This window comes from Spirosoma fluviale, from assembly GCF_900230225.1.
GTDB lineage: Bacteria > Bacteroidota > Bacteroidia > Cytophagales > Spirosomataceae > Spirosoma > Spirosoma fluviale.
In genome coordinates this window covers 1,729,171-1,786,841 of sequence record NZ_OCNH01000001.1, presented here as the reverse complement: position 1 = coordinate 1,786,841, position 57,671 = coordinate 1,729,171, and the positions used below count along the sequence as shown (strand labels likewise).

The window sequence follows — 57,671 nt, the reverse complement described above, 5'->3', positions numbered from 1 at the left end:
AGCAAGGGCGTCGGGATAATCCCAACGCCCTTGCTGCTTTATTGACTACTGGCTACAAAAAACCGTTTACGGATTCTGTAAATCCCAGTTCACTTCGGCAACGGGTTTCTCCAGACGCTCCAGCACCTTCATGGTCGAGACCGGCAAAGCAATCTCACCCAATTTGTTGTACCGGCGCATATCTACCCAGCGGTGACCTTCGTAAAACAGCGAATACATCCGCTCTTTCAGAATGGCATTGATGAGCGCATCTTTCGTCGTCGCGCCAGCGTATGCCGGAAGCCCGGCCGCCGTCCGAACAATGTTGATGTTCTTGGTGGCTTCGGCCGCATTGTTCTGCTGAGCAGCTATTTCGGCGGCAATCAGGACCAGTTCTTCGTTGCGAATAATGGGGACGGGGTCGGTGCCGGAGTTGTATATGTTCTGAATATATTTGGTCGTGTACGTCACACCGGAGCTGTAGGTCGCCGGATCGGCCAGTACCCGCACTTTGGCGATACGCTTGTCGCCAGCCTCGATTTCATCCCACATTTTCTGAATTCCCACAATCCGGATCGTTGCCGTATTGATGAGCGGGTTGGCGAAATCGGGCGGAGTTGGGCTGAAGGTATACTGTGGCCCGGCAGTCAAACTTCCACTCGCGCTGTAAAACGTTTGGGAAAGTAAGGTAGCTGCCTTGGCCCAGTCGGCCTGATAGATCGCTACCCGTAGGGCAAGAGCCCGGTTGAACTGCTTGAACGTAGCGGGGGTATTAAATCCATTAAAGCCCGCAGGCACCGGAAAGGCAAATGACGCACCCGCCTGATCGAGCTGGCTGGCGCCGTCGTCCAGAATCTTGGCAATACCCGTCAGCGACTCGGCATACGTTGCCGCTTTACTTGGCTTAAAGGGATCTTCAACGCTCAAGCGAACGCCGTTGCTACCCTGTGCATTCAGCATATACAGGTAAGCCAGGCCTTTGAAGGTATTTGCCATGCCCCGATAGCCGTTTTTCTGCTGATCAGTAACGGAAGTGGTTGCGTTTAGCGAGGCAATAACAATGTTGGCCTGCCGAACAGGTAAGCCAAAGTCGGTTGTTGCTCTATTGTAGAAAGCCGAGTTATCAATCGGACGAAGACCATTTAACTCCGTCATCCAGCGGGATTCGGTGGTATTGAAGTTGAACAGTTCTTTACCAATCGTACCAACAACCTGCAAATAAGAGGACAACCCGTTTCGGGCCAATGAAAACTGCCCAACGGCTAAGGCATCCAACTGTCCTTTGGTGGCATTGTTGGTAACTGACCCCACCGATGGGAAGTTAGGGTCAATGACTAAGTCGGTTTTGAGCGGATTACAGGCATTCAGCCCCACAAGAGCTACAGCCGTTAAAAGTGAATATCGAATGAATTTCATATAGAAAACGAAATTTGAATTGTCAGAGATGTCTGGATTTTTCGAACCCTGCCGGGTTACCCCGCAAGCTGGTTATAAGTCGATGGCAATGTGAACCATCATCCGACGGGCCAGGGGCGCGCTACCGATGTCGACACCACTACCCAGCGCCAGCGAACCAAAGTTAGAGTTCTCCGGATCGTAACCCGCTTTGTAATCCGTCCAGCGCAGCAGGTTTGTACCCGATACACCGATGCGAACACCCTGAATGACGTTACGGAAAGCCGAGCCAAGCACCGCTTTTGGTACACGGTAGTACAACGAAACTTCACGCATTTTCAGGAAACTGGCAATCGACGGGTTATAGCCTTCGCGAGGGACACCATTGGCATCCAGCCCATTCACATTCTGACGGGCAATACCATTTGGTGCCACCTGCTCACCCGTACCAGGTGCTTTCCCCCCATCCGTCAAGCCTAAGCTCGTGCTGTTCCAGTCGGACGTGTTACCGCCTTCATCCCACAAAACGCGTTGCAGCGAAACAACGGTGAACTTGTGCCGATAGTGCAGCAAAGCTGAAAACTCGAAGTTTTTCAGGAAGGTAACCCGCTGATTGAGCGAGAATTCGTATTTAGGCTGCTGATCGCCATAGCTCGTCCAGGATGATGCGTAGCCGGGGTCGGTTGTTGGTAATGTGCGAGGCTGGCCCACGATCTGGGTTGGTGAATACCCCTGTTTTACGCGCCACTGGCCAAACGTAGCCCCAAAGCCACCGGTCAGGCGCTCCGGAATATCCAGACGAGTGATTTCGGAACGGTTAAACCAAAAGATCGGCTGAACGAACCAGGTAACGGCTTTGCTGCGGATAACCTCAGCGCCGATGGTTAACTCAAGACCCCGGTTCACTAAATCGGCTGCGTTGATGTTGGTAGACGTAACTCCCGTGGTTGGAGCTGTGGTTAATGGCTGAATCAGGTCGAACACTTTCTTGTTATACAAGGTAAATTCGCCGGTGATCCGGTTATTGAACAAGCCAAAGTCCAGACCATATTCCAGTTCGGTAGCGCGTTCCGGCTTAATCTGATTATTTCCTAATACCGTTGAAGGCTGTAAGCCGCTCAACCCGCCAATACCGGTCGAACCTAATTGCGAATACGGCGTTCCCCAGCTTGGCAAACCAGCCGTTGCCCCATAGGCAATCCGTGGTTTGAGGGCACTAATAGCACCTGAGGAAGCAGCCGCCCAGTTCCCAAAACGGGTCAGGTTAACGGCCAGCGATGCTTTGGGGAATGCGTAATACTTATCGAAGTTGTTGCCGTTCAGGTCCGATTTATCGAAACGAATCCCGACGGTTCCAATGACTTTGTCATCGTAGTTAGCTTCCTGCTGGGCAAAGATACCAACGTCCGTATTGCGCTGGTATTCAGCAGCAATCGACTGTACACCGCCCCGAGCCGGGTTAGACACACCCACGGGTAATTTTTGTCCACGCACATAGTTGTAGTTAAAGTCCCGATGCAGACGGACAACCCCCGCCGACGATGTCAGGTTAAGTTTGCCACCCATTGCGGCATGGGTCAATACCCCAGCCACCTGAATGTTCGAATTGTACACTTCAGTGCGCGTATCCTGAGCGAAACCGGGATTAGCCTCCTGCCGCTGCGACTGTAAATCGGTGGGCAGCCAGATGGTAGCAAAGCCGCTCTGGTAGTCAAGGCCGCCATTTACTTTAATGGTCAGCGAAGTCGTTGCGTTGTTGATGAGCCGGAAATTGGCGTTGAATCCCTGAATGAAGCGATTCACTTTCTGGTTGTTAATGGCCCGGTCACGAATGGCCAGTGGGTTTTCGCCTACACTGGCGTCATTGTCCGGATAAACGCCGGTTGCGTCCGGGTACAGATTGGTGTAGGGCTTGGTATACGGCAGCGAATAACCGTAGTTGATGTTTGAGTTATCGTTACCTGTCCAGCCCCGGTCATTGTTCGAATTGACGTAGTTTGTCGAGATACCAAAGTCAATCCAGTTATTAAGTTTATGATCAATGTTGGCCCGGATCGAATAGCGGGTAAAACCCGTATTTTTGATGATACCTGTTTCGTTCGAAGCGCTGCCGTTTACGTAGAATTTAGTTTTCTCGTTACCACCCGTTACGCTCAGGTGGGTGTTTTTGATCGAACCGGTTTCGCCATAAATTACCCGTTCCCAATCCGTATAGGTACCATTCTGCTTGGCGGCCTGTAGCTTCGAAACGTCAGCTGCCGAAAAATGATTGGTCAGTTTGTCGGCGGTCCAGTCGGCTCCACCATAGTAACTGTATGCATTGGAAACACCCAAATCCTGACCAAACGATACATTCGTCCGTCCGCCTTTACCCCGCTTGGTGGTAATGATGATAACCCCAGCGTTGGCGCGGGTTCCATAAATAGCGGCTGCTGACGATCCTTTCAGCACTTCCATGCTTTCAATATCGTCAGGATTCAGGTCGGCCAGGCGGTTACCGTTGTTATCCTGCGAAGCGGTCGATGAACCGGCGCCGGCTTTATTAGCCTCCGAACGACCGCTTGAATACTGACCATTGTCAATGTAAACACCATCAACAATATATAGCGGTTGTGAGGCCGACGAACCCAGCGTGGAAACACCTCTCAATTGTACGTTAAAACCGCCACCTGGTACCGAACCATTGGCCTGAATATTGGCTCCCGCCAGTTTACCCTGCATGGCGCCATCGGTGGTTACGGGTGTGGTCACTCCAGTAAGTTGTTTAGCGGATAGACTGGCAACCGCATTGGCTGAATTGGAGCGTTTCACGCTGGTTGCAAGTCCGGTTACAATCACCTCATCGAGTTGTTGATTACCATCGGCTAGCTGCACATTTACAACAGATCGGTTACCAATTGCTACTTCCTGCGTGGTGAATCCGATAAAACTGAAGATGAGCGTTCCATTGGCTGGTGCGTTTAGCTTAAAGCTCCCGGTAGCATCCGTATTTGTACCTACCGCCCGCCCCTTCAGTACAACACTGGCACCTGGAATCGGCGTACCCTCACCATCGGTCACCTTTCCCGTAACGGCTTGTTCCTGAGCAAATACCAAACTGGTAATACTAAAAAACAACCATACGAATAATAGTAATTTTCTGTTCATTTTTTGTAAGTTAAGATAAAAATCTATAATAAAATTTAGTGCAAAGTAAGTATTTGTTTCGCATATATCACTTTAAAGCCATCAATATTTTACATATGTTGAGCAGAGCACTATGTTATTTCGTAGCTTCGGGACGTACTTACTAAGAATACCAGTTACATTCGAACACTCATTAAGTATTTTATACAAACAGTTATTGTGGCCAATTCACTATTTATCCTGTTTATCCTTTGTTTGAATATTGTTGTCTGCGAATGGCTCACTCGAAAACCCGGATTTCGTCATATTGGAACAGCCCTACTGGTCATTATTCTAACCGCCATTGAGGCTAATCTACACCTTATACCCACTACAGAAACACCTGTTTATGAGGGCATTTTTGGGTACATAGCACCTTTTTCATTGTTCCTTCTGCTGCTCAGTGTCAATTTGAAAGACTTACGCCGGGCTGGGCTGCCGATGGTAACGATGTTTCTGGTTGGTTCTTTGGGAACAATTGTTGGTGTCTTCACGAGTTTCTGGATTTTTTCGGCCCCGCAAACCGTGGGAAAGTTATACTATGCCCTGGCGGGTATGTTTACCGGAACGTACATTGGCGGCAGCGTCAACTTTCATGCGGTTGCCCTGCATTACGGTGTGTCTAAAGCAGGTAACCTATTTGTTGCCTCTACAGCGGCCGACAATATTCTGACAGCCCTTTGGATGGCCGCAACCCTGGCCTTGCCGCGCTTTCTGCAAAGTCGGTTTCCAAGACAGCAGGCAACGGATTCAGCTGCTCAGGTTATCAATACCACCCCAGCGGCCGATCCCTTTGCCGATGCCGAAACTATGAGTCCTTTCGATCTGTCTCTGTTGCTGGCATTAGGCTTTGGCGCAATTTTTCTATCGAAACAACTCACTACCCTATTCCCAACCATTCCCTTCGTTTTGATCCTGACCACCCTTGCTCTGGCACTGGCACAATTTCGCTTAGTTAACAGACTGCGGGGAAGTCGGTTGCTCGGACTGTTCGGTATTTATATTTTTCTGGCAGTTATCGGTGCCTATTGCGATATCGCCACCCTGCTGCATGATGGTCAACTGGCCATCATTCTCTTCGGAATTATCGTAACCCTGGTGCTTATTCATGCCCTTATCGTATTCGGCGTGGGTGCTTTTTTCAAACAGGATTGGGATGTGCTAAGTATTGCCTCTCAGGCCAATATTGGTGGCGCAACCTCCGCGCTGGCTTTAGCCAAGAGCCTCAATCGGCCCGACTTGCAATTGCCTGCTGTGCTGATTGGTACTCTGGGGAATGCGATTGGTACCTATCTGGGCATTTTGGTTGCTGAAGTTTTGCGGGCAGGCTAAGCGGTTTAATGGCGTTGGCTTGCATCTATTGAGTTCCTTTTCGTACCTTTGGGGCACTTCTCAACAAGGTTGGCAGTTATTTAAGCCAACAAATCATTAGTAAACTCCGCGGCACGTATCTGTGCCGTTTTTCATAAGAGAATTAATCCATTAACTCTATAGAGTTTATACCTTATGTCCCAGCGGATTGTCTCTGCAACCGATTCAAGCTCTGATTCGCTCACCACTCCCAATCCAGAGCTTGACCTGAATGGGCTAACGATCACGATTCAGGGAGAGAATGCCTCATCACAGGCAGCTATCATACGGACCGCTTTCCCCACTGCCAGCGTACAGACCGACGCACCCAGTCCATTACTTCGTCGACGGAACCGGACCGAAATTGCGATTTACGTTTTTTCGGCGCTGGCCTTGATGCTGGTCGGGCATTTGCTGTTCAGTTACTTTACGCTGGATCGGCTAACGCTTCTGGCCAGTACCATCGACCTCACGCCCGATATTTTTTACTTCATCATGGCTGGTTTTGTGGCCCAGATGATTGATGGTGCCCTGGGCATGGCCTATGGCGTTACGGCCACAACCTTCCTGACCAGCGTTGGCATTAGCCCCCTGTTTGCCACGGCCAGCGTACACAGTTCCGAGATTTTCACCAGTGGCGTGTCGGGGTATATGCACCTGAAATTTGGCAACGTAAACAGCCGATTGTTTAAGATTATCCTGATTCCGGGGGTTATTGGTGCTGCGCTCGGTGCTTTTTTAATCACCAAGCTGGCCGACATGGAGATTGTAGCTCAATACCTAAGTCCCGCCATTTCGGTTTACACGGCCATTTTGGGCATCCTGATTTTAAAGAAAGCTCTGGCCAAACAAACCAAGAAAAAGCCCGTTCGTCAAATTGGTCTGCTGGCCTGGTTTGGCGGGTTTGTCGATGCCATTGGAGGTGGCGGTTGGGGGCCCATTGTTAACTCAACCCTCATTGCCTCGGGTCGGCACCCTCGTTATACGATTGGGTCGGTCAATCTGGCGGAGTTCTTTGTCTCGTTTGCGTCATCGGTCGTATTCGCTCTGTATGCCGGGCTGGACAACTACGGAATGGTTATTCTGGGCCTGATTTTGGGTGGTATGATTGCGGCTCCGATAGCGGCCCGTTTATCCCAGAAATTACCCATAAAAACCATGATGATCCTCGTCGGAATTGTGGTGATCCTCGTAAGTTTGCGAAAAATTATTAAGTTCTTTTAACGTCTGGGCCAAGCTCTGGCTTGGCTCATTAATTTCTAGTGGCCAAGCCAGAGCTTGGCCCAGACAATATGGAAAAACAAACCAAAGCGATTCGGATACAGACGGATAAATCCGGCAATCGGGAGCACTCCGTTCCTTTATATTTAACATCCAGCTTCACCTTCGAGAGCGCCGAGCAGGGAAAAGCACTGTTTGAAGAAACGGAAGAGGGAAACATCTATTCCCGCTTCTCGAACCCCAACGTTACGGAGTTTGTCGAGAAGGTCTGTATGCTCGAAAATGCCGAAGACGGTATTGCTACCGGCACCGGTATGGCCGCAGTTTTTGCCAGCATGGCTGCTCTGCTTAAATCCGGTGATCACCTGGTTGCCTGCCGGGCTTTATTTGGCTCTGCTCACCAGATCATTACCCAGATTTTAAGCAAATGGGGGATTACCCATACGTACGTCGACGCCACGGCCACCGAAGCCGAGTGGGAAGCGGCCATACAGCCCAACAACGGAAGGCAGGTCGCCCGTATGGTGTATCTGGAGACGCCCTCCAACCCCGGCCTGGAGCTGGTTGACCTGGAAATGCTGGCCCGCCTGAAAGCGAAATACGGCTTTATCCTGAACGTCGATAACTGCTTTGCCACGCCCATTCTGCAAACACCTCTCGACCTCGGAGCCGATTTATCCATACACTCAGCCACTAAATACATGGATGGTCAGGGGCGCGTACTGGGCGGTATCGTAGTCGGTCGTGCTGATCTCATACAGCCAATTCGGTTTTTCGCCCGGCATACCGGCCCGTCATTGTCGCCGTTCAATGCCTGGGTTTTGTCGAAGAGCCTGGAAACGCTGGACCTTCGCATGGAACGCCACTGCCGCAATGCCCTGCAACTCGCCGAAGCGCTCGACGGTCATGCCGATGTGGAGCGGGTATTGTATCCGTTTCTTCCCTCCCACCCTCAATTCGAGCTGGCGAAGAAGCAGATGAGCGCGGGCGGTGCCATTGTTACTATTGAGTTGGAAGGTGGTTTCGAACGCGTAAAAGCCTTCTTCGATGCACTGACGATTCCAACGCTTTCGTCCAACCTGGGCGATTCGCGGACCATTGTCACGAACCCTAACACCACAACCCATGCGAAACTGAAGCCCGAGGAAAAAGCCGCGTTGGGTATCACACCCGGTTTGATCCGCATTTCGGTTGGCCTGGAAGCTATTTCTGACCTGATCGCCGACTTTACGCAGGCCGTAGAAAAATCGGCCGAGGTCATCAAGGTAAACGTGGACTAATGATTCTGTATTGGCATAACAACCTGATTGATGAGAGTAGAAGCGGCTTAGGTTTAGTTTTGTAACGTGGAGCGGAATACCATTCCACGTTACAAAACCCGAAGAAGCATCCTAATCAAGTCATTCGGATAGAATCCGGTAAATCAGAAATGCCAGTATGAAATTTATTGCGTTTTCCCTCACCGTATTACTTATTGCTGCCCAGCTAGTGAACGCCCAATCACCTAAAAAACCGCTTCGTGTGGGAATTGCGGGTATGGCCCATGACCACGTGCATGGAATTCTGAACAAAGCCTTTGGCAAAACAGCTCAGACTGACATTGACATCGTAGGAATTGCCGAACCGAACCGGGAACTGGCCGAAAAACTGGCGAAACGGCATGGGTTCAGTATGAGTCTGGTTTATCCTACGCTGGCCGAAATGCTCGACAAAACGAAACCGGAAGCCGTAACGGATTTCGGCCCGATTGTCGATCATAAAAAAACGGTTGCCGTTTGTGCTCCCCGTGGCATTCATGTAATGGTTGAAAAGCCACTGGCAACCACCTTTGCCGATGCCAAACAGATGGAAGTACTGGCCAAAAAACATACCATCCAGCTCCTGACGAACTACGAAACAACCTGGTACGGCAGCAACCACAAAGCCTATGCTATCGCCAATACCGACAAATCGATCGGCGATTTGCGCAAGATTGTCGTTCACGATGGTCACGAGGGGCCCAAAGAAATTGGGGTGAGTAAAGAGTTCCTGAACTGGCTTACAGACCCGGTTGCCAACGGTGCTGGTGCCTTGTTTGACTTTGGCTGTTACGGGGCTAATCTCTCCACCTGGCTTATGCACAACCAGCGTCCGTTATCCGTTATGGCGGTGACCCAGCAGATCAAGCCGGATATTTACCCGAAGGTAGATGATGAAGGGACAATTGTTTTGACTTATCCCAAAACGCAGACCATCATTCAGGGGTCATGGAACTGGCCTTTCGGCCGTAAAGACATGGAAGTGTACGGACAAACGGGTTATGTGTTTACAGTAGATGGTACCCGGATGCGAATCCGGCTCAAGGGCGACAAAACCGAACATCCGGCCGAGGCAACAGCCGCCGATGCCCCTGCTACTGACCCATTTGCGTACTTCGCCCGACTGATTCATGGCGAAACTAAAGCCGACGAATTAACGTCTTTAGAGAACAATATGATCGTCATGGAAATATTGGATGCTGCCCGACAATCGGCCAAAACGGGCAAGGCGGTAAACCTGCCACAACGGGCATTGGTCCGTTAATTGACTATAAATGCGGGCACAAGCCTGCCTATTTGTATGATTGCTGAACCGACTCACACACTTGAAAGCCTGACCGGACAACTCCACGGTCTGAGCAACGTTGACGCGCTGCGGAAACTGGCTGAGTTATTCCCCGGCGAAGTCGTTTTCTCGACCAGCCTCGGCTACGAAGATCAGGTAATTACCGACCTGATTTTGGCGAACGATATCCCCATCCGGATTTTCACGCTCGATACGGGCCGGATGTTTTCGGAAACCTATTCGGTCTGGAAAAAAACAAATGATCGCTACGCTACCAAAATCGAAGCGTTCTTCCCCGAGCGGGTTGCCGAAGAAGCGCTGATGACGACCAAAGGGCCTTACAGTTTCTACGATTCGGTAGAGAATCGGAAAGAATGCTGCGGCATCCGGAAAGTGGAACCCCTCAACCGGGCGCTGAAAGGCCAGAAAATATGGGTCACGGGCATTCGCGCTGAGCAGTCGGCCAACCGCCAGAGCATGCCCCAGCTCGAATGGGATGCATCGCACAACCTCTTCAAGTTCCACCCCCTGATGGACTGGACCTTTGACGAAGTAAAGCAATACGTAAACGATAACAATGTACCCTACAATCCCCTGCACGACCGGGGTTTTGTCAGCATCGGCTGCCAGCCCTGCACGCGGGCTATCCAACCCGGCGAAGATTTCCGGGCAGGGCGCTGGTGGTGGGAGGATAATTCCAAAAAAGAGTGCGGATTACACGTTCACGAAGAGGTGTTTAAACCGTAAGTTGTTGCCCGTTAAATGAATGAATGCCTGAGTTGGTATTGTTTCGGGTGCCGATTCCTATTCACTCAGTCGCTCATTCACTAATTCACTCATTAGACAATGAAGTTAGATTATTTAGACCAGCTCGAATCCGAAGCCATCCACATCATGCGGGAGGTAGCCGGTCAGTTTGAGCGCCCTGCGCTGCTTTTTTCGGGTGGCAAGGACTCCATTACCCTGGTTCATCTGGCCCTCAAAGCATTTCGGCCGGGTAAGTTTCCGTTCCCACTCGTGCACATCGATACGGGCCACAATTTCCAGGAAGCCCTCGACTACCGCGATGCCATGGCAGAGCGTATCGGCGAAAAACTCATCGTCCGGTATGTCGAAGACACCATCCGGGAGAAAAAATTAAAGGAACCAACCGGGCGCAACGCTACCCGCAACGGTCTGCAAACGTTCACGCTGCTGGACACCATCGAGGAGTTCGAGTTCGACGCCTGCATTGGTGGTGCCCGTCGGGATGAAGAGAAAGCGCGGGCTAAGGAACGCGTCTTTTCCGTACGCGATGAGTTTGGCTCGTGGGACCCAAAACGCCAGCGGCCCGAACTGTGGAACCTCTACAACGGCCGGATTCACAAAGGCGAAAACGTTCGGGTGTTTCCCATTTCGAACTGGACCGAACTGGACGTCTGGAATTATATCCGTCGCGAGAAAATCCAGCTTCCCAGCATCTACTTCGCGCATGACCGCGAGTTGCTCATTCGCGATGGTAAACTGATGGCTACCGCCGGGGGCGTTATCAAACCCGAAGCCGACGACCAGCGGGTAACCCGCCGGGTGCGTTTCCGCACCGTTGGCGATATTTCCTGCACAGCTGCCTCTGAATCCACTGCCGAAACCCTCGACGCGGTCATCGACGAAATTCAGGCCACGCGCATCTCCGAACGGGGCGAAACCCGCATGGACGACCAGCTCTCCGAAGCCGCCATGGAAGACCGCAAGAAAGGCGGGTATTTTTAAGTGTGATAAAGCAAATGCCAACTGTAGCGCTGCTCGACGGGATTAAAATTGAAATATTCTTTCGCGATCATGTTCCACCACATATTCACGCAACCTCTGCCGAACATGAAGTGTTGATTGTAATAGAAGACGGGTCAATTTATGAAGGAAGTCTTCCCCGTAAGCAGTTGCGTATAGCTGTTGAGTACGTTCAGAATAACCGAACCAAACTATTAGATATATGGGAAAAATACAATCAAAAGTAGCTCGGCTAACGAAGCTTCTACTGATAGAGCCCTATAGAATCATTGGTCTTTGGTCAAATGGTGAGACAAGAATCAATGATTTTACTGAAGAAGTCAAAGAATGGCAAAACAGCCCTAGTAAGGAATTGAAAAAATTGGCTAGCCCAAGAACTTTTAAGACTGCGTTTGTAAAAGATGGCACTTTGGCTTTTAGTGGTAGCAAAGTTTATATACCTGGCATCACAAGTGGGCAGCCTATAGATTTTGATCGACGTAAATTGTATGCTGATAGCAAGCTAATTGGCACTTCCGTCTCATACGAAGAAGCTATACGGCCTCAAAAAAAACGTCTGGAAAATCGTAAACGACGTACGTCAGCAGTAGAACACCTGGAGCACAAATTGAGCGATTCCGATTCTTTTAACATTGTTCCTGCAATGATTAAAAAAATTGACACACGTGTAAAACAATTAGTTGCTATCGGTGGAGAATTAATCGAGTTAGAATAAAATCAATGGATCTTTTACGATTTATAACCGCCGGTTCGGTTGACGACGGCAAAAGTACGCTCATCGGGCGACTACTTTACGATTCCAAATCTATCCTGGCCGATCAGTTGGAAGCCATCGAGCGAGCAAGCAAAAGCCGTGATGATGGGGAGATCGATCTGGCCCTGTTGACCGATGGCCTGCGTTCCGAACGGGAACAGGGTATCACAATTGATGTAGCTTACCGCTATTTCCAGACTCCGGTTCGGAAGTTTATCATCGTTGATGCACCGGGCCATATCCAGTACACCCGAAACATGGTGACGGGTGCGTCCAACTGCCAACTTGCTATTGTATTGGTCGATGCCCGGCATGGTGTAGCTGAACAAACCCGGCGGCATTCGCTCATTGCGTCCCTGCTCGGCATTCCGCACATAGTTGTTGCGATCAACAAAATGGATTTGGTTGATTACTCGCAGGATGTATTTTCTGACATATGCATTCACTATGCCGAGCTGGCTCAGAAACTGAATGTCAAGCACGTAACGTATATTCCGATGAGTGCGCTCAACGGCGATAACGTCGTCGACCGGTCGGAATCCATGCCGTGGTACGAGGGTCAAACGTTGCTGGAACACTTGGAAACGGTAGAAATTGCCGATGACCTGAACCTTACCCAGGCTCGTTTTCCGGTTCAGTACGTCATTCGTCCGCAAACGCCGGAGCTTCACGATTACCGGGGGTACGCGGGTAAAATTACGAGTGGGCAGTTCCGCAAAGGCGACGCTATAACGGTGTTCCCATCTGGCGAAACGTCGACCATCGACGCCATTGAAATCGCCGAAACTGAGCTGGAGGAAGCCGCCACGCCCATGTCGGTAGTAATGCATCTGGCAACGGATGTCGACATCAGCCGGGGCGACCTCATTGTTCGGTCAGACAGCCAGCCGCTGAGCAGTCAAACGGTTGAGGCCATGTTGTGCTGGATGGACAGCAAGGAGTTCAAAGTAGGGAACAAATACGTATTACAGGTAGGCACCTTCCGTACGCGCTGCTCGGTGCGGGAGATTACGTATCAGGTAAACGTGAACACCTACGAACAGATTGAGGGCGTCCAGCAGCTCCGATTGAATGACTTAGCCAAAGTAATTCTCCGGACTGCACAGCCAATTAGTTTTGACCCATACGGCACTAATCGTGCGTCGGGTGGTGCGATCCTCATTGACGAAACCTCAAACGTAACCGTTGGCGCGTTGATGCTGGTGGGGGAAGCGTAAGACGGCTCTGAAAAGCTAGCCGATCATCTGTTTTTAACTGAATTAAGTCATTTAAGAACGGATGATCGGCTAAAACCGTTAAATTGGGTAAGGAGTTTGCACTAACTTGTCGAACCTTATGTACACTGCAATTAATGGAATTTACGAAAACGGCCAATTTACCTTAACTGAAACACCCCCTGCCGTCAAAAAATCGAAGGTGGTGATTTTGTTTCTGGAAGAGCAGGGAATTGATCAATCGATAAAAAAACGTAGTGGTGTCAAGTTAGGCAGCTTAGAGGGGAAGTATCAAATTCCTGAAGACTTTAACGAACCGCTTGATGATCTTACTGAATATATGTAATGGATTTTTTAGCTGACACACAGGTACTCATCTGGAGTATAATTAGCCCGGCTAGACTAAAGCCATCCGTTAGAGCAACTCTAGAAGAAAACCCCATTTGGATCAGCCAAATTAGCTTATTTGAAATCAGTATTAAGCAAAAAATTGGTAAACTCCCTGAGTTTCTAATTTCTGCTGCTGATTTAATTGATCAACTTTACAAAGATGGGTTTCAACTATTACCGGTCAAAAACGAACATATTATCGCTTACCATTCCATTCCACTTTTCCCGGAACATCGCGACCCTTTCGATCGCTTGATTTTAGCATCTGCACTGGCTGAAAATTTAGTGATTATTTCTGCTGACGAACGATTTCGTTTATATACGCCACAAATACAGTTGGTTGTTACCTAAGCAGGTCAGCACTCGCGATCCTGATTGACGAAACCTCAAACGTAACCGTTGGCGCGTTGATGCTGGTGGGGGAAGCGTAAGACGGCCTACTTTTTCGTATATTTGAGTAAAGACCCGGTAAGATCATGACTGAGTTAGCCGCCCAACTTCTGGAATCGCCTAAGGCCCCGCAAATTATTCAGCAGGTTCAGGCGGTGTTGAACGACGAAAAAAAGCGTCGACAGGCGTTCTACAAGTGGATGGACGACGACATGAAAGTCGAATTCATCAACGGTGAAATTGTCGTTCACTCTCCGGCGTTACACAAACACAATGCCGCAGTCATGTTCCTTGGAACATAATAAATGCTTTTGTCAATGAGCACAATTTGGGCATGGTACTTGTTAAAAAAGCACTGGTCGAACTAACCCGAAACAGCTACGAGCCGGATATATGCTATTTTGGACCAGCAAAAGCGGCTGATATCAAGCCTGATCTACTGTATTTTCCAGCCCCGGACCTGGTAGTGGAAGTGTTATCGAAAAGTACGCAGAAGAACGACTGGGAAATCAAATTTTAGGATTATGCTACGCATCAGGTAGCCGAATATTGGCTCGTTGACCCTACCCGTCAGACCGTTGAAGTATTCACGCTGGATGCCGATACCGAAGCTTACGCGCTGGTCGATCTATTACGAGTCGGGCAGACGGTTTCCAGTCAGCAGTTAGCGGGTTTTACGATTCCCGTTAAAGCCATCTTTGATGCAACAGCGAATGTAGCAGCTCTTCGCACTGTGTTGCTCGCCAATCGGTAACCAATATATAAAAAGAAGGCGTGCCACGGTTCTGAACCGTGGCACGCCTTCTTTTTATACCCAAAAACGAATTTTACATCTTTTCCAAAACCCGCTCCATCGACACTTCCTGACCAATCATGGCTTTCAATTCGCTAATTGGAATACGAATCTGTTCGGTAGTATCGCGGAAGCGAACCGTAACGGTGTTGTCTTCAATGGTTTGGTAATCCACCGCGATACAAAACGGCGTACCGATCAAATCCTGTCGGGTGTAGCGCTTGCCAATGGCATCCCGCTCCTCATACACCACCCGGAATTCAGACCGAAGACTCTTTACGATTTCTTCGGCTTTCTCGGGCAGACCATCTTTCCGAACAAGCGGAAACACAGCAGCTTTGATAGGTGCCAGCGCCGGGTGCAATTTCAAATACGTCCGTTCTTTCTGCTGATCACCTTCGCCAACAGTTTCTTTTGTGAAAGCATTGCAGAACACAGCCAGAAACAAACGGTCTGCCCCTACTGAGGTTTCAACGACGTACGGGATATAGTTACCGTACGGCTTCTCCGTAGCAGGGTCAACCTCATTGTCGAAATACTGCTGCTTCTTCCGGCTCAGTTCCTGGTGGGCTTTCAGGTCGAAATCGGTTCGGGAGTGAATCCCTTCCATTTCGCGGAAACCAAACGGAAATTTATACTCGATATCCACGGCAGCATTGGCATAGTGAGCCAGCTTCTCGTGAATGTGAAATTTGAGCTTGTCGGCGGGTAGACCAACTGCCTGGTGGAATTTCATCCGGGCATCGCGCCAGGTTTCATACCACTGCATTTCGGTACCGGGACGCACAAAAAACTGCATTTCCATCTGTTCGAACTCCCGCATCCGGAAGGTGAACTGCCGGGCTACGATCTCATTCCGGAACGCCTTTCCAATCTGGGCAATGCCAAAGGGAATCTTCATCCGGCCGGTTTTCTGTACGTTCAGGAAGTTGACAAAAATACCCTGGGCGGTTTCCGGACGGAGATAGATCAGGCTGGCGTCTTCAGCCAGTGAGCCTACCTGCGTGGAGAACATCAGGTTGAACTGCCGCACTTCGGTCCAGTTATCGGTGCCCGAAACGGGATCTTTTATGCCTTCGGCAATGATGAGGTTACGAACGCCTTCCAGGTCGTTATCGCCCAGCAAGCGGCCCATTTCCTGCAACAGCGCGGTACTTTTCGCTTCGTCCCCGGCATTGGCATAGGCTTCGGCCTTCAGTTCGAGGAGTTGGTCGGCGCGGTACCGTTTCTTGGAGTCGCGGTTATCGATCATGGGGTCATTGAACGAGTCCACGTGCCCCGACGCTTTCCACGTCTGCGGATGCATGAAAATCGACGCGTCAATCCCGACAACATTGTCGTGGAGTTGGGTCATTGCCTTCCACCAGAGCGTTTTGAGGTTATTTTTCAGTTCAACGCCATTCTGACCGTAGTCGTACACGGCTTGCAGGCCATCGTAGATTTCGGAAGATGGGAACACGAAGCCATATTCTTTGGCGTGGGCGATAATGTCTTGCAGCGAAGTGGCTGGTGAGCCGGTGGCTGGCGTTTGTGAAGTATTCATACGTGAGCGCAAAAATACAACAGTGGACGAATTAATTCGTCCACTGTTTGAAATCATCAAAACAAGTAACCAATTTTAACAATAAAAATTACTTGAAAAATAATGCTTCCCCGATTCGTCTCCTTCATCCGCGATTATTTTGGCTTCTCCCATAAGGAAACCAGGGGCTTTATGGTTCTGCTGTTCCTAACGCTGCTTTGTCTGCTGATTCCGTTCGTTTACCGATTCGTTGTTACCCGAACGCCCGTCGACACATCGGCTGCCGACCAGCGGAAACTCGATAGCCTGGTGGCACTCATGCAGACTGAAGCCGCCAAACAGCCCCAGTACGGCGACCGCTCAGGAAAAGAGAAAACCACCGCCGAACGATTCAGTGAACCTAAGCTATTTGCGTTCGACCCCAACACCGTTAGCGTAGCGGGCTGGCAGCAGTTAGGGTTGCCGAAGTGGATGGCGGAACGCATTGAAAAATACCGGAGCAAAGGCGGACAGTTCCGCAAAAAAGAAGACCTTCTCAAAATTTACGACTTCCCCCCCGACCTCTACGATCAACTTGAACCGTATATAACACTCAAGGAAACAACCCGGTCAGACCGCTTCCCTAACGACAGATCGGGCACCGGCAAACCATTCAGCAGCGAACCCTACCCTACTGTCAATCGACCGGCTTTCCCCGAACGTCCGGCAAAGCCGGTGCTTCAGCCGTTTGATATCAACACCGCCGACACAGCTCAGTTGATCGCTTTGAAGGGCATCGGGGCCACATTGGCCACTCGCATTGTTAAATACCGGGATGCACTGGGCGGGTTTATCTCCACCGATCAGTTTCGGGATGTCTACGGACTGGACTCACTCACGGTTGAGGAACTTCTGAAGTTTGGAAAGATCCGGTCGGGGGTGCGTCGGATTCCCGTTAATACCGCTACGGCCGATGAACTGGACCGGCACCCGTTCCTATCCCGCCGACAAGCCCAGTTGATCGTTAGCTACCGGGAACAGCATGGGGCGTATACCTCAGCAGAATCCTTGAAACCAATTCGGATTCTGGATGCTAAAACCATTGATAAGATTGCCCCTTATCTGGAGTTTTAGCGATTCTTTTCTGAGTAAGTTTTGCAATAAGTCAAGGGCTGCAGGGTGGTGTCAGTTTTGAGAAATTGACACCACCCTGCAGCCCTTGACTTGTTGTTTAGATCCTACCGCTTCGTCAGGACGACTACATTCTCGACATGGTGCGTGTGCGGGAACATATCGACTGGTTGTACACCCGTAACAATGTACCCTTCGTCCAGAATAGCCAGATCACGGGCTTGTGTGGCGGTGTTGCAACTGACGTAGACAATCCGTTCGGGAGCCGCTTTGAGGAGTTGACGGGTAACGGCTTCGTCCATCCCGGCGCGGGGCGGATCGGTGATGACCACATCCGGACGACCGTGTTCGGCAAAAAATTCGTCGGTCAGAATTGCCTTCATATCCCCCGCGACAAAGGTCGTATTCGTAATGCCGTTCACTTGCGCATTGACCCGGGCATCGGCTACCGAAGCTTCGACATACTCCACTCCCACCACATGTTTGGCCAAACGAGCTACAAAGAGCGCAATCGTGCCCGTGCCGGTGTATAAGTCATACACGTGTTCCTGACCGGTCAGCCCGGCAAATTCACGGGCCACTTTATAGAGGTTGTATGCCTGCTGGGCATTGGTCTGGTAAAACGACTTGGGGCCTATCCGAAAGGTGAGCGGTCGGTCGCCACCGTCTTCCATTTGCTCCTCAATGTAGGCTTTACCCGCCCAGTTAACAACCTCCTGATCCTGATAGCTATCGTTCTTTTTAGTGTTCAGGATGTAGTTCAGGGATGTAATTTGCGGGAATAGGGTCTGCAAATACGCCATTAATCCATTGAGCAGTTCGGGGTTATCCTGCGCTACCTGCAACGTTACCATCACCTGCTGCGTAGTATCGGCAGTGCGGATAATGAGCGTCCGCAGAAAACCCGTATGCATTTTCAGGTTATACAACGTCATATCATGCTGAAGTACATAGGCATCAATAGCTTCCCGAATGGCGTTGGACGGGTCGGGCTGGAGGTAGCAATGCCGGATGGGCAACACTTTATCGAAGCGGCCGGGCACGTGGAAGCCCACCGCCCGCTGGTCCATCGGTTGATTGGTCCCTACTTCTTTTGTTGTCAGCCAGCGGCCTTCGGCGCAAGTGAACTCAAGCTTGTTCCGGTAGTACTGCGTTGGATGAGCGGGCATAATGGGCCGAAACTCGGGCAGTTCCACTTTACCAATACGCGTCAGATGATCGACCACCTGCTGGTGTTTAAAGCCAAGCTGCTCGCTGTATTGAATATGCTGCCATTTACAGCCGCCACAGGTTCCAAAGTGCTCGCAGAAAGGCTCAGTACGCACCGAAGACCATTCGTGAACGCGTTCGGCAACGGCTTCGCGGTACTGCTTTTTGGTATTGGTAATGCGCAGATCAACCACATCGCCGGGAGCTACGCCCGGTCCGCCGGTGGGATTTTCAACAAAAATTACGCCTTCATCAGTACGTACAATACATTTCCCTTCGGCGGCTACGGCATCGATACGAACACTTGCCAACCGTTCGGGTGTTTTATGAATCTTCCTACGCATAAGTCCTAAAAAACCGCTAATTTAAGCAGTCGTTTTCGGACGAACTCTATATTGACCTGATTCTGCTTATGCCGAACCTATACCCTTCCTCTAAATTACCTCTTTTTCTTGTTTGCTTTTTCCTGGTTTTGAGCCCGTTTGCGCAGGCAACGCATATTGTCGGGGGCGAACTCGAACTGCGTTATCTGGGCACCCAGACTCAATACACGCATCGGATTAACCTTAATTTATACTTCGACGACATTAACGGAAATCCGGGAGCCGATGACGGCCAGGTATCCGTAGGTGTTTTCTCGAAGCGCTCCAATCAGCTTATCGGCTATGTCCCTCTCGTCCGTATCAGCAGCGAATACGTAGCTTACACCCGGCCAGCCTGTGCAACGGGTGCCGTACGTACGCGGTTAATCCGTCACAGCACCGACCTAACCCTCGACCCAAATGTGTTCAATGATGCGGGGGGGTATTACCTGTCGTGGGAACGGTGCTGCCGCAACGGAGCCATTGTCAATATCGAAAGCCCGGGGGCAGCCGGTTCAACATTTTACCTGGAGTTTCCGGCCATTATGTCGGGACAAACCCGCTTCGCCAATTCATCGCCCGTGTTTACCGTTCCCAAAGGTGATTACGCCTGCATTGGCCAGCCGTTTACCCTCGACTTCAGCGCCCGGGATGCCGATGGCGACAGCCTGACCTACGCGCTGGCTACGCCGTATAATGGCTTTAGTACATCCAACTCACCAAATCCCGGTGCAGGTTCTACGGTATCAAACCCTTCCTTTTCGGCTGGCCCCTATCCGCCAATCCGGTGGATTAACGGCATCTCCATTGCCAACCAAATACCGGGAACGGTTCCGCTGCGGGTGAATGCCCGAACGGGGCTGCTCAGCGTAACCCCGGACCGAGCAGGCTTATTTGTGTTTTCCGTTGAGGTTGGTGAATTTCGGGCGGGCAAACAGATTGGGCGCGTCCGGCGCGACTTTCAGGTGCTGGTCGTTGACTGCCCCAAAAACAACCCGCCCCAATTACTGTTTCGGCCCAACGACCAGAAACAGTTTTATACGGAAGGTACCGTAATCACCCTAGCCGAGAAAGATACCAACTGCCTGAGTCTGTACATCACCGACCTTGACCCAAACCAGCGCATTTCGATCATCAACATGAGTGGCTCGTTACCCGGCCTTACCCTGACGCCCGGTGAATTAACCACCCGAACGAGCCGGGACACCCTTCAGGCCAAACTCTGTTTCGGACGATGCGTTGGGGGCAATGGAACCCCGATTACGTTGTTGATTCGGGCTACGGACGATGGCTGTCCGCAGGGCCTAAGCGATACGATCAGTGTCCGCCTGAATATCATTCCATCGCCTAATAACAAGCCCGTTGCTGCTACCGACCTGCCGAATAACAAAGCCAGTATTACGGTAGGCTCGTCCCTAACATTCAACGCCTTCGGCACAGACATCGATAACGACAACGTAACGATCCAGGCCATTGGGCGCGGCTTCACACTGTCGCAGGCCGGGATGAGTTTTGGGTCGGCTTCGGGGGTCGGGAAAGTGTCACAGCCTTTTTTGTGGAAACCAACCTGCACCCAGGCTACCCAGGCCGGTTATATCGTCGATTTTATTGTGACCGACACCCGCTGTAATCGGAACCTGCGGGATACCGTTACGGTAAACTTAGCGGCCACTGGCCTGCCCAGCACCCCTCCTACTATACAAACAACGCTGGCGTCTCAGGTTGTTGAGTTGAGCGTTAGCACCAGCGAAACCGACGGACGCACCACTTTCGATGTGCTGGGCAACGACGCAGACCGGGACACGTTGCGGTTAACCGCCGTTGGGCGGGGCTTCGATGTTAAAGCCGCCGGGATGGTCTTCACCAACAAATTTGGCCTGCCTACCTTGCAATCACCTTTCGACTGGAAGCCAAGCTGTGCCCTGATGGCCGGCAAAGCCGAAGCTACGTTTGTAGTCGATTTTGTGGTGGATGACCGTTCCTGTCAGCCCAATCATACCGCTGTATCGACGGTCACCTTTATGGTCAAGAACCCATCCTTTACTGCCGAAATAAAAGTCCCGAATGTGTTTACACCCAATGGCGACGGCATTAATGATTTTTTTGCGATAAAAGACTTACCGGAAAACTCCTGCGATGAGCAGTTTAAATCTGTCGAGGTAACGAATCGATGGGGCCAGACGGTCTTTAAATCCTCCGATCCTAAATTTCGCTGGTACGGCACCGGCTCACCCGTTGGCACCTATTATTACCTTCTCCTGACATCAAAGCGAACTCTCAAAGGCCCCCTTACCCTGATGCGATGATCCAGATGGCAATTATCAGCCACGCTAAAGTAGTATCTTCGCAACTGCAATTATGAAAGATAAATTAGTTCTCATTACCGGTGCTTCTTCAGGCATCGGTCGGGCGCTTGCCTTTGCCTTCGGGCGTGAAGGAGCCACTATTGTTATTTGTGCCCGCAAGGCGGACGCACTTCAGCTGGTAAGTGACGAACTTCGTCAGGCCGGCATCAACACCTTTTCACTAACCGCCGATGTTAGTGTTGAGTCCGATGTCAAACAACTCATCGACCAAACGATTGCGCGGTTCGGGCGGCTGGACATCCTGATCAACAATGCGGGTATCAGTATGCGCTCCATGCTGATCGATACGGACCCGGCCGTTATTCAGAAGGTCATGGATATTAATTTCATGGGTACGGTATACGCTACCCGCTATGCGTTGCCGTACATTCAGGAAGCCAAAGGATCGATCGTGGGTATCTCGTCGATTGCCGGGTATCGGGGCTTACCCGTTCGAAGCGGTTACTCGGCCTCCAAGTTTGCGATGAATGGCTTTCTTGAAGCCGTACGGACCGAGTTACTGCATACGGGCGTTCACGTGTTGACCGCCTGTCCGGGTTTCACGGCTTCCAACATTCGTTTTTCGGCGCTCGATGCCCACGGGCAGGCTAAAGGCGAAAGCATGCGGGATGAAGGTAATATGATGAGTGCGGAAGAGTGCGCCGATCACATTCTACGAGCTGTAAAAACCCGCAAACGCGAACTCATCCTAACCTCGCAGGGCAAGTTCACAGTGTTCCTGAACAAGTGGCTACCCAAACTAATGGATACGCTGGTGTATAATACCCTGGCTAAAGAGAAAGACTCGCCGTTAAGGAAGGAGTTAGGAGTTAGGAGTTAGGAGCGAGGAGTTGCTATCGCAAATAAGCTGACGCATAAGGTCGTTGAGTCCAACGCTTGCTTGCGACAGCAACTTCTCACTCCTCGCTACTAACTCCTAACTCCTTAGATTATCCACACATTATCCCGGCGGATGAAGTAAAGCTTATTGTGCCATAACACACGCAGGTAAATATCTTTTGTACCCAGAATACTGAGCTTGTGCCCCCGCCCGATAACCTCAACAATTGGGGCGGCTGCGGAGGGGTCTGTTCGGAGCAGGACCCGGTCGTGGCTGGTTATCCCGGACTGAATACCTTCCGGCAGGTTTGTAAAGATCAACAGCAAGATTAGGTAGGCAAAGAAAATCCATTTCTGCCTCCTGAAGACCGACTGTTTTCGTACCAGTTTGAGCATGAGTACCGTGAAAACATATCCCGCCGGTATGAGCAGAAACAGCAGAAAATAAAGGCCATATTTCCGATAAAAGAGATAGAAATAGTTCAGGTCATCCGTTTCGTACCCGGTCAGGTTGTTGGCCCTTGCAATATCGTTCATCCGACGCAGCACGACATCGTCGGGATGGCGTTCGAAATACACGTCGAGGTAGTAGAGGAGCCGGGGTACGTCATTCTGCTGTTCGTAGGCGCTCGCCAGTTTCAACAGCATAGGATCGGTAGCGGTGTGCCCTTCGGCCAGTGCCATTTCATAGATTCGGGCAGCATTTACCTGATCACCGGCAATAAACAGCGAATCGGCGCGTTTGAGAGAGTCTACCGAAACTATCTGTGCCTCAGCGAGTCCCGAAAAAAAACAAAAAAATAGACTTATTTTAAGAGGAATAGCTTGCAACGAATGAAATAAGGCCATAGTTTTGCACCACAATTAAGAACAACCACCCACTAAACGGAAGGACGTTCAACCGATTTGGTAGCTCAGCTGGTAGAGCAATACACTTTTAATGTATGGGTCCTGGGTTCGAATCCCAGCCGGATCACGAAATGAAAAAAGCCGCTGTTAGCGGCTTTTTTCATTTTCAACCTGCTTAGAATGGCAGATCGTTACTTTCTTCATCAAAGGCCGAGTTAAACGACACAGCAGCAGGTTGATTCGGCTGAGCCGAACGCGGTTGCTGAGCCGGAGCCGACCGGGGTGCCGGGGCAGCCCCGCCATCACCTTCGGCTAACTCGATCCGAAACGCCCGCAACTCGGTGTACCAGCGCTCGTTGTATTCGCGGGATTCAGCACTGAAGGTGGCTTTCAGCGTATCGCCGTTAGCGTACTGTTTCAGATCTGCAACTTTATCGCCCCAGGCCGTAAGGCATACTTTCTTTGGATAGGATGCATCTAGTGTTTCAATAACGAATTCCTGCTTACTCCAGGGACCTTTTTGGCTTTGCCCCGATACTTCAGGCAGAACTTTTATGAGTTTTCCGACTAATTCCAGTGCCATGTTACTTGGACTTTTAAACGTGGTTTATAAAGATAAAAGTACGAAATTTTGCCCATTTTTGGGCCATCCTGAGCGAAAAAAGCAAAACTTTCCGATCGGAGGTTGACAAAACATGAAAAGAATACTACCTTTGCACCCAGAACAAAAAAACGGCCACGTGGTGAAACTGGTAGACACGCCATCTTGAGGGGGTGGTGCTGCAAGGCATGGGAGTTCGAGTCTCCCCGTGGTCACACAAAAAAATAGAAAAGCCGCTGTAAACGAATATGTTACAGCGGCTTTTCTATTTTATAAGTTACCGAAATCTTTTCGGTGCAATCTCAAAGCGTTGTCTTTATACACCCTAAAACTGCGCTTCTACACCCAGACGTCCGCTGGTGGTCAATCCCATTTTTATGCGGCTAAGGTGAACCACCGACGATTGAGAGACCGATTTTGTGTTGTACAGAACAACGGCCTTACGCACCAACTCGTTGGACAACTCCAGTACACAAACGGCTCCCAAAAATAAGCCCACCCCACCTAAAACCTGTGGTAAACTTCGCTTTGTGTACTCGACCTCAATGTTGGGGACGTTGGGATTAGTGGCTGTGCGTACCCCCCGAATCATAGCCGTTTTTTGTTCGCCCCTGATACCTTTATAACCAACGTATACACCCGATAAGGCCATTAGTACCGTCAGCGTCTTTAATTGGTTCCCGGTTTGATAATACACCTGAGCTTGCCGGGTGTCCACCAACAATTTCTTCACAGTTGCCGGTTCGAGCTTCTCCCCCTTCTGGTACACATCCGTTCGAAAAAAATATCGTTTCACAAACAACGTATCAGACAGGTCAACAAGAGCGGGTTTGGTCAGGGAGTTAAGTGTAATAGCCATACCCTCGGGGCTATTGCTTTTCAACAACCGAGTCTCTGGCACCTCCTCTGAGCGTACGTCCTGGGCCAGGGTTGGCAGGGTGATGAACAGAAGAATGGGGAGTAGAAGTCGTTTCATTGCGTATCTCATCGCGATTAGTTAAAAGGTCTGTCGAACAAGGAAGCTAAGACCCAGATTCTGCTTCAGGACACCGGCGTTGTCGTAGGCCAGCGTAGTGATAAACGTGTATTTTTTAAAGGGAACACTCACCTGCTGCTGAACAGACGTTTGCCCAACACCGGAGGGCAAGGGGGTACTGTACTTGCCGAAGTTTTCACTCACCGAGATACGCGTCAGCAAGTCGACCAGCCGTATACGGCTCATCACCGACAGCGTAACCGCATTTACCCGATTATTTACGATCAGGTTGGTGTTCTTGTCCAGGTTTTGCGAAAGTCCGGTTGTGTAGCGCAAGGGCATGATAAACGGCGTGCCAATGGTTTGCCCTCTGTAAACCCATCCATCAATGTACCGGCCATTGTTGAAGTAATCTTCAGCCCCGCGTAACTGCTCGATCGTTGAGCGATTGGACAAATAGGGACCGCCCTGACTGGATGTGTGCAGGTATTCAAGAACTACCCTCAAAACTCCCTGAGAAGCCTGTTTCCGGCTGAACGACAAGCCGGTCAGTCCATCCGCAATGTTGTTCAAACGAAACAAAGCACCGGCTTCGTAGATCGATTGTCGATACAGGAACCATTTGTTTTGATCATCTTCATATTCGAGTCCAAGATCAACTGTTCCCAGGTGGTTACCAACCCGGTTTCCTCCCTCAGCAGAAGCTTGTCCGTTTTGAACTACCAGACTATCATCGGCGTACAACGATCGGCCAAGCACGACATACCCATAGGTCTGCAAATCGGACCCAAAGTTTGTAATTCGTTGACTGCCCTCGTATCGGGGGTACAACACCGCTCCTCCCCACTGAACCTGGTGATTAAAGCCCCCATGAATCTTGAATCGCCAGTTGGGCTTGCCGATCCGGACATACAGGCTTTTTTGGTGAAGAAAATAATTCTTTACCGAGTCGCCGGTGCCAAACCAGCCGTGGGCAAAATTGCCCTTAATGGCCAGCAATCCATTTTTCAGGATCGGGGTATACGCAGGAATCGAAATCTGAAGTTTAGGCATTGGCAAGGCATTCCCCGACCAGATGTAAGACCCTGCACTCAGCACCGAATCGACCAGCCCCTGCGTTTCCCGTCGCCGACCGGCATAGAGTTCAAACGCACCATAGCGCACTTTTGCGTAGGCTTCCGAGACTAAAAACTGGTTCGTTGTGCCCACATTCATAACCGCCCGCAAGCCATAGCCGTACGAAAACTTCTTTCGTGCCAGCGTACTGTATTCTTTCTTAGCCTGTCCCCGAATGGTAAAACCCTGAGCCCCCAATGGAATTTCGCCGTACTGGTTCGAGCGAACCCAAAACGGATTACTGGCATCCGTAGCCAGGAACGTGCCAGCCTCAACCGTGTAGGCAACTCCTTTAACAACCGCCTGTGCACGCGCAACAGGACAGCAGAACCCTACACTTAAGAGACCCCAAAGTGTGCTGCGAACAATAACCTTCATGAAATAAGCGGATTTATGTACTGTAACACCCCGTCAAAACGGCGTTACTTTTTCTACGATCGTTTTTGTGGTATCGACCAGGATGCTCATACCGAGCGATTCGATAAACAGCATAATCTTTTTGCCCTGCTTCGCTATGACTTCGCCTTCCTGATCCATGAGTATGCCGGAGTTGACCCGGATCTTATCAGCGATACTGAACGATTGGATCTGAATGGCCTCATGATCGAAATCATTCAGCAGGTTTTTAATAACCTCGATCTCTTCCGGTCTGACAATGGCGGGTTTTTTTAACCAGAACAGGTAGTTTACAAAACCAGGTACGTCAAACACCAGGCTTCGTTGATTTTCTTCCAGATTAACAAAGCAATACGAGCGAAAAAGAGGCTCTTCAACAATCTTGTATCGATCCGACCACTTTCGTTTTACTTTTCTAAGTGGGCAGTACACCTCAATTCCTTTGTTGCGCAGATTTTCCGCAACAACTTTCTCCGATCGAGGTTTTGTGTAAATGACAAACCAAGGCATAGTCGTTAGGTAAAGTCAGTGTATAGGTGGGAGTAATACAGCGAATGCCAACAAATTCCGCTCCAACAGGAAGCGGATTCAGTTCTTCATCCGAGAAGGTGACTAAATCAATCCAGGCTCCAGATTCGACCGGCTTATTTATCCCTTAACGGGTGCATTATTGAGAATAAAATTCAGTATTCGTTCGGCCGCATGTCCGTCGCCGTAGAAAGAAGTAAAGGGTATGGTGTCTGCTTCATAAAAAAAAGCAAAGGCATCCAGGATGCGATTTTTGTCCGCATCACACAGAACAGCCGCGCCACTTTCCACAATCTCCACCCATTCTGTTTCGGCCCGCAGAACGAGGAGACTCTAACTACTAATACTGAACCTGTTTAGGATTTTGCTTTATACCAAATTCCCTCCTATCAAGTGGCTTACTGTAACCTGGACGGCCACGTCCGGGTGTAAACGAGATGTATTTGCGCCCGGACGTGGCCGTCCAGGTTACAGTAAGCCGTTGTTTCAGTAAGCCTAAACAGGTTTACTATTAGTTTTATTAAGAGCTATTTATGAAATACAGGCACTTTCTGAAAGTAGTCCGCGTACAAGGCTGCGCTCGCGCCTGTCAGATGAATACCATCTGTTGTATGAAATTGAGCACAACCCGGCTGAGGTATATAGGTGTACCGTTCTCGGGGAAACCGTTTGTATAACGCTTCCCTTACCCTAATCGAGAGGGCTGACTGACATAAGGCAGGATGAACGGGCATTTCAAAAAAAACAACTTTACAACTATTCTCTTCCAGTGCATGGATAAACGTTGCTAGCTCAGTCAAACGGGCCGTAATGAACGTGTCAGACGGACAAGTAGCGTACTGTTTGATAGAGTTACCCAAAATCGTCTGGTTTACACCGGGGGGGGGGTCTCTTAGTGGTAGAGCGCTCACTTTTGTTCTCCCCCCTTTTTTATAGCGAATCAATCCTTTCAACACAGCAACAGGCTGATTCTTCGTAAGCAAAGCAGCAAAGACTGACTTTAATCGATACCGAACTGGAGAAAACACCGCCTGATGGAATTCCTCACTAGGCTCGTTTAAGATCGTGTTTGTTTCTATGTAGACTATAGTCGGCTTCTGCGCCTTAGTCATGACCAGTTCAAGGCCATCATAAGCACTGAAACCTCCAAACGCTAAATTGATCAAGCTGTCATTGGTTTTTGCTATAGGTATTCTAGCCGACATAGACGACCCAAGTATAACAGCGGAATTTGACAGTAGAGGGCGTTCAAACAAATAGGCTTCGGCTTTAATCAAATTGCCGTTCCACTGATTCTGAGTTGTATCAATATCAGCAGGTAAAAATTTCAGTAGCAGTGACCATCCCAGAAGGAGGATAACGAAACCGACAAGTATCTTTTTTAGCATCAGAATTGAAAGTAGATGAAATCGCCCGACGAGCCACTGTTCAGCATAATCATAAACAACAGCGTAGCGTACACTACTGGTGATAGTATAGGGCGAAGGTGGTCTAAAAAGGCTTTTTTGCTAACATAAGCAATGTGATACGTTATGACTGGTGCCGAATACAGGGCAATCATAAGCAACCTTTCCTTGTCCGTTGAGTAAAATGGCGCTACTATTATCCGCTGTATATATAGCAAGGCCTGAGAAAAATCGGGTAACTTAAAAAACAACCATCCCAGGCTAACTAAACTGAATACCAGACAGCCCTGTAAAAAGGTGACTAGTGGTGTCTTCCGAAACTGTATATATTTTCCCAGGTATCGTTCAACAGCTAAGGCTAGCCCGTGATAGGCTCCCCACACCGCATAGCTCCAGGCAGCCCCATGCCACAATCCACCCAGAACCATGGTGATAAATAAATTCCGGTACGTCTTCACTTCACCACGCCGGTTTCCACCCAAAGGAATATACAAGTACTCTTTTAAAAAGCTGGAAAGTGAAATATGCCACCGTTGCCAGAACTCAGCAAAAGAGGTTGAGCTATAGGGAAACAGAAAGTTTTCGGCAAACTGATAACCAAACAACGACGCCAAGCCAATGGCAATGAGTGAATAGCCCGCAAAATCTGCAAAAATCTGCATAGAATAACCGAACAGCAGACCAAGCAAATCCATCCCGGCATATGATTCGAAATAGGGATAAGCCATCCAGAAGGTCTGGTCTTTTAAATTGTCAGCCACCACCATTTTCAGAAAGTATCCCAGGATCAGCTTCCTGGCAGTGAAGTCGACATCAATATCACGAATGCGCTTCAGCCTGATTTGCGGCATGAATTCATGCGCTTTTACAATAGGGCCTGCGATCAACTGTGGGAAGAATGATTTGAAAAGAAAGACATTTAGCAAATGACGCCACCACGGCACAGCCGAAGATTGCAGGAGTTGCCGATCGTTTTCTCTGAATGTATCGATTACCAGGCTTATGCCCTGGAATGTAAAGAAGGAAATTCCAATAGGCAATGGAATAGCAATCAAATACAGACTGATAGACGAGCCTTCGGGGAACAATGTCTTCCCAACTAATGGGCCATACTTAAAGAAGAAGAGAATCATTAAGTTGGCAACAACACCCAGAATTGCGACTCTTTTTCTAGCAGTACCTGCAAGTCGTATCACCCAAAAACTGGTACCTGTATTAACCAGAATCGATACCAGTAGCAGCGTAACCAATAATGGGTAATGCCAGCCATAGAAGACAAAGCTTGCCAGTATCAGTACGGCAGATTGGTAAATTCCGCTTTTCAACGAATAGAAGAGTAGCCAGGTTACGACCAACAGCACAAAAAACTCAAAACTGGTAAAAAGCATCTTTCTGGTTTCTTAAGTTGACCTTACTACAAGGCCGCCAATAGCTTATTAAGCATCTGTTCAGCTGCCGTACCATCACCATATAGAGCTGGGAAATCGACCCGGTCATTATTCAGCAAATGGATATAGGCATTCTGAATACGGGTAGGGTCAGCATCGCACAGAATAGCCGCGCCACCTTCCACAATCTCCACCCATTCTGTTTCGGCCCGCAGAATAATACAGGGCTTCTTGAAAAAGAACGCTTCTTTCTGAACACCGCCCGAATCGGTGATCACCAGCCGGGCCTGCTGCTCCAGTTGGGTCATCTCCAGAAACGAGACCGGCTCAATAAGCTGAATATAGGGATTTGTCCGAACGGCGTCATACAACTCAGGCGTCAGCAGGGCATCCATCTGCTTGCGCGTACGCGGGTGCAGAGGCATTACCAACGGCATCGAATACGTACGGGTAATGGTCTGCATGGCGTCGAAAATGGCATTCAGCCGCTCCGCTTCATCCGTATTGTTATTCCGGTGCAACGTAGCCAGGATATAGTTATCCGGACTTAGTTGCCGCTGGGCCACAATAGCCGTTCGCTCAGCGGCAACGGACGAGAAGTACAGGCTATTGTCGTACATGACATCTCCCACCAGAAACACGCCCGGATTATCGATGGTGTAAGGGGCCTGGTTATCGGTCCGGAACCCCTCATTCAACAAGTTAGTGAGGCTGGTCCGGGTAGGAGGGAACAGGTAAGTGGAGACATGATCGCTGAGAATCCGGTTTACCTCTTCCGGCATCCGCTTGTTAAACGAGCGCAGGCCCGCTTCAATGTGCACAATGGGCGTATGCAGTTTGGCCGCAGCAATGGCCCCGGCCAACGTAGAGTTGGTGTCTCCGTACAGGATCAAGAAATCGGGCTGTTCGGTCTCAATAATGGCCTCAATGCCACTGATCATTTTGGCCGTCTGCTCGCCGTGCTTTCCGGAGCCCACCTGCAGGTTATAGTCAGGCAGGGGAATTTGTAGTTCCTCAAAGAAAACCGCCGACATCTGCCGGTCATAGTGCTGCCCCGTATGCACAATAACCTCACGCACCCGATCGGCATAGGTAGTCCGTATGGCCCGACTAATAGCCGCCGATTTAATAATCTGCGGCCGGGCTCCAATGATCGTAAGAATCTTACGCATGGTTAGTGTAGCTGATCAACCGTTTCAAGCCGTAGGCCAACAGATACCCAAGTACGATACTAAGGCAGTTGGAGACCAGATCATTGATATTGAAGGTACGGTAAGGCAAGAGTAGTTGCAGGTATTCGCAGAAAGCGGCAAACAGAAGGGCCAGCAGAAACGATCCTGTCCACCACTTTTGACTCCTTCCATGAAATTCCCAGCCATAGCTTACCAAAAGAACCCAGGGTACAAACAGGAAAGCATGTGACAGGTAGTCGAGCCGGATTTGCAAAACGTAATTGTCGTTTAGCTTACCAAAGGGCTGGTCTTTTCCGTTTATTGGGAGGGCAACCAGCAGAAGGATCAGAACTGTATAGACCCAGGCGAGTTTTTTAACGGTGTCAGTACGGAGCAGGGAGTTCATAGATTGGGCGTTTACCTGATGAAGAAATAGCGCTTCACAACATTCTTGACGTTTTGACTTACCAGCTCTCTGGCCCATAAATAAGGCGATTCCGTCCAGCGTTGCGGATGGAAGGTGAACATGATCTGATCCGGCAGCGTACCCTGCTTTGCCGCAGCTATGATATCGTCGGTCGTTTTGAAGGCATGCACAAAGGTTGAATCGACTTTATCACGAACGCTGACTTTCTCCCCATCCCACCGGCGACCCGTGTCGGTCAGGTAGGCAACCTGGTTGAAGTCGACGTCGAAGTAGGGCTCCCCCACAATGCCAAAATCCCGGTACGAGTAGGTTTTCCACAGGTCTTTGGAATCGTATCTCGACATCGGGCTCCCGTGCATGCAGATGGTCGAAACGGGTGCCAGTTGGCGCAGGGCGGTCAGGTTCTTCTCAAAATCCTCAATGGCCCGTTCCAGACTTCCCTTACAGGTTGTCAGGCATTCATAATGATAGCCTATTTCGTGGCCCAGGCTGGCAATCTCCTGAATGATCGGCTCATCCCAGCTTTCGGGTACGGCTCTAAAGTAATACACACCGGTAAGGCCCATTTCGTGTTGCAGCTTCGCGAACTGAAGGGAATGTCCGGGCCGTAAGTCAACGTCGTGGCGGAGAATAACCGTTTTACCACTTGCCTCCTGTAGGAACTCTTGAAAGCACTGAAACCTATATCCGGCGTTTAACAAGCTGAACAAGAGCTCCTGGTACTTTTTTAAGGAAAAATCCATGGATGATTCGATAAGCGTGGTGGGGATTGGGTGGTTTATTCACGGTAGGATTTAGTTGAGTGGACCGTTGGCTTTTTCTGCTGATCTACACTAGCAGGAAAACACGAAACGAGCCGCACCAGAAAAGAGGTTAAGTCAACTTTATCGGTAAGCATTCGTTGCCGCCTGCGACCCCATTCCGCTTTTAAATCGGGCAGTTTGAGCAGTTGCCTGATCTCGGCCAACATGCGGTCAAAGTCGGTGGGCAGAAACGAATAGCACAGGCCGTAACGATTTTCGATCTCGTTGGGAATTGACAGACGACCGGCAAAGGAGTTCAGCTTGATGGCTGGTGTACCGAGTAAGGCAGCCTCTGAAATCATGGTCTGACTGTCGCCAATAAACATTGTGGCGTAATACATGAGCGAATGGATCTTCTCCGGAGAGACAGGCATCTGAAACGGTTTCAGTTCTGGCTCTATGTCCCGTTCAGTCGTGATAAACAATCTGCCATATGGTTTCAGCAAATTGACTAACAGCAACTTTTGTTCCAGAGAGAGGCCAAGCGCTCCACCATCATGGTGGGCTTTAAAAGCGTTGAATCGCAGGATGAAAAAGGGCTCTCCCGGTGCAACACCCACCTCCGCCAAAATACCCGGATCGGGCACAAACCGATCGGGGTGTAAGTACGCCAACTCATGAAAGCTCGCATGGCAAACCCGGTTCGGGCCACGGTCTTCGGCTGATAGTGAACTGGGTGTTACAATCACGTCTGCAATAGAAATAAATTTTCCAGCGATGGGCGTAACAACCAGATCATCATCATCTAGCGAGAAAGATTTCATTCTAGTAAGTTTTGACACTACTGGCAAAACCATTGAAACGCCAATCCCAATATCAATTTTTTCTCGGGTAACTATCCACATTAATTTAAGTATATGTAGCAACTCATACACGTATTTTAGTACTAATGCATCTTTCTTTGCACCAACCAGTATAAAAGATATACCATATACGTTCAGTAAGTCTGTGATCGACTTTACGTTTTTTGCCGTTACAATAACCTGGTATCCTTTCTGCTTAAACTCTTCAATAGAATACTTAAATAAATGAACATGAGCAGGATGATTTATGTCTACTAATATTTTTTTCATTAAACTATTATTTGCCAGTAAAAACCTTTGATAGGTTAAGATTAAATTTTAATTTTCTCCATAACAAAAGCGAAAATTTCGCTAATACAAAGAGTTTAGGATACGAGTGCCGTTCATACCGGCCGTAGCATACCAGTTCTCCACCAAACTGTTTCTTGTACTCACGAACACCATAGGGAACATCTGGCTTACCGGCTCCACCAAAGTCGAAGTACCTAAAGCCATTTTTTCGCGCCCAGCAAAATACCGCCCAGGGCAACAGGTCATTGGGATACTTTTTATAGAAGTGGCTGTAGGCACCGGCATAATAATCAAATAGCCAGTCGCCATGAGCCAGACACAGCATACAGCCAATAATCTTGCCCTCCCAGATTACCGTAAACAGCCGCAATCCTGAGCGTTCATCTGACTGATGGAGTAGTGACTCAAAATGGCTAAAGTCCGGTAGCGGAAGCTTAGCCCGCTGATACACTTCCTGTAGAATTGAATAACAGGCCTGCAAGGCTTCTATTGAATGAGGCTGTTCAACGAAGCATCCTTCTTTTTCGGCCCGCCTGATCTGATTACGCCGTTTGGTATGTACGCCTTTCCAAAGGTCTGCCTCCGAACGGGTCAGGTCAACCAGAATAGTCAAATGATCTTCGTACTCAAACCCGTATTTGTTGAATAACGCTTTATATTTATCGGTATCGACCAGATTTCGGACTTGTGTATAGATGGAAGACGGGGCATTTTTCGTATAAAATCGCAGCAGGCCTTCCATAACATCCATCGATTTCCCAAGAACAATAGGACCACCCCAGATGATATTTCGACTCGATAGGAATGATACCATGGGGACAGTGACCTGAACCTGCCGAAAAAACAATAAAACACCCACAAGCTCTTTGTCTGCTTTGGCTAGGATATAATAGGGGGTCAGCTTCTTTGAGTTTTGGCAAACCCCGAAAAACTGAGGAGATTGAAAATAATGGAAGTCAGAATATAAGATTGTTTTTTCTAAGATTTCCTGCTCCACCTCAAATGTTAATCTATCAAATATCGAATACGTAAACACATTATTCATTTATTAAAAACATCTGAATTATTTTTAACAACAGAAATAAGTAACCAAGGGCTTTGTGTAAGCCAATTTTCCAAAAAAAATATTTTTTCTAAAATAGCGAATACAGAAATCAAAAAGCTATTCGACATTGTCAAAGGTAATGGAATCCAATTAAAGCCTTTTATTTTTTTTATTTCTAACTTGTTTCTTTGTAAACTACACTTAATTTCTTCAATCCCAAGTTCACCGTAATCCTCTCTGTTCTTATTTAATTTTCGAGCCAAAAACCTCCAGCTACTAGGGTTAACTGCTAAGAAAACGAATGAGCCATTTTCATCAAGTAATGAGTTAATCTTTTCAAAAAATGAATCATAGTCACTAAAATAATTTAAGGCTTCTATACAAAGTAAAAAAGAGAACTTATTATCAATATGCACTGTCATAAAATCACCTTTAATTACCTTAATAGATGCATTTCTGCTCATAAGTAATTCAAGAGCTTCACTATTTATATCTATCACAGTTATATTATTGCAATGGGTCGATAGAGGTATTGCAAATCTTCCAGATCCACCAGCAACATCCAACATATTAACAACATTCTTGAACTGACTTAAAATAAACTGATACTCTTTTTTGAACTTGTAACGACCATATCGATTATTGTAAGTTGCTTTATTCGTAATATCCCAAGTGTATTTCATAGCAATTTCTTAGGTAAAAGGTGAGGTTTACTAGGATGCGTACTCATAGCTAAACAACTTCGCTAGAGAAACCGGTCCTGATAGGCAGGATTTCCCTTCATTTTGTCGAGGCTAATGGGGTATTGCTCTAAAAACCAGACCAAAAAGGCCGTTACATCCAGTTTATCAGCCAGCATTCGCTCCCTTCTGGTTTTAAAGGTCGCTTTCCGATCAGGCGTTTGGAGCAAATCAGTGAGACAGTCTAAAAGCTGCCGCTTATGGCCGGTATGAATGCCGAAGGTTAACGAATAGACATGCTCCAGCTCTTCCAGGACAGAAATCCGGCCCACCAGATCGCTGTATCGAATAGAGGGAACTCCCAGCATAGCCGCTTCAACGCTCATACTCTGGCTGTCCGAAAGCAATAGCGTAGCCTGAGCCAGCACATGATGCAGATCACTCGGGTCGATCTTCAATAAAAAATGCGTAAAGCGTGGGTCGATCGTTGCTTCAGCGGTTATTTTCACACCAACCCCAGCTGCCTCAATCAACTCAATGACCTCCTGTAATAAATCAACATCTATACCATGAATACCGAAATCATGATGTGCCGTCAGCCGGGCCAGACGGATTAATACATACTGCTTCGGTAAGTCGTACTTTTGACTAATTCCGGGGTCCGGAGTAAAGACTGCCGGGTGCAAATAGCCAAGCTTCATGTACCCCTTATACCCTATTTTTTTTGCGGTCCAGGGACCAACCTGACAAACGTCCGGGCACAGTATGGTTTGGGTAACGGGATAGGTCAGATTCGCCAGATTTCGGATCACGTCATAATCATCCTCAACAATGGTAATTCGGTTGATGCCGAACAGCTTACCGAGTTGAGCAATGGTGGCATCGGTACCAATGAGCAAATCCGGTTTCTTACGAAAAATAATCGGGATGAGTATTCGAATCCGATTGAGAAAGCTCAAAACAACCGAGAGCTTCGAAATTCCGCGCTGTTTTGTTAAAATGTTGGTGTAGGGGAACCCGTCTGCTTTGACCAGCTCTTCTAAGACATCCTTTGTCTTGATCAGGATAATAATCTGATTATCCGCTGACAGTGAGAGCCGACGAATGGTTTCCCGCAGAAACAGGTACTGGGCCGGGTGGCCGAAATAAAAAAGGTACTTCACTCTTTATTGCTGTTTGGCTTCCAGTAGGTCGTTGGCCGAAACCGACATGGGCGTAAAAGCGTATAGTCGCTTCAGGATCGGGCGAAACCGACTGACTAAGCCGAATATGAGCGCGTAATTGGATGGATAATCAAAGGTGTGCTTTGCCGGAGCTAACCAGATTTGGTTAAACTCCTCCTCTGTTAAATCTAACTTTTTAACCACGTACTGGCGGGTTTGCTCCAGTTCGGTGGCCGATGCAAAGGGCTGTGCCAACTGCGCCAATGCCTCCTCCCGCGTAATGGCCTGGCTCAGCACCTGCGCCGACAGGTTTATCTTTCGTTTGTCGATACCAAATTTTCGGGGAAGCCAGTAAGCCATCGCGAATTTGGTAAACAGGTTTTCGTGGTGATGGCCTCCGTAATCTTTCCAGTCATATTCGTCCATCATCAGCCGTTTGGCCTGCTGCTTGTTGTAATCAAGGTAATAAAAAGGGCGGATGTCTTTGATACCCTTCACCAGACCCGAATAGATTTGTAGGGGCAACGTCAGCAATGGATACGTGTTTAGCGCGATACCGGAGCCAAACCGATTATGGATAAAGAGCAACTGTTTCGAATCGGAATAGGTCCACTCCTTGGGCTGCTTCCCCTCCGACCGAAAATCGTTGCCACGCAGGATGTACCGGATACCTTCGGCCCGCGCGATTTTGTACATGGTCGCTTTAATGGCCAGATCCGTTGGCGTATCGATCCAGGGCATACCTGCTTTCATGTACGCCCGCAATAGGTCTTTTATCTCTTCGTAGTCGATAACGTAGGTTTCCAGATCGATGCCCAGCCGGGTCGTTACTTTATAAATGTTCTGAACGGCAATTTCACTGTTAAAGCCATTGTCGAGGTTGACCGCCAGTGGCCGTAAACCATATTGTTTGGCCATGTGCAGCAGGTAGGAACTATCAACACCGCCACTAACGCCTATAATACAGTCGTACTGGTTGGCACGACCGGCTTTTTTCATGGCAGCGACCAATGCATTCCAGTCGACCTGCCCTTTTTCACCCCTCGGATGATCGGCCATGAGCTTCTCCTGCAACCGGCAGAAGTTTGAGACCCCTTCCTCATCGAACGAAATACCCGGAATGGTATCGTCCCAGACGCCTTTTATACACACGCTCATACCGGACTAAATAGGTTTAGTAACTCGTCATTTTTAGGGTAATTCACCAGTACGGCCTTACGGGCACCATGGTAAACAAACAGGGAGCCAGCCGCTACCGCCGATGCCCGACCTGTTTTTATGGCTGCGGTAAAGTCGGTCAACTGCCCAGCTCCGCCAGCGGCCACTACGGGTATGGTAACCGCGGCTGCCATAGCCTGAATCAACGGCAAATCGTAGCCCTGCATCATCCCGTCATGGTCGATCGCGGTTACCATCAACTCTCCGGCACCGTTGGCTTCCATTTGCTGAGCCCAGCCAATGGGGTCGAGCCCGGTCGATCGACTACCGGCTTCGGTGTACACCTGCTGTTTGCCTAAAAACTTCTTTTTGATATCGATGGACACCACCACGGTCGAGCTGCCAAACTCATCAGCGGCTTCCCGAATAAAACCGGGCTCCCGGACGGCAAATGAGTTGATGACCACTTTCTCGGCCCCGGCGTTAATGATTTCTTTGATCTGTTGGATCGTCTGAATGCCCCCACCCACGGCAAACGGCATATTGGCTTCGTCGCCCACCGCCCGCACAAAGCCCAGGTCAATGCAGCGCTTTTCTCGGGTAGCCAGAATATCCAGAAAAACCAGTTCATCGGCTTTCAGGTCGTTGAAGATCCTGACCGCATTGATCGGGTCGCCGATGTAGCGGTAATTGTCAAATTTTACGGATTTAACCAGCCCTTTGTTCTTCAGCAGAAGAACCGGAATGACGCGCGGTCTGAACATGGAATCGCACCGGCGGACCGGCTGGTTTTTATGATTGTGCAATTATTTTATGGCATTAACCTCACCCCAACCCCTCTCCTGAAAAGCAGGAGAGGGGCTAAAAGTGACCATAGTAAGCCCCTCTCCTTATTTCAAGGGGAGGGGTTGGGGTGGGGTGAATCTTATAAAATTCTCGATGAGTTTCTGCCCCCAGTCATGGCTTTTTTCGGGGTGAAACTGCGCCCCAACGATATTACTCTTTTCTATGACCGAAGCAAAGGGATAGTCGTAGGTCGTCATAGCCAGTACATCCCGGGGTTCCCGGCACACGACATGGTAGGAATGGACAAAGTAGAACATGGCCGTATCCGGGACGCCCGCCAGGAATGGCGAGGCTCTGGTTGGCTCAGCCGTATTCCAGCCCATATGCGGTACTTTATACGTCAACGTATCACGTACCTGAAACCGAACAACGTCCGCATCGAACCAGCCAAGGCCTTCGGTATCTCCTTCTTCACTGGATCGGGCCATCAACTGCATTCCCAGACAGATACCCAAAACGGGCGTTTTGTCGATCAGCACTTTGTGATTGAGCACCTCCCAAATACCTGACTCCTTTAACCGTTTGACCCCATTGGCAAAATGACCCACACCCGGCAAAACCAGTTTTGTTGCGTGTGCAATTTTTCGGCAATCCGATGAGATGCTTGCGTTAGGACATAACCGATCGAAGGTCTTTTGTACCGACCGCAGATTCCCCATTCCGTAGTCGATAATGACGATATTGTCTTCTTCTGTCTGCATCAATCAGCGTCCCATTAGCGTATAAACATCCAGAATTCGTCGGGCAATCAGTCGATTGTCGAAGTGTACTATGTGCTCTCTGGTAGCTACACGACGTTTATCCGTCAATACCTGACGTAGTTTACCCGCTACATCATGTGGGTCATAGGTGGTTAGGTAGCAACTACTCAGAGTGCTTATCACCGCCCGAACATTTCCCACATCCGTCGACACAACCGGACAGTTACAGGCCAGCGCTTCTTTCACAAACTGCGGAGATCCTTCCGAGAAGGAGGTCAGCAGGGCCACATCCACCGCCGAAAAAAGCAGGGCTACTTCGGCCCTGGTGTAGTTTTTCAATTCGAGTAGTTCAACGGTATCATCCTCCAATAGATCGACGGCGGCACGGGCCAGCTGGTAATTCTTAACGGCAACATCAAACGCCGACGAAAACAGAACATACCGTTTCTGCAACGAAAGGCCCAATGCCTGGCGGCTCTGTATTTTTAAACGGGGAACGAACAAATCAAAGTCGACGCCACAGGGAATAATAGCCCGTTTAGCCTTACCGGCGTAGATCGCCTTGTTCGCAAGCGCCTGACTGATGTAGACCGTTTTACGGCTAAAAAAGTCAACAAACAGGGAAACGAAACGGAGCATGGGGACATTAATGTCCGACCCATGAAAGGTGGTCACAACCGGCACCTGGCGCTGCAAGTTGGCCAGCAAACCCGACATAGCCACGTGGGCATGAACAACCTGATACGATTGACTGGCTATCAGTTGCTTCAGGGCCGTCAAACAGGCCAGATAGCCCCGCCACCCTTTTCCCTTAATGAAGAAATAATCAATCTGAAGACCGTGATCCAGTTGCTTTACGGCTTCGACCTGATCATGGATAAACGCCTGGTGCTTCCGAACATCGAAGTTGGGCGCATTACCACTACAAACAATCAGGATACGCACAAATAGATTCCTTCTGGAAAAGGCAATTATCTAAACTACTATGATGGGTATATATCTTTCAGTCATATATTTCCTGAAAAATCCCGCGATTAGCGCTTCGCGAATTGATAAGCTACATTACTTATCTTTTTATGTGGCTGGCTGTACTGATTTACATACCATCGTTCCCAGTCAAAAAAAGCAATATGAGTAAAAACGTCAGCCTTATTCTCTCGAATCTTTGTAACATATTTGGCATAGCTATCCTTTGGGTACGTTGCCTGGTCGACAATAATTACTTTCCCTGGTTTACGCCATTTATACGTGTAATCTAAACCCCATACGTACAATTTATTTTCTGGATTGGTCAGGGTGAAGCCATTTAAGTACAATAAATTTTTAACTGGATATACTCCACCCTGACTTGTCGTCATGTGTAGCGTATCTTCATTGGTAGAATTTATCAATTCACTGATGCTATTATATTCTACCTGTGATTCTTGTTTTAGCTTATACCACATCAAAGGAGAAAACAAAATCCCAGAAGAAAGTAGCATTTCATCAGATGTTGAAAGTTTCGTACCGCAACCTATCACAAACGTTATACTATCAGCAACGTTCAACGGCACGTTAATTGTACCTAATGAAAAAATCGTTGGTTCAGGCTTCACCGACACATAAGGTTCATTTACATAAGGATGTGACGGTAACGAGACACGAATACCCAGCACATATTGAAGCAAAAAGAACGGAAGTACTATTCCAATAAATGTCAACCTTTTACTAAAGTTAGCGGTAATAAACCATTTAAATGTGTAAGTAACTGGAATAGCAAAAAACGGAATATAATACAAAAGATGTTTGCCAGCTACAACATGCTTTGCGATAAAAAGTAAAAACAGAAAAACAGGTACTAAAAAAATAAAAAAAACGCGAATATCTTTATTAATTTTAAGTAGCCACAAACCCCACGCTATAAGTACTAATGAAAGAATAGAAAAGCATCCTGCAAAGGCACGAATGAATTGCGACGTAAAAAAGCTACTAGCTGTTTTTTGGTTATCAACGAACGACAAAGAACCACCACCGTTCATTGCTTCAAGTAACACATTTGTGGCATTACTCAAATAACACAGTATAAAAATTGCTACTAGAAAGGTAAAAAAAGTAATCGCGGCCCGAATAAACTTCACCCAAATCGACTTATGCGGAACTAATATTATAATTACTGGAAATAGAATAATTACATCGAACCGTGTCCAAGCTGATAAAGCTAGAAGTATACCGGATACTATGAACCGGATAGGTCTATTTCCACTGAGTATCAACACGAAAGCAGCCATCATAAAAAAAGCGGCCCCTGTGGCCGAATTCATGTAATACCAAGCACTATAAACCTCTTGGAATATAAATAAACTTACCGTAGAGACGAAAAAAGATACTCGAATGCATCTTGACAGGAAATAGGCTGAAAGCAATACGAATCCAATACCGAATAAAGCAGATATGGCGGAATAAGCCGTAACGAGCGAAATCTGTACTACTTTATGTATAGTAATTACCCAGAAATAGATACCGGGTTGCGTCTGAAAATTATATGTATAGTAGTTCTCCTCAAATCGACCAGTTTCAAGAATTTTCTTACAACCTGCAATAACACCGAGTGCATCCGTTTCGTACAGTGCAAAGGGAAATACACCTATACTGAAATAGCCAAAGAGTAGAACCATACACAGGCCTTCCAGGTAATGCGGAATTTTTACACTGCCCATGCGAAAAAAATTGACCTTCTGATTTAATACCATAATTGACTATTCGAGGTTAGACCTTACAACAAGTACTTTTTTTACGACCGCCCAGCGACTTTAAACCAGTTCCATCCAACGATAATAAGAGTTACCAGCGCCAGGTAAGGAATGTAGTATTTCTTGTTACGATTGTTCAACTGCGATACACCGTAAGCAGCAAAAACAAGCAAAAAAGGAACGAGGGGTAAGTGAAATCGCTCTGACAAAGCGAACCCACTGGAAGCCAGAACGAAAATGTAGGATAACATAAACGCCAACAAAAGTACATGCTCTCTTAATTGCCTTCTTTTGTAAAGTGCGAACAAACCGATAAACACAAAGAATGCATAAATATTTCTTGTAAAATAGGCCCCCGCCAGCATCATGGCGTTGGACTGATCAGCGACATAAACCAGCGTTGGGAATGGAGCCATTAGCATAAAGGGCAGGAAAATCCCGCGTGAACCATAGCGGGCCAGCTTATTTGCACCATCCCGTGTGGCAAAGTTATCCATCTGCGAGTTGAGGTTCTGATCACTTGCTTTCAGGTACTCATTGATACTATTAACTAATGGCGTTGAGGCAATCAAAATAATACCAATTACCAATACTACGATCACACCTATACGTTTACCAAAGGACGAAACTTTGTGGGAGGTAAAAAAAACGGCCAGCCCAACCGAACCAACCAGACATGCCGCCAGAACTGTCCGAAAAAAGAACAATGAAGCACCAATAAGCAACACCCAGAACATAGACGAAAATGAAATCTTACGTCCCCGGTTTAGTTTGTCGGCCAAATATATAAAGCAGACAACCAGAAAAACCATTTCAGTTTCTTTAACATGCAGTCCGGTATAGTAGATTAGATTAGGAACGAGCATGGCCATGATACCTGCAATACGCCCTACTGATTCACTAAAATTATTGCGAGCAATTTTGTAAATAAATATACATGTATAAGCTCCTAAAAAAGCTTTAATCAAACGCGGAATCAATACATTTTCACCAATAACGTAATATAGTATCCCTAAATAAAACGGATATCCCATATCAGAATAGTTCTTTCCAATATAAGCTTTATAAACATACCATTCATTAGCTTTTAACAAGCCTGACAGCCAAATAGCTTCGACATGATAACCCGTTGAGTCAGCTGCTTCAAATTCAAAAGGTTTACCTGTCATCCAACTGTAATAAAAGTAGCTAAATATCACCCACACTAAGCGGATAAAAAAAGAGGTCTTGAACAAATTTTTCTCAAAAGAAGTAGTTGATGTTTTTGACCAGCGCATGGATAACTTAGATGACAGGCCGAAAAAGAGCAGCACTTCTACCACATTGAAGAAAACCCATTGTACCGGAACGATTCGCTGGATGAATAGCAGTAGCATCAGGATAGTGACGCCTAAAAAAACAGCTATTCCTTTTTGCGTGAAATACCTGGGAATGTAGGTGAATTGCGAATCAGACATAAAGTTTTAGTAGCTTTCGATATTGTTCTTGCAGTACCTGAACATGCTGCTGGATGGAAAAGGTAGAGCGTGCCCAGACTGCGTTATGAGCCGCTTGCTCTTTATATACAGTTTGCTCCTGCACAAAGTGGAGGAATTCAACGACCAGGCTCTCAATATCTTTGGTCTTGTAAAGAATTGCTCGCTTTCCGTTCTCTGTAATTTCCTGCATGACGGCCCAGTCATTGACAAAAACCGGTAAGCCAACAGCCATAGCTTCAACAACAGCAATACCAAATGTATCGTGGTCGCTGGCATATACAAAAGCATCCAGTTGGGGTAGTATGGCTGGAACATCGGTTCGCGAACCAAGGAAATGAACCCGTTCCTGGAGATTATGGGTACGGCAAAACGAGACACATTGGTCGTAGTACGACGGTGCCGACTTACTACGGGCACCAACAAAAATTAAGTGAACGTCAAGCTGCCTTTTTTGTAGTTCAGCAAGTAGCCGACAAATGGTTAACTGATCTCTTCCACGCACAAAGTTCCCCACACTACCCAACAGCAACCCCTTTAGCGGAATACCTAACTCCTGCCGAATTACCATGTTATCAGGTTTGTCCAACTTGCTAAAGTCGATCCCATTGTAGGCTATCTGCTGTTTTTCCTGACGCGTAACCAACGAATAAGCCTGAACGTAATAGTTCTTCAAATGCTTACTAACGTACAGATTAAGGTCTGTTCGAGTTATAATAAATCGTACTAATGAGAGAGCGAATAAACTATACCCAAAATCATACCCATGAATGGTTAACACGATTTTTATGCCCGTTCCCAGACAAGCCCAATAAGCAAGAAATGCATCAAGGGGTAAGTGGGCATGGACAAGCTGGATGTCTTCAATCTGGTAAAGCCGTCGAAGACGAACCAGATAACCAACGTCAAACAAATGCCTGATCGGTTGATGTTTAACAGGTACGCCTGTTTGCTCAAAAGCAGTAAACAAAGTTCCTGGTTTACGATGTACAAGAATACAAGGGAACGCTTTCGTCTTAATCTGTCTTAGCGTATCTAGTAGCAGTGTTTCAGTGCCCCCCTGATCAAGTGCACCAAGCATATAAGCCACCTTCATACTTGTATACGTTGTCGAATTATCCGTTTTAATCGCGAACCAACTTGCATTCCCCAAGTGTAAAATCGAACAAATGGAACCGGAGCCGAGTAAAAAAGCCGAAAAAACAGGGATTGACGAGTAAAATCTATTATACTTAAAATAGCCTTGACTTCAAGCGCATAGTGCCCTGTTGAATAGTAGGGCATCAGCGCACGTACCCGTAACCCGTCCAACAGTTTTTTTAAGTCAATTGACTTTCGTTCGAATGGACGCAGATAACTTAGATTGAAAATGAAATGGTCCGGAGGTGGATATAATTTATGACCTCCAATGGCCCTATTAGATGTATCAACGTCCTGATTATAATAAGCAAGCGGTTCATTTATATAAGCTACTTTGTAGTTAAGAGAAAAACGAATCCATAAATCAAAATCTTCACCAAAACGTAAATTTGGATTAAAACCTCCTAGTTTAGAAAAAAACTGCTTTTTAATGATAACTGAAATCGACGTCAGTGGCATCCACCACTTATAGGTATATGCTTTAAAATAATCAATATACCCTCTAAAGCCTGATTCTTCATAATTAACTGATAAAGTCGTAACATTATTTTTAATCCAAAAGTACTGGCAACCGAAAATAGCAGCTTCGGGAAAATCCTCAATCAGCATGAACATTTTTTCAAGAAAATGCGTATCCCACCAATCATCAGCATCTAAAAATGATATATAATTATATTTAGCAGTAGCTACTCCATTATTTCTTGATATCGAAACACCAGCATTTTTTTGCTGAATATAGCGTATCCTTTTATCTGCAAATTGTTGAACTATCGCAAAACTGTTATCAGTTGAGCCATCGTTAACAATAATTAATTCGAATTCCGAAAAAGTCTGGCAAAGAACAGAAGTAACACATTTGTGTATATAATCTGCCTTATTATATAATGGAATAATTATCGAAACCACGCCTTCTAAATGTGAGTTTACTTGTCTAAAACCTTGAAACGATGGTCATTTAGGTGTAATATATTTATCTTTAAATACACAACTTAAATTTTTACACATAGGATATAATTCATTAAACTATTATTTAATTGAGACGTGTATGACTGAATACTCTAAATAAATATTTGAAAATACAAAATAAATAAAAGAAAATAAAATTTTTTGCCATTCTTATCTTAAAATTCTCGTTCCTACTTTGACTGTATAGTTTTATGTATTTACTAGCCTTTTTGTAGTTAAATTTTTTATAAGACAGTGTTAATAGAATGTTCAATATATACTGATCATACATTCTATCGTCGTATACTAAATCAGTAGGAAAGTTATCGCAAATTAATTTATACATTATCCTGTCCTTCTCAATTTTCTTTTCTACTTTATCGAAAGAAGCATAATTTGAAATAGCAGGATGTCCAACCCTGTAAGTAGTTGTTGAAACATCTAAATACATAATTTTTGTATACTTAGATATATACATCCAAGTAGGCCAATCTTGAATATTATATTCATTTTCTATATACAAAGAAAGTGGGACATACTTATCAATAACCTCTTTACGAACGAGGGTAGTAGATACACATATGGGTACCTGTCCTCGAAATATTTCATTTATAATAAATCCCTGTTTTACTTCTATACCACTAGTTTTATTGAAATTTTTAATAATTTTTCTATTCGGTTCTATTAATATATCTTTTTCTGTGTGAACCATACCAATACACAAATCACTCTCCAAAACATCAACCTGCATCTGTAGTTTATTAGGGTTATGCCAGTAATCATCATCATCACAAGAGGCAATATACTTGCCTTTTGATTTGCTAACCAATATCGCCCAGTTTTTGCCTAGTCCACAATTATTATTGTGGAAGACTAATTTTATAATATCAGGATATGATTTTTGATAATTAAGGCAAATATTTCTAGTATTATCAGTACTTCCATCATCGCCAATAATTATTTCGTATTTGCCATTAAATTTTTGACGTAATATTGACTCTATAGTCTGCGCTATTGTTTCTTGTCTGTTAAAACTAGTAACTAATACTGAAACCGATATAGTACTGAACATATTAAGATTTTTTTCTAGCGAAAGCTAAGTACCCATAACATAATAATTCGTGACTGTTTTTTTACTAATTTTCTTTTAAAATAAATGTCAATACTATTATGTATATTTTTAAGAAAAAATTAATGTCCTTATTTAAATATTGCTTAGTAACTGATGATATTCTTAATAATTCTTGCGCTAAAACTTCAAAATAGTTTCCGTATGGCGTAATTTCAATTATTTCAAAACTATTTTTAAATAAGTTTTGAAAAAAATATTTATTAAATCCGCTACAAAAATGATACGGCGCGAAGTGAGTTAAGCTATTGAAGGGTGCTGTTATTAATATGTAACCCCCGGGTTTTAATAATCTGTCTAATTCATTGAATGCTTTAATAGGATCAGGAATATGTTCGAATACTTCTGTACACATTATTGCATCGAAGTGTTCATCCTTAAAGGGAATACTTACTAAATCTGATACTATATCTATTGCATCAGTATCAAATGCCACAGTTTGCAAACCAATTGAGTTACCTATACCATTATATTGACAAAAATCTTGACTTATATAACTTAGATGCTGACAATATCTTTTATAGATTTGTTCGCCTGCACCAGCATCGAGTATTAAAGAAAGAGCAGGTATACTTGACAGACATTTGATAACCATCTCCTCCCGCAAAGAAGAATTATTTTGGCCAAAGCCATTAAGAAGTCTATTTACTAATCTCATGTTATTTAAATTTTTATCCAATTTGACGGAACAATATCTTCGGCAATGTGAAATTTAAACCATTTATTTGGTGCAATAACAGTTTTTCCTTTGTTTTGATTTAGCCAAGCACCCCACCAACTAAACGTACTATTTGATATTATACTATGCTTACATCTAGTCATCAAATACATGTCTTGCCAGCTATCTCTGCCTTTGTTCCAATCAACATAAACGAAGCCATCATGGTGAAAATTAGCTTTTACCCATGATATATCGTCCGAAAATATGATAAAAATTAACGAAGTATTTAAAAGTTGCTTGATTTTGTTAATTGCTTTATCATAATATCCGTCTTCACATAAGTCGATAAATATGCCTTTGTAGCTTTCATCATAGTAATCACCTCGTCTAATGTGCAAACTTACTGTATTGTGTTTGTCTATATAATGTAAAATGCTTCGTGTTTTTAAATTTAATTTCTCATCATTAAACTTAAAAACATTTCTAATCTGATTCGGTATATTATTAAAATACTTTTCTGATTGCCAGTATCCAGTATGATAAAAAATAAATTTAGAAGTAGGATTACATGAAACAAATTGGCCCCAATCATTATCTTCTACACGTTCAATGTATCTAGAGAAAATCTTTTTTATGATTTTTATAGAAAAACTTTTTACAGAGTTATTAGGTAAGCTGAAAGCCTTATCTAATTCAAACCCATTGTGCTTTCCATACTTTACAACTAGATAGTATGTAAGTAAATTGCCTTTTTTATAGTTCAAATAATACGCATATTGGAACATTTGATTTCCCAAACCACCCACAATTGATATAAAATGAATTTTCATCTTATTTTAAACCAAGTATATTATGATATAAGTTTTTTGCACGGTCAATGATAATAAATTTAAGTAGCTGAAAATTAAATACACTAAAATAATCTTTGTTGATATAGAACTGATCACCCGAAACTTTGCCGACAGTATCTAGCAACTTGAAAAAATTATTCTTATACATAAACTCTTCTACTTCGCCGACAAGTGGTTGATCTATATAGAGTGGAATCTTCTCAGCTTCCAACCAAACAGCCTTGACCCTTTTGATAAAATGACCTGCACCTAACAAAACCTCAATCTCCGCACCTTGAACATCCATATGAATAAAGTCAATATCAATGATATTTCTTTCACTACAAAAATTTCTTAACGTATCAGTCTCTACTACAATATCATGTGAAAATTTTAACCAACCATGAGGATTCAAGTCTACATTTGGCTTCAGAATAGAGCTAGATTTATTGCCATAGTCCCAAGTGGTATTCTTATTATCTTCTGGGTTACCAGAAGATACATGAAATTGAGCGCTACCCTTCGAAGAATACAAGGCTAGTTGAATTAGCTCTATATTATTTCGGCAGTATGATTCTATGTTTTTCAAACCTGTTTCATAGTTACTCGTTAAAGGTTCAAAAGAATAGATTTTCGATTTAGGAAATAGAAGTGAATAGCGAATAGAGTCTTCCGCTTCACAGGCCCCTATGTCAAAAATTATATTGGGACCACTTTCCTTATAAAGCTCATGTAAAATCTTTTTAATTGGCAGTTCATCCGTTATGTAGGAGTTTATATTCATCATCCTTAAATTTTAAGTCTTATTTAACTTGAAAAGCAATCTCTCTAAATACCAGATAATTATCCTTGAAAATTTAAAGCTTTTAAGGCGTTGCATCTGCTCGATATCAAAACTATATTTATCATAATCAGAAAGGATATTCATGGGTATGATTTCATTTAATACTCTTCGACGTTCTTCGTGTAGCAAATCAATATGTATATTACTTAAACCCATCATATCAAAAAGACTTACATTAATATTTTTATAAACTATTGTTTCATTATATAATCCTATCACATACAAATACCATTTCCAATCAGAAACAATTCTTAATGATTCATCATAATACCCGTATTGCTTAAACAAGTTTCTACGGATATAGGCAGGAGAATGGTTTAATGTACCTTTATAAAAAGTCAAAAATGTTGGTTGTTCATTTCTAATACCTTTATCAGTTATTATTTTTCCAGTTGGCAATACTTTTAACATATTTCCTATCAATATGCTTGTTTCTGGCATCTCGTAAAGCATCTTTTCAGTTACATCTGCTTGGACAAGACAGTCTCCAGAGTTTAAAAATTGACAGTATTCTCCGTTTGAAGCTTTTATTCCTTTGTTCATAGCGGCATAAATACCTGCGTCTGGCTCGCTTATCCAATAGGTAATTTTATCTTCAAATTGCTTTATTATTTCTACACTGCCATCCCTTGAGCCACCATCTATTATAATGTATTCAAAATCTTGGAAGGTCTGACTAAGCACACTCCTTATTGTTTTTTGTAGCCCTAATGCATTATTTAGGTTAATTGTTATGATGGAGAGTTTAGGCATATTTAAGACATGTAGAATTTATTAACTAACTCTACCATTGAATCTACTTACAGAAAACTCAGTTCATAGTAAAGCGAAATGATACATAGCAATCGCAAAACTAATCTGTAAAAAAGAAGATGGCTTTCATAATGCTTGCTACAATAATATTTTACATTGGTGTAAACTTTAGTAGTGAAAACAGGTAGTACATACTTGCATTTTTATTTGTCAGTAATATAAGTTCATTCGTACAACAAACGATAAACCAAGTCAAATATGTGGAAATTATCAGTTGCATAATCAGGAATTGTAAGTAGTTTAGAAAACTTTACATGGAAAAAGATTCTACTTGTTGGCAATAATAATCCTGAAATGATCTACATTTCTATTAAATGATCTTAATTTTTGAATTATACATAAAAAACTATGGTGGTTTCTGATGGATCAAAGTTTGGACAGGATGTAAAAGACAATGATTAAAGCCATAAATATGTATGATGAACTACAGAACCCATTTTTACCATTATATCACGTAAAAGCACAGTATTTCATTGCAGAGTAGGAGGTCATAATACTTTATTTTCTTGTAGTTTGTTAAAGTGACTAATTTGCAAGTCTGTAATTGACTCAAAGGCCGTAAAAACATGGATTCCACTCATCCCCAAAAAACTATATGCAGCTTCATTATTAATAACGACAGGAATTCCAGCTGTATTAAATTCTATTACGCGTGTCAATATCCCAGTCGTTGGTATGTGATTTACAAGCAAAGCATCGCAGTGGATCATTGTATTTTCCATCTCTTCATGACTCAATGTTCCAAGTACTTCGATATTGTCATTTTTAATGACATTTTTAAACATTTCTGTTCCATATCCTGCAACTGTAAATTTACAATTATGTTGTGGATTATTTATGAGCCAGTTTATTAGCATTTCCATACCCAATTTTGTAGGATGGTTATGCACAGTACCCGCTATTAAATAATGTTTAATTTTACTGTTCTTCTCTGGAAGGTTTTTACGTAGTTTTTTAATAGAGTTCAAATAAAGTTTCAGTTCTTTTGGCGGGTGATAAGGGAAAAACTCTGAGTTTATATTAAACAATAAAAAGAGTTGATGATCGAATATAGAAATACTAAATAATTTATCACATATTTTGTAAGTATTAATTTCGAAAAGATAACCATTTGGAGCGTTCTTAGCTGTAATAGTTGACTTATGTCCTTTTACCAGACTTTCAATGTTATGAGGATATGCATGTACTTTTTTGCCCATTTTTTTTGCAAAGTAGGGTAAAAAATAAAAAAAATCACTTGTGCTTTCCCAAATAAATAGCTCTGTGCCTGTACTAAAAGACTTTTCAAGAGAGGGGTAAATCAGATATAAATATTTCCACCATGTAAAGAAATTCCTCGCAGAACTCCACCTAAATAAGCCATAGGCGTTTTTGATAAGCAAGAATGACTTTAAAAAATACTGTAACTTAAAATGGTATGACGGCTTTAGTAATACACTTTCAATTTCAAATCCATTTTCTTTATAATGTTCAATAATTTGAGTTGTTCGTCTTTCTCCTCCATGTCCAAATGGGTTTGGCTTAAAAAAGCTATGATGTTGTACCTTTTTCATGATAAGAACACTTTTGCAATAATACGGATTATTCGCCTATCACTTCTAGTGTAATTTAAAAAGTCTAAGCTTCTGTTGAAACTGGAATAACTTGATGATACATCCAATAAAGACAGCCACGAAATGCGAAACTTATTGTTATAATCACCAATTATTTGTTGCATTGTAAACTTGCAATTGTACAGAACACATGCTCTAAACCATAAATTCTGCTTTAATAATTCATGTTTATCTTCACTAATTTTTATCAATTCTGCAGCTACATATGCAAACGAATCAATCTTTTTGACACTAGCCAAAGAGTTCATTATCGTATTTTGTCGTTGATAATAATTGTAGTGAATTAAGTGAGAGCCTTTGACATGTTTAGCTTGCAATAATAATTGAGGAGCCCATAGTTCATCTTCAAATAATAGACCCTCTTTAAATAATAAACTATTTTTTAACAAAAAACTCCTTCTTACAATATAATTATAAGCCATTGGCTCATAAACGCCACTATCCATCAGTTTCGTAAGCGCATCTTCTCCGTTGATAGTTTCAGGAACAATTTCAGCACTTAACTTCTTACTTTTTTTTATAAAATCAAGATAAATCCACTGAGTATTACCAATCAGAACATCTAAATCATTACATTTTGCTTGTCTGTATAATTCAGACAATACATTTCCTTCCAACCAATCATCGCTATCAAGAAATACAATGTACTCACCTTGTGCAGCAAATATGCCTGTATTCCGGGCGGCACTTAATCCGCCATTTATACGATCAATACATTTAACATTCTTATATTTTATTATGTACTCCGATATTATTTGCCGTGAAGAGTCAGGTGAGCCGTCATTTATGCAAATAACCTCAATTGTTTCATCAGCTTGATTTAAAACAGACTCAAGACATTTCAAAATGTAGTTTTCTACATTGTAGACAGGTATTATAATTGACAAATGAAATTGCTGGTGCATTATTTAATAAGAAAACTCTGATCAGCTAACCAATTCTTTGTTCTTTCCATGCCTTTGGAAATGCTATAATGGGGAGTGTAATCCAATTGTTGTTTAGTTTTAGTAATATCAATAAAGCCTTGAAAATTGTAAATTGCCATTTCTGACTCACTTTTTTCAGGTAAGCGTTCCTGAATATTCTTTAAGATTATTTTGAACACTTTACGAGGTGCGCGCAGTAGCCATTTTGAATAAAAAGGATTTGATTGTTCTGTAGCTAATACTTTACTCCATAAATCTGAAATGATATTTGTCAATGCCTTTTGGCAATATTTTAGCAATTTTCGATAATATCCGTCTTTTAGCGGGATAGAAAGAAAAGCATCACTATCTATATTCAACATTTCGGCATATTGTCTGTAAAAACTTTTCCAATTTGTTTTTTCATCATCCGTAATTAAAAATGATTCGCCAATTGCTTTTGGATGTTGTCCGCAGATAAGTGCCAAATCAACTACATTTTCAACATATACCGCATTACAACTCCCACTTCCATTGTCTACCCAATAAAAGCGATTATTTTTCATTTGTTTAATAATTTCCACTGTAAACCATTCTGACATGGGCCCCCAAACAAAAGTTGGGCGGATTACTGATGCCTCAAGTTTACCTTCTTTAGTCAATTTCCAATAGCGGTTCTCTGCTTCAATTTTCGAATCGGCATAACCATCACCGTAGCTTACAAATGGAGCTTCAGCAGTCATTCCATCGGATATCTTATCGCCATGTACCACCACGCTGCTCAAATAAACAATACGTTTCACATTGTATTTTACACATGCTCTCACTATGTTTTCTGTTCCATCGGCATTAATCTTCATAGCTTGATCCCCACCTAAACCAATACAATGAAACACGTAATCGCAGCCTTCAACAGCTTTATCTACATTTTCGTAATTTGTAATATCTGCTTTTACCAATTCTATATCAAAACGACTAATGTAAGCAGCCTTTGGCCAATTATGAACCATAACACGAACATCTGCGCCTTCGTGTATGTATAAACGTTCAGCCAATAAACTTCCGATAAATCCCGTTCCACCAGTTACTAATACTTTCTTTGCTTTATAATTACCAATAGGTTCAGGTACAACCTGTTTGGCTTGTTTCAAACTGTAACATTTCTCAATGACTTCAACAACACGTAAACCCTCTTCAATTGTACAACTTATTTTGCTTTTATTTTGTGTGGCATCAATAAAATCCTTTATTTGACACTCTCCTATATTTGTCCAGTCAAGCAATCTATTTGTGTCAGCGATAATATTAACGCCATTTATAAGTAATTTATTCATTTCATAGATTTCCAACTCTATAATATTACCATTTCCTGAGACTATTATTTTATTAGACAGTTCGCAAGTTCGACTAATTCTCAAATCTGCACTGCCACTTTGAAACTGAAGATTTATTTTGGCATTGCTTTCCAATCCACCCATTTTATCATCTTCGTAGTTAATGTTGATCGGTTCACCCAAACACCAAAGAATAAAGTCTAAGGAGTGTACTCCCGCATCGAATAATACACCTCCAGGAACCAACTCTTTGCGAAAGCAATATCCTGAAACAGTAGGCCATCCCGCAGGAAAGCCTTCCTGAATGTCAATGTTTATTTGATTACCAAAAAAACCACTTTTGATTAATTCACGAACTTTAAGTCGGTTTGAAAATAAACGGTATGTGTGACAAACACCTAGTATTAAACCATTATTATTTTTCGATAATACAGCTTTTGACTCTTTGGAGTCTGGTGATAATGGTTTTTCGCAAAGTACAGGTAGATTTGCCTTAATACAATCTGCGAGAATAGCATTGTGTAAGTGAGGTGGAGTAGCTATAATGACTGCATCCACCTTATCCAGTACTTCTTTGTAATCAACGACGAAGTTCTGTAGTCCGAACTTCGTTGCTATTTTTTGTGACTGTATATTATCAGGTTCAGCTATTAATACGTTTTCTGCCCCGATAATATTAATTGCAGCCGGAATGTGAGTTGATTCTGACACGGCTCCTCCGCCTATTATAAATAATTTCATTTGTTAACTTGAATTTTTTAAAAGAAGATAATAGATAAACGAATTTTAATTTACGAATATGTTAATTTCATTAATTGCACTAAAGTTAGTTTTTTTATATCCTAATTGATAAATTTTTTCCAATGTTGAGTCTTGGTTATTATTTATATTATTGTAATTCGAATAAAAAATAACAGTTTTTTTTCCTGCAAAATCAGGTATCTTACTTATATTATTTATTTCTGTTATTTTATTTGATTTATTATAATAGTTATAATAAACACCAAGAAGTTCTCTTTGATAGCTCATTAAACCAACATTTACTGATGTAACATTAGCTTCTTGTAGCCAATAAGCAGAATCGACATTGTTTAGCAACTTAGTTAATTCTTGAAATTGATGGTTGGATGTGATTCTTAGGTTTTGTATACTTTCAATTGTTTCAGGGAATTTTCGTACGTAATAACCACTTATTAATATTAATGCGGTAAGTATCCAGTTAGGATTATACAAACGAACTCCCCAATGTAATAGCGCAGGAAGTGAAAGCATAACAGCTGGAAAATAATAGTAGTCCATTGGCATTTTTAATATTATGTTGGCGATGGCATGTAAGATTCCACTAAAGAGTAAACTATCAATATAAAAATTTTTTCTATCATGTTGTAGCAGTATACAGTATATTCTCCAAATTGAAAGAGCAGTTGCTATATAGAGTATTTTTAAATTTCTAAAGCTAAATTTTATTACTTCTTCAAATGTACTATGCCTACTATAATAAGTATCTGTACTTCGATATGCTACAAAGTAGTAAACGCTTAAAAATATTATTATAATTACAAGTAAGATACAATAAAAAATAATTTCTCTTTTTGAAATATTCTTTACATTAAGGAGTAAGTTTAGTCCTGCAACAGTGCCAAATATAATGAAAGATGTCTCTTTTGTAAAGCACAAATAAATAGACACTATGAGAGTTATTATTGCATATGGAAGTTTTTTTGTAGATAAAAATTTTGAGTATAGTATAAAAAAGAGACTCAATAGTATAATTATGATTCTCTCTGAATATACTAAAAAGAAAAATATTTTGTAAAAGTAATAAAATAAAAAAATAATGGAAATTAAGATAATCCAACTTATTGTTTTTTGATTAGCATTAGTATTTTGTAGAATGTCTTGATACAACCTAAAGCTTAAAAACACAAAGATAAAAAAAGATATCAAAACAAGAATGTAATGTGCCGAAGGTCCGTCTGCGCCATGTATAAATGTCAAAATATTAAAATCAAAATGACCTAAAGGATATAGCCTTCCATGATTAGCAATATGTAAATCCCATTCTATTTTACCCACTGCAGTTGAAATCAGGAACTCATAATCATCACCCCATGTCCAGTTGGCATTTTTGATTATAAAGTAACCGAAGATTATACTACAAATAATTAACAGACTTGTAGTGATATGACTGTATGTTTTTGTGCTATATAAATTCATAGTTTTTACTTATTGCTGCGTGAATGGATTTGTAAATAAAACAATCCCTTTTTTGTGGAGGAAGGCTTTTCCAAGTTTCCGCTCTTTTTAGAAGATATTGAGTGGTTCCTGAGGTGCTTGCATCTGTTCAATAATGAAAGGAACACTCGTTTTGTTGCTTGCTGATTCTAGACAAATTCAACCAGGTTTAGCTCAGGGCAGTAAGGAGGTAAAGGCGCTAGATGAACTCGACTGGGCCGCTGACTCAAGATTGCCTTGATTGCCTCACTTTGGTGAATAGTACCACCGTCCCAGATAATGAGTAAATTACGTTAACTGTAACGCCATAAAGCCTATTTAGAAACCAGATGCTATTTTTGTCTTTAAACGAGCGATCCTGCCTTTCTGAATAAATCCGAATTTTAAGAGCAATGGCTACAATTAGTTTAAGAAGAGTTCGACCCGCCTGCTCTGGCAAAACTAGGATTTGGCATCCTGGAGCCCAAGTTAGCCTAAGCATTGGTATTAGATAACCGGCTGATTTTTCAACGTGAAGAATAACACGCCCTTCAGTTTGGACTTTTATTGAGCTCGACTAAACGTTTGTCTCGCCACTGATCGACCCATTTGGGGTCTTACTGGTGGGCTTTTTGTTACTGTCTTTGTCTTCTCCATTCCACTTTCTTAAATAAACATCCTACTATTTAAGCGTTATAACTGACTCTGTATAGTCGTTTTACTCGCTCATTGACAAGGATACGAGTCTAGATGTGTCTTGGGAAGTCCGACTGACCCAGGCTTGTTTCAAACCCAATGCTTAAGGATAGCAGCTTGTTTCCATCCTTATAAGGCTAAGGCGAGGCAACTTCGGATCAACATTCATACTCAGTTTATTTGTAGCCTAACATAGTGAACGCAAGCTGCAAGTATTACAAGTGTATTCACAGTTCAATAACGTATAGTGTATTATGTAGCGATGCTACGAATTAGCATTGGGTTAGTCTGATAAATTAGAATATTATGCTATGCTTAATTTTGTTGTCATTAAATTTTTACCCACGGTAAATTTTCAACTTCTTTCCAGGCTGTCTCTGTTCGAAACTTTGTATAGGAGTTGTCATGAACACTTTCAATACTTACCTCAGGAAAATACTCTTTCCCGACTTCATTTAGCATAAATATTACATTAAACCCATATCTATGAGAACCAACTAAGCGGTAGCCTTTTTTAGCTAATAAATTTTTCATCGCCAATAGCGAGACTGATCTAAACTCCTCATGTTGTTTCCCGTCCCTGTAATAAAAATCTTCTCTATATGGAATTGTTATTGCGATATCACTTGGAATTACATTATGCGTTTCACAAATAATCACGCGTGGTCTTACGACATTAATAGCATCCATAATGTAATAGTCGTTCCCATCAATATCTAAACTTAACAAATCTATTCCACCTTGAAACCCGTTTTCAGAAATAAGATGATTTATGTTTTCAACAGTTAACCAAGCTTGTTTAAAAATAGGTGGAAAAAGGAAAGTTGACTTATTCGAAGCAAAAAAAACGATTCCTTTGTCTACATTATTTTTTTCACCATCAAATAGCAGACCATCCCAACCATGATTAATGATAAGATTTGCTGCCATACACTGCATACCGTCACCAGCACATATCTCAACAACGCGTTTGTTTGTTGTACCTATCAGTGAAAATATATATAATAAAATCCCGTCTTCTTCAAACTCAGAATGCACTTTAAAACCCACATCCTTAAATGATGGCATTTCACTGTATGTCATCATTTTTTTCATTAAAACATATTGATTAGCAATCATGACTTGATCTACTTGAGTATTTTGCTCATACGGAGGTAGAGAAACAGCATTTCTAATGAAATTTTTAATTTTGTTTTTTAATTTCCTAAATATAGATGCCATATTGTTTTTATTAACAAATTTAACAACACTAGAAAAAACTTTTGGTTTTAATGGTTGGTTACAAAAGAGTTATTTGGAAAACTATATTTTTAAACTGATCAACATTTTTTTTCAGTTTAACTACTCTTAGTATTTAAACATACTTTTAAATCTATAAAATTGTATATACAGTTTTATATAAAATGTCTCAAATAATGTTATTGTTAAATAAATAATATTATTATTTCTGAAATAAAGCTTAGATAACTTATAATTATATTCGAACAATAGTTTTGCTATGGAATTGTGAAATTCAAAATTTAGATATTTATTTAAATCTTTATAGAACTTAATCCTTCCCTTCAGGTCTTTTTCAAATGAGAAATTTTTTTTTGAAACACCTTC

At 44.4% G+C, this 57,671-nt stretch carries 54 protein-coding genes, 2 tRNA genes and 2 pseudogenes (1 of these 58 running past the window's edge); 18 read left to right on the top strand and 40 right to left on the bottom strand.

The genetic code is table 11. From position 1 onward, the window contains the following. Window positions 1–66: 66 nt before the first annotated feature. Together CRO74_RS07580 and CRO74_RS07575 are read right to left on the bottom strand one after the other, a co-directional pair. On the bottom strand, window positions 67–1,395 hold the full coding sequence (locus tag CRO74_RS07580) for a RagB/SusD family nutrient uptake outer membrane protein (RefSeq protein ID WP_097125372.1): 1,329 nt from the start codon (window positions 1,393–1,395) through the stop codon (window positions 67–69). 72 nt (window positions 1,396–1,467) lie between these two features. After that, on the bottom strand, window positions 1,468–4,521 hold the full coding sequence (locus CRO74_RS07575; RefSeq protein ID WP_097125371.1) for a SusC/RagA family TonB-linked outer membrane protein: 3,054 nt from the start codon (window positions 4,519–4,521) through the stop codon (window positions 1,468–1,470). A gap of 198 nt (window positions 4,522–4,719) precedes the next feature. Here CRO74_RS07575 and CRO74_RS07570 point away from each other — a divergent pair, with 198 nt between their 5' ends. From CRO74_RS07570 to CRO74_RS31905, 13 genes and pseudogenes are all read left to right on the top strand, one after another. Continuing rightward, window positions 4,720–5,871 carry a DUF819 family protein gene (locus CRO74_RS07570; RefSeq protein WP_097125370.1) on the top strand — a complete coding sequence of 384 codons (1,152 nt, stop codon included), beginning with the start codon at window positions 4,720–4,722 and terminating at the stop codon, window positions 5,869–5,871. 174 nt (window positions 5,872–6,045) lie between these two features. Beyond that, on the top strand, window positions 6,046–7,113 hold the full coding sequence (locus CRO74_RS07565) for a sulfite exporter TauE/SafE family protein (RefSeq protein ID WP_097125369.1): 1,068 nt from the start codon (window positions 6,046–6,048) through the stop codon (window positions 7,111–7,113). 68 nt (window positions 7,114–7,181) lie between these two features. Then, the gene (locus CRO74_RS07560; protein WP_097125368.1) at window positions 7,182–8,390 is read left to right on the top strand and encodes a trans-sulfuration enzyme family protein; all 1,209 of its coding nucleotides are present in this window, start codon (window positions 7,182–7,184) and stop codon (window positions 8,388–8,390) included. A 157-nt stretch (window positions 8,391–8,547) separates the two neighbouring features. Further along, a complete protein-coding gene (locus CRO74_RS07555; RefSeq protein WP_097125367.1) occupies window positions 8,548–9,672 on the top strand; it encodes a Gfo/Idh/MocA family protein in 1,125 nt (374 codons plus the stop codon). Window positions 9,673–9,708: 36 nt separating this feature from the next. Then, window positions 9,709–10,440 (top strand): phosphoadenylyl-sulfate reductase, encoded by a 732-nt coding sequence (locus CRO74_RS07550; RefSeq protein WP_097125366.1) that lies wholly within the window; start codon window positions 9,709–9,711, stop codon window positions 10,438–10,440. 99 nt (window positions 10,441–10,539) lie between these two features. Further along, window positions 10,540–11,442, top strand: a complete 903-nt coding sequence (cysD, locus tag CRO74_RS07545; protein ID WP_097125365.1) for a sulfate adenylyltransferase subunit CysD — start codon at window positions 10,540–10,542, stop codon at window positions 11,440–11,442. A 14-nt stretch (window positions 11,443–11,456) separates the two neighbouring features. After that, window positions 11,457–11,687, top strand: coding sequence for a DUF4160 domain-containing protein (locus CRO74_RS07540; protein ID WP_012926292.1), 231 nt, complete (start codon window positions 11,457–11,459; stop codon window positions 11,685–11,687). Next, window positions 11,663–12,175: a hypothetical protein gene (locus CRO74_RS07535; RefSeq protein WP_097125364.1), complete on the top strand. Its 513-nt coding sequence runs from the start codon at window positions 11,663–11,665 to the stop codon at window positions 12,173–12,175. Before CRO74_RS07540 ends, CRO74_RS07535 begins: the two co-directional genes overlap by 25 nt. Window positions 12,176–12,180: 5 nt before the next feature. Then, the gene (locus CRO74_RS07530; protein ID WP_097125363.1) at window positions 12,181–13,431 is read left to right on the top strand and encodes a sulfate adenylyltransferase subunit CysN; all 1,251 of its coding nucleotides are present in this window, start codon (window positions 12,181–12,183) and stop codon (window positions 13,429–13,431) included. Between the two features lie 118 nt (window positions 13,432–13,549). Further along, window positions 13,550–13,774, top strand: a complete 225-nt coding sequence (locus tag CRO74_RS07525; RefSeq protein WP_097125362.1) for a hypothetical protein — start codon at window positions 13,550–13,552, stop codon at window positions 13,772–13,774. After that, the gene (locus CRO74_RS07520) at window positions 13,774–14,169 is read left to right on the top strand and encodes a type II toxin-antitoxin system VapC family toxin (RefSeq protein ID WP_097125361.1); all 396 of its coding nucleotides are present in this window, start codon (window positions 13,774–13,776) and stop codon (window positions 14,167–14,169) included. The genes CRO74_RS07525 and CRO74_RS07520 overlap by 1 nt, the downstream gene beginning before the upstream one ends. Window positions 14,170–14,294: 125 nt before the next feature. Next, window positions 14,295–14,510, top strand: coding sequence for a Uma2 family endonuclease (locus CRO74_RS31910; protein ID WP_245877777.1), 216 nt, complete (start codon window positions 14,295–14,297; stop codon window positions 14,508–14,510). Window positions 14,511–14,542: 32 nt separating this feature from the next. Continuing rightward, window positions 14,543–14,962, top strand: a pseudogene (locus tag CRO74_RS31905) (Uma2 family endonuclease). Between the two features lie 73 nt (window positions 14,963–15,035). Here CRO74_RS31905 and CRO74_RS07510 read toward each other — a convergent pair. Beyond that, entirely contained in the window at window positions 15,036–16,544 is a 1,509-nt protein-coding gene (locus tag CRO74_RS07510) for a glycine--tRNA ligase (RefSeq protein ID WP_097125360.1), read from the bottom strand. Window positions 16,545–16,646: 102 nt separating this feature from the next. Here CRO74_RS07510 and CRO74_RS07505 point away from each other — a divergent pair, with 102 nt between their 5' ends. Further along, window positions 16,647–17,636, top strand: a complete 990-nt coding sequence (locus tag CRO74_RS07505; RefSeq protein WP_097125359.1) for a ComEA family DNA-binding protein — start codon at window positions 16,647–16,649, stop codon at window positions 17,634–17,636. Window positions 17,637–17,740: 104 nt separating this feature from the next. Here the strand turns inward: CRO74_RS07505 and rlmD are convergent, their stop codons facing one another. Beyond that, entirely contained in the window at window positions 17,741–19,186 is a 1,446-nt protein-coding gene (gene rlmD, locus CRO74_RS07500) for a 23S rRNA (uracil(1939)-C(5))-methyltransferase RlmD (protein ID WP_097125358.1), read from the bottom strand. A 68-nt stretch (window positions 19,187–19,254) separates the two neighbouring features. On the opposite strand from rlmD, the gene CRO74_RS07495 reads away from it, so the two are divergent. Together CRO74_RS07495 and CRO74_RS07490 are read left to right on the top strand one after the other, a co-directional pair. After that, a complete protein-coding gene (locus CRO74_RS07495; RefSeq protein WP_097125357.1) occupies window positions 19,255–21,510 on the top strand; it encodes a T9SS type B sorting domain-containing protein in 2,256 nt (751 codons plus the stop codon). A 52-nt stretch (window positions 21,511–21,562) separates the two neighbouring features. Further along, window positions 21,563–22,390 (top strand): SDR family oxidoreductase, encoded by an 828-nt coding sequence (locus tag CRO74_RS07490; protein ID WP_097125356.1) that lies wholly within the window; start codon window positions 21,563–21,565, stop codon window positions 22,388–22,390. A gap of 104 nt (window positions 22,391–22,494) precedes the next feature. Here CRO74_RS07490 and CRO74_RS07485 read toward each other — a convergent pair whose 3' ends face one another. Further along, window positions 22,495–23,238, bottom strand: coding sequence for a tetratricopeptide repeat protein (locus CRO74_RS07485; RefSeq protein WP_097125355.1), 744 nt, complete (start codon window positions 23,236–23,238; stop codon window positions 22,495–22,497). Window positions 23,239–23,292: 54 nt separating this feature from the next. Between CRO74_RS07485 and CRO74_RS07480 the strand changes: the two genes are divergently transcribed. After that, a tRNA-Lys gene (locus CRO74_RS07480) sits at window positions 23,293–23,365 on the top strand. 48 nt (window positions 23,366–23,413) lie between these two features. Here the strand turns inward: CRO74_RS07480 and CRO74_RS07475 are convergent. Beyond that, window positions 23,414–23,821, bottom strand: coding sequence for a DUF3127 domain-containing protein (locus CRO74_RS07475; protein WP_097125354.1), 408 nt, complete (start codon window positions 23,819–23,821; stop codon window positions 23,414–23,416). Window positions 23,822–23,972: 151 nt separating this feature from the next. Here CRO74_RS07475 and CRO74_RS07470 point away from each other — a divergent pair. After that, a tRNA-Leu gene (locus CRO74_RS07470) sits at window positions 23,973–24,054 on the top strand. A 110-nt stretch (window positions 24,055–24,164) separates the two neighbouring features. On the opposite strand, the gene CRO74_RS07465 is transcribed toward CRO74_RS07470, so the two are convergent. The 34 genes and pseudogenes from CRO74_RS07465 to CRO74_RS07300 form a co-directional block, all read right to left on the bottom strand. Then, a complete protein-coding gene (locus tag CRO74_RS07465) occupies window positions 24,165–24,815 on the bottom strand; it encodes a hypothetical protein (protein ID WP_097125353.1) in 651 nt (216 codons plus the stop codon). 21 nt (window positions 24,816–24,836) lie between these two features. Further along, a complete protein-coding gene (locus tag CRO74_RS07460) occupies window positions 24,837–26,309 on the bottom strand; it encodes a capsule assembly Wzi family protein (protein WP_097125352.1) in 1,473 nt (490 codons plus the stop codon). Between the two features lie 33 nt (window positions 26,310–26,342). Continuing rightward, complete coding sequence (locus CRO74_RS07455) at window positions 26,343–26,837, bottom strand: UpxY family transcription antiterminator (protein ID WP_097125351.1); 495 nt, start codon at window positions 26,835–26,837, stop codon at window positions 26,343–26,345. Between the two features lie 138 nt (window positions 26,838–26,975). Continuing rightward, the gene (locus tag CRO74_RS07450) at window positions 26,976–27,176 is read right to left on the bottom strand and encodes a UDP-N-acetylglucosamine 2-epimerase (protein ID WP_097125350.1); all 201 of its coding nucleotides are present in this window, start codon (window positions 27,174–27,176) and stop codon (window positions 26,976–26,978) included. Window positions 27,177–27,382: 206 nt separating this feature from the next. Continuing rightward, window positions 27,383–28,243: a hypothetical protein gene (locus CRO74_RS07445; RefSeq protein ID WP_097125349.1), complete on the bottom strand. Its 861-nt coding sequence runs from the start codon at window positions 28,241–28,243 to the stop codon at window positions 27,383–27,385. Beyond that, window positions 28,243–29,586 (bottom strand): MBOAT family O-acyltransferase, encoded by a 1,344-nt coding sequence (locus CRO74_RS07440; protein ID WP_245877776.1) that lies wholly within the window; start codon window positions 29,584–29,586, stop codon window positions 28,243–28,245. The genes CRO74_RS07445 and CRO74_RS07440 overlap by 1 nt, the downstream gene beginning before the upstream one ends. A gap of 89 nt (window positions 29,587–29,675) precedes the next feature. Then, window positions 29,676–30,821, bottom strand: coding sequence for a non-hydrolyzing UDP-N-acetylglucosamine 2-epimerase (gene wecB / locus CRO74_RS07435; RefSeq protein ID WP_097125347.1), 1,146 nt, complete (start codon window positions 30,819–30,821; stop codon window positions 29,676–29,678). Beyond that, a complete protein-coding gene (locus CRO74_RS07430; protein WP_179830144.1) occupies window positions 30,814–31,227 on the bottom strand; it encodes a VanZ family protein in 414 nt (137 codons plus the stop codon). Before CRO74_RS07430 ends, wecB begins: the two co-directional genes overlap by 8 nt. 11 nt (window positions 31,228–31,238) lie before the next feature. Then, the gene (locus CRO74_RS07425; protein WP_097125345.1) at window positions 31,239–31,991 is read right to left on the bottom strand and encodes a polysaccharide deacetylase family protein; all 753 of its coding nucleotides are present in this window, start codon (window positions 31,989–31,991) and stop codon (window positions 31,239–31,241) included. Between the two features lie 35 nt (window positions 31,992–32,026). Further along, window positions 32,027–32,815: a hypothetical protein gene (locus CRO74_RS07420; protein ID WP_394341890.1), complete on the bottom strand. Its 789-nt coding sequence runs from the start codon at window positions 32,813–32,815 to the stop codon at window positions 32,027–32,029. A gap of 21 nt (window positions 32,816–32,836) precedes the next feature. Further along, window positions 32,837–33,124, bottom strand: a pseudogene (locus tag CRO74_RS32355) (DUF354 domain-containing protein); the annotation flags it as partial. Window positions 33,125–33,131: 7 nt separating this feature from the next. Beyond that, the gene (locus tag CRO74_RS07415) at window positions 33,132–33,959 is read right to left on the bottom strand and encodes a lipid II:glycine glycyltransferase FemX (protein ID WP_179830143.1); all 828 of its coding nucleotides are present in this window, start codon (window positions 33,957–33,959) and stop codon (window positions 33,132–33,134) included. A 227-nt stretch (window positions 33,960–34,186) separates the two neighbouring features. After that, window positions 34,187–34,873 (bottom strand): methyltransferase domain-containing protein, encoded by a 687-nt coding sequence (locus tag CRO74_RS07410; protein ID WP_097125342.1) that lies wholly within the window; start codon window positions 34,871–34,873, stop codon window positions 34,187–34,189. A gap of 62 nt (window positions 34,874–34,935) precedes the next feature. Next, window positions 34,936–36,033, bottom strand: a complete 1,098-nt coding sequence (locus CRO74_RS07405; protein WP_097125341.1) for a hypothetical protein — start codon at window positions 36,031–36,033, stop codon at window positions 34,936–34,938. Window positions 36,034–36,036: 3 nt separating this feature from the next. After that, the gene (locus CRO74_RS07400) at window positions 36,037–37,191 is read right to left on the bottom strand and encodes an N-acetyl sugar amidotransferase (protein WP_097125340.1); all 1,155 of its coding nucleotides are present in this window, start codon (window positions 37,189–37,191) and stop codon (window positions 36,037–36,039) included. Then, on the bottom strand, window positions 37,188–37,955 hold the full coding sequence (locus tag CRO74_RS07395; protein ID WP_097125339.1) for an AglZ/HisF2 family acetamidino modification protein: 768 nt from the start codon (window positions 37,953–37,955) through the stop codon (window positions 37,188–37,190). Before CRO74_RS07395 ends, CRO74_RS07400 begins: the two co-directional genes overlap by 4 nt. A gap of 126 nt (window positions 37,956–38,081) precedes the next feature. Continuing rightward, window positions 38,082–38,738 (bottom strand): imidazole glycerol phosphate synthase subunit HisH, encoded by a 657-nt coding sequence (hisH, locus tag CRO74_RS07390; RefSeq protein WP_097125338.1) that lies wholly within the window; start codon window positions 38,736–38,738, stop codon window positions 38,082–38,084. Between the two features lie 3 nt (window positions 38,739–38,741). After that, on the bottom strand, window positions 38,742–39,683 hold the full coding sequence (locus CRO74_RS07385; RefSeq protein WP_097125337.1) for a glycosyltransferase: 942 nt from the start codon (window positions 39,681–39,683) through the stop codon (window positions 38,742–38,744). Between the two features lie 89 nt (window positions 39,684–39,772). Continuing rightward, window positions 39,773–41,467, bottom strand: a complete 1,695-nt coding sequence (locus CRO74_RS07380) for a hypothetical protein (RefSeq protein ID WP_097125336.1) — start codon at window positions 41,465–41,467, stop codon at window positions 39,773–39,775. Window positions 41,468–41,508: 41 nt separating this feature from the next. Then, window positions 41,509–42,924: a glycosyltransferase family 39 protein gene (locus CRO74_RS07375; protein ID WP_097125335.1), complete on the bottom strand. Its 1,416-nt coding sequence runs from the start codon at window positions 42,922–42,924 to the stop codon at window positions 41,509–41,511. After that, complete coding sequence (locus CRO74_RS07370; RefSeq protein WP_097125334.1) at window positions 42,917–44,038, bottom strand: glycosyltransferase family 4 protein; 1,122 nt, start codon at window positions 44,036–44,038, stop codon at window positions 42,917–42,919. The genes CRO74_RS07375 and CRO74_RS07370 overlap by 8 nt, the downstream gene beginning before the upstream one ends. Further along, entirely contained in the window at window positions 44,035–44,988 is a 954-nt protein-coding gene (locus CRO74_RS07365; RefSeq protein ID WP_097125333.1) for a glycosyltransferase family 2 protein, read from the bottom strand. The genes CRO74_RS07370 and CRO74_RS07365 overlap by 4 nt, the downstream gene beginning before the upstream one ends. A 124-nt stretch (window positions 44,989–45,112) precedes the next feature. Further along, the gene (locus tag CRO74_RS07360) at window positions 45,113–46,099 is read right to left on the bottom strand and encodes a glycosyltransferase (RefSeq protein WP_097125332.1); all 987 of its coding nucleotides are present in this window, start codon (window positions 46,097–46,099) and stop codon (window positions 45,113–45,115) included. 64 nt (window positions 46,100–46,163) lie between these two features. After that, a complete protein-coding gene (locus CRO74_RS07355) occupies window positions 46,164–46,814 on the bottom strand; it encodes a methyltransferase domain-containing protein (protein ID WP_097125331.1) in 651 nt (216 codons plus the stop codon). A 5-nt stretch (window positions 46,815–46,819) separates the two neighbouring features. Continuing rightward, window positions 46,820–47,647 (bottom strand): alpha-1,2-fucosyltransferase, encoded by an 828-nt coding sequence (locus CRO74_RS07350; RefSeq protein WP_097125330.1) that lies wholly within the window; start codon window positions 47,645–47,647, stop codon window positions 46,820–46,822. A 1-nt stretch (window position 47,648) separates the two neighbouring features. Further along, window positions 47,649–48,434 carry an FkbM family methyltransferase gene (locus CRO74_RS07345; protein WP_097125329.1) on the bottom strand — a complete coding sequence of 262 codons (786 nt, stop codon included), beginning with the start codon at window positions 48,432–48,434 and terminating at the stop codon, window positions 47,649–47,651. A 9-nt stretch (window positions 48,435–48,443) separates the two neighbouring features. After that, on the bottom strand, window positions 48,444–49,244 hold the full coding sequence (locus CRO74_RS07340) for a glycosyltransferase family 2 protein (RefSeq protein ID WP_097125328.1): 801 nt from the start codon (window positions 49,242–49,244) through the stop codon (window positions 48,444–48,446). 548 nt (window positions 49,245–49,792) lie between these two features. After that, a complete protein-coding gene (locus CRO74_RS07335; RefSeq protein ID WP_097125327.1) occupies window positions 49,793–50,857 on the bottom strand; it encodes a glycosyltransferase family protein in 1,065 nt (354 codons plus the stop codon). Next, window positions 50,854–51,822, bottom strand: coding sequence for a glycosyltransferase (locus CRO74_RS07330; RefSeq protein WP_097125326.1), 969 nt, complete (start codon window positions 51,820–51,822; stop codon window positions 50,854–50,856). Before CRO74_RS07330 ends, CRO74_RS07335 begins: the two co-directional genes overlap by 4 nt. Beyond that, window positions 51,822–53,897 carry an NAD-dependent epimerase/dehydratase family protein gene (locus tag CRO74_RS07325; protein ID WP_097125325.1) on the bottom strand — a complete coding sequence of 692 codons (2,076 nt, stop codon included), beginning with the start codon at window positions 53,895–53,897 and terminating at the stop codon, window positions 51,822–51,824. The genes CRO74_RS07330 and CRO74_RS07325 overlap by 1 nt, the downstream gene beginning before the upstream one ends. A 45-nt stretch (window positions 53,898–53,942) precedes the next feature. Beyond that, the gene (locus CRO74_RS07320) at window positions 53,943–55,373 is read right to left on the bottom strand and encodes a hypothetical protein (RefSeq protein ID WP_097125324.1); all 1,431 of its coding nucleotides are present in this window, start codon (window positions 55,371–55,373) and stop codon (window positions 53,943–53,945) included. Between the two features lie 167 nt (window positions 55,374–55,540). Next, entirely contained in the window at window positions 55,541–55,669 is a 129-nt protein-coding gene (locus CRO74_RS32350; RefSeq protein WP_394341887.1) for a transposase, read from the bottom strand. Between the two features lie 727 nt (window positions 55,670–56,396). Beyond that, on the bottom strand, window positions 56,397–57,287 hold the full coding sequence (locus tag CRO74_RS07305) for an FkbM family methyltransferase (RefSeq protein WP_097125321.1): 891 nt from the start codon (window positions 57,285–57,287) through the stop codon (window positions 56,397–56,399). Window positions 57,288–57,413: 126 nt separating this feature from the next. Then, a protein-coding gene (locus CRO74_RS07300) for a glycosyltransferase (protein ID WP_097125320.1) crosses the window boundary here: on the bottom strand, window positions 57,414–57,671 show its final stretch. 678 nt of this gene lie beyond the right edge of the window; the window shows 258 of its 936 coding nt (coding positions 679–936); its start codon lies off the right edge, out of view — the gene reads right to left on this strand; the stop codon is at window positions 57,414–57,416.

Bases quoted from the DNA above. Each gene is read 5' to 3' on its own strand.
- CRO74_RS07580 (WP_097125372.1), bottom strand. From the start codon at position 1,395: ATGAAATTCATTCGATATTCACTTTTAACGGCTGTAGCTCTTGTGGGG.
- CRO74_RS07575 (WP_097125371.1), bottom strand. From the start codon at position 4,521: ATGAACAGAAAATTACTATTATTCGTATGGTTGTTTTTTAGTATTACC.
- CRO74_RS07565 (WP_097125369.1), top strand. From the start codon at position 6,046: ATGTCCCAGCGGATTGTCTCTGCAACCGATTCAAGCTCTGATTCGCTC.
- CRO74_RS07560 (WP_097125368.1), top strand. From the start codon at position 7,182: ATGGAAAAACAAACCAAAGCGATTCGGATACAGACGGATAAATCCGGC.
- CRO74_RS07555 (WP_097125367.1), top strand. From the start codon at position 8,548: ATGAAATTTATTGCGTTTTCCCTCACCGTATTACTTATTGCTGCCCAG.
- CRO74_RS07550 (WP_097125366.1), top strand. From the start codon at position 9,709: ATGATTGCTGAACCGACTCACACACTTGAAAGCCTGACCGGACAACTC.
- cysD (WP_097125365.1), top strand. From the start codon at position 10,540: ATGAAGTTAGATTATTTAGACCAGCTCGAATCCGAAGCCATCCACATC.
- CRO74_RS07540 (WP_012926292.1), top strand. From the start codon at position 11,457: ATGCCAACTGTAGCGCTGCTCGACGGGATTAAAATTGAAATATTCTTT.
- CRO74_RS07535 (WP_097125364.1), top strand. From the start codon at position 11,663: ATGGGAAAAATACAATCAAAAGTAGCTCGGCTAACGAAGCTTCTACTG.
- CRO74_RS07530 (WP_097125363.1), top strand. From the start codon at position 12,181: ATGGATCTTTTACGATTTATAACCGCCGGTTCGGTTGACGACGGCAAA.
- CRO74_RS07525 (WP_097125362.1), top strand. From the start codon at position 13,550: ATGTACACTGCAATTAATGGAATTTACGAAAACGGCCAATTTACCTTA.
- CRO74_RS07520 (WP_097125361.1), top strand. From the start codon at position 13,774: ATGGATTTTTTAGCTGACACACAGGTACTCATCTGGAGTATAATTAGC.
- CRO74_RS31910 (WP_245877777.1), top strand. From the start codon at position 14,295: ATGACTGAGTTAGCCGCCCAACTTCTGGAATCGCCTAAGGCCCCGCAA.
- CRO74_RS07510 (WP_097125360.1), bottom strand. From the start codon at position 16,544: ATGAATACTTCACAAACGCCAGCCACCGGCTCACCAGCCACTTCGCTG.
- CRO74_RS07505 (WP_097125359.1), top strand. From the start codon at position 16,647: ATGCTTCCCCGATTCGTCTCCTTCATCCGCGATTATTTTGGCTTCTCC.
- rlmD (WP_097125358.1), bottom strand. From the start codon at position 19,186: ATGCGTAGGAAGATTCATAAAACACCCGAACGGTTGGCAAGTGTTCGT.
- CRO74_RS07495 (WP_097125357.1), top strand. From the start codon at position 19,255: ATGCCGAACCTATACCCTTCCTCTAAATTACCTCTTTTTCTTGTTTGC.
- CRO74_RS07490 (WP_097125356.1), top strand. From the start codon at position 21,563: ATGAAAGATAAATTAGTTCTCATTACCGGTGCTTCTTCAGGCATCGGT.
- CRO74_RS07485 (WP_097125355.1), bottom strand. From the start codon at position 23,238: ATGGCCTTATTTCATTCGTTGCAAGCTATTCCTCTTAAAATAAGTCTA.
- CRO74_RS07475 (WP_097125354.1), bottom strand. From the start codon at position 23,821: ATGGCACTGGAATTAGTCGGAAAACTCATAAAAGTTCTGCCTGAAGTA.
- CRO74_RS07465 (WP_097125353.1), bottom strand. From the start codon at position 24,815: ATGAAACGACTTCTACTCCCCATTCTTCTGTTCATCACCCTGCCAACC.
- CRO74_RS07460 (WP_097125352.1), bottom strand. From the start codon at position 26,309: ATGAAGGTTATTGTTCGCAGCACACTTTGGGGTCTCTTAAGTGTAGGG.
- CRO74_RS07455 (WP_097125351.1), bottom strand. From the start codon at position 26,837: ATGCCTTGGTTTGTCATTTACACAAAACCTCGATCGGAGAAAGTTGTT.
- CRO74_RS07445 (WP_097125349.1), bottom strand. From the start codon at position 28,243: ATGCTAAAAAAGATACTTGTCGGTTTCGTTATCCTCCTTCTGGGATGG.
- wecB (WP_097125347.1), bottom strand. From the start codon at position 30,821: ATGCGTAAGATTCTTACGATCATTGGAGCCCGGCCGCAGATTATTAAA.
- CRO74_RS07430 (WP_179830144.1), bottom strand. From the start codon at position 31,227: ATGAACTCCCTGCTCCGTACTGACACCGTTAAAAAACTCGCCTGGGTC.
- CRO74_RS07425 (WP_097125345.1), bottom strand. From the start codon at position 31,991: ATGGATTTTTCCTTAAAAAAGTACCAGGAGCTCTTGTTCAGCTTGTTA.
- CRO74_RS07420 (WP_394341890.1), bottom strand. From the start codon at position 32,815: ATGAAATCTTTCTCGCTAGATGATGATGATCTGGTTGTTACGCCCATC.
- CRO74_RS07415 (WP_179830143.1), bottom strand. From the start codon at position 33,959: ATGGTATCATTCCTATCGAGTCGAAATATCATCTGGGGTGGTCCTATT.
- CRO74_RS07410 (WP_097125342.1), bottom strand. From the start codon at position 34,873: ATGAAATACACTTGGGATATTACGAATAAAGCAACTTACAATAATCGA.
- CRO74_RS07400 (WP_097125340.1), bottom strand. From the start codon at position 37,191: ATGAGCGTGTGTATAAAAGGCGTCTGGGACGATACCATTCCGGGTATT.
- CRO74_RS07395 (WP_097125339.1), bottom strand. From the start codon at position 37,955: ATGTTCAGACCGCGCGTCATTCCGGTTCTTCTGCTGAAGAACAAAGGG.
- hisH (WP_097125338.1), bottom strand. From the start codon at position 38,738: ATGCAGACAGAAGAAGACAATATCGTCATTATCGACTACGGAATGGGG.
- CRO74_RS07380 (WP_097125336.1), bottom strand. From the start codon at position 41,467: ATGGTATTAAATCAGAAGGTCAATTTTTTTCGCATGGGCAGTGTAAAA.
- CRO74_RS07375 (WP_097125335.1), bottom strand. From the start codon at position 42,924: ATGTCTGATTCGCAATTCACCTACATTCCCAGGTATTTCACGCAAAAA.
- CRO74_RS07370 (WP_097125334.1), bottom strand. From the start codon at position 44,038: ATGAAGGTGGCTTATATGCTTGGTGCACTTGATCAGGGGGGCACTGAA.
- CRO74_RS07360 (WP_097125332.1), bottom strand. From the start codon at position 46,099: ATGTTCAGTACTATATCGGTTTCAGTATTAGTTACTAGTTTTAACAGA.
- CRO74_RS07355 (WP_097125331.1), bottom strand. From the start codon at position 46,814: ATGAGATTAGTAAATAGACTTCTTAATGGCTTTGGCCAAAATAATTCT.
- CRO74_RS07350 (WP_097125330.1), bottom strand. From the start codon at position 47,647: ATGAAAATTCATTTTATATCAATTGTGGGTGGTTTGGGAAATCAAATG.
- CRO74_RS07345 (WP_097125329.1), bottom strand. From the start codon at position 48,434: ATGATGAATATAAACTCCTACATAACGGATGAACTGCCAATTAAAAAG.
- CRO74_RS07340 (WP_097125328.1), bottom strand. From the start codon at position 49,244: ATGCCTAAACTCTCCATCATAACAATTAACCTAAATAATGCATTAGGG.
- CRO74_RS07335 (WP_097125327.1), bottom strand. From the start codon at position 50,857: ATGAAAAAGGTACAACATCATAGCTTTTTTAAGCCAAACCCATTTGGA.
- CRO74_RS07330 (WP_097125326.1), bottom strand. From the start codon at position 51,822: ATGCACCAGCAATTTCATTTGTCAATTATAATACCTGTCTACAATGTA.
- CRO74_RS07325 (WP_097125325.1), bottom strand. From the start codon at position 53,897: ATGAAATTATTTATAATAGGCGGAGGAGCCGTGTCAGAATCAACTCAC.
- CRO74_RS07320 (WP_097125324.1), bottom strand. From the start codon at position 55,373: ATGAATTTATATAGCACAAAAACATACAGTCATATCACTACAAGTCTG.
- CRO74_RS07305 (WP_097125321.1), bottom strand. From the start codon at position 57,287: ATGGCATCTATATTTAGGAAATTAAAAAACAAAATTAAAAATTTCATT.